Below are 40,810 nucleotides of genomic sequence, written 5' to 3'. Positions count from 1 at the left end.
AATCGCCAGCGACAGCTCCCCAAATTCGGTTTTCAGCGTGCGCTCGTACGTGCCGTTGCGGGAATTGCCGGAACCAATGCCGGCCGCATCGTACTTCTCGTAATCCAAAAAAGACGTTAATTCGGTTTGAAGCAGCTGATTGACGGCGTGTTCCAAATGAGATCGGAAGATCTCGTTGACATCCTGATGTTGGACTAGAGCGTGAGCAATATCTGTAGTAAAATTATTCATAGGGAAGTCCTCTTTTCTGTGAATGTGGTCGGCTAACTTCATTCTACTAGAAAAGGACTTCCTTTTTTCGTGTTCGCTCGTTTACACAAAATATTTTACGCTCTCGAAACGAACTGCCTGATAAAAATAATAAAGTATCGTTATAAAAAGTTCATTGTTATTGATAATAAACAGAGATGTTTCTTACACTAATATAAGAAACATCTCTGTTTTGTTATATCTTTGAAACTGTAAAGAGTCTTTAATACATCTGAGTATCAAAACCAGCTCTTACACGGACTATGCTTTATCCTGAGCGGTTTCATATGTCTCCATACGTTGAGGTTCCTGATGATCATTATTAAGCGTAAGGAACGAGAAGAGGACGAAAACAGTGACTACCGATCCAAGAATGTAGAAGGTCGTTTCATAGCTCGTTAAATCATAGACATAGCCCACGAGTCCTGAAAATAGAATGACACCTAATTCGCTGGAGACTTTAAAGCCGACCAGATAGACGGTGGCGGAAAGTCGTACATCGAAATTGGCAGTAATATACTTAAACACAGCGATCAGCAACAACGGAAGTTCGACGGCATGAAGCATCTTCATGAACGAAATCCCAACACCACTGGTAACGGTGGCCGATCCGAGAATGCGAAAGGCCATAATACTTCCGGCTAGAACAAGGGACCGTTTGATCCCTACTTTGTTGACAATAAATGGAGCTAAAAAGAGAAACATGGCTTCGACAAAGACCTGGGCCGAATTCAAAAATCCGTAAATGGTGTTTCCCTGGTCTTGATTAGCAAACAGCTCCACAAAGTACACTGGAAACAGCTGCTGATCATATACGGTATAAATACAAACGGTTCCAAACAAATAAATTAATAAGAACCAAAAGACTTTATTGGTGAATAAGAATCGAAGATCTTTCTTTGAAATATTCGTGGTTTGTTTTTGTTCCTTGGTCGAAATGTCGACTTTAAAGAAAAGATTCAATGCTAAAAATAACACTCCAGCCGCCGAAGCCAGCCAAAAATTGATGTGAGGATTGATGCTCATCAGGGCTCCGGCTCCGAGCGCAGCGACCGCATAGCCTAATGACCCCCACATACGGGATTTTCCGAACTCAAAATCGTATTTCCGGCTCAACTTTTCGGTGTACGATTCTAAAAATCCGGCCCCTGCCACAAACCCAGCGCCTAGATAAATAGCCCCTAATACAGCTCCCAGGTAAAACGATGATAATAGTAATGGTTCATAGACATAGATGACAAAGGGGGCGATGCCGACCAATAATATACTCTGGAACCATACCAGGTTTTTCTTGGTTCCCAGTTTATCCTGAAGCAGCCCATAGCCGATCATAAACAGGAGGGCAAAAAACGAATTAAACGAATAAATATTGCCAACCTGAGCACCGGATAGGCCCAATGAATTGTTGAGCCATATTGCATAAAAGGACCACCAGATCGACCAAGTCACGAAAAATAGAAACAAATACCCTGATGAAAACCAATACTTGCTGTTTTGGAACGTATTCATGCGTAGCACACTCCTTTAGATGAGATGGAAAGAAGAATAGATCCTTTTGCCTTAACGTAACGATACTTGCTGTTAGTTTACCGGCGTGTGCTGATCGTTCCATATGGATACACGGTCAGTAATATTTACGTTGTCTAACACAAGTGGTTGGTCTTTGGAGAAGACTTCCAGACGAGAAAGTGCGCCCTTCGGAAAGAGTAAGGTCGTCGAAACACTGAGCCCGTCATTGATAAACAATTCGATGGATGCGTGATCGAGCAGGCAATGAACTTTTTCGACCTTCCATTGGTGCAGAGAACCGGTGTGCTCACCTGGGAAGTGAGGGGAAAAGTCGGTCATGCCCTCTGTCCGGTGCACGGTGTAGGTATGCTTAGATTCATCAAATTCCACGGTGAATTTCTCCTCCTGGTCACTAATGAAATGCATGCCCCAACCGGTACTGGAAGTCTTCGCTCCCACCGTCAATTGAATGTCCGAGAGCGGACTTATATCGAAAGCGGCAATGTCGTTGGTTGGCACCAGCCTCTGGCTCCCGGCCATGGGGTTCTGTGCTTCCCATAAATCGGTAGGTAAAATAGGCGTCTGTTTTAATACGTATGTGTCGTTCCCCTGTTGAAGCGAGAGCCGACGGACCGTGCTCATCGAACTGCGCCAAGGAGAGACAGGAACTTTCCCCGCGTACTGCCAGTTGTTCATCCATCCGATCCAGTACCTGGATGCGGTGTTTTCCCATGAAACAGCAGCGTAAAAATCAGTACCTTCATCTGCCCATTTGATGGCTTCCGTTGGCGTTTCATTAGCGTGAAATTGACACCCATCAAAATCCCCGGTGAAATATTGAACGGCAGAGCCGCCGTTAGGCCCCCCATCGTTAATACTCACGATAAGGACCCATTGTTGCGTGGCAGTCGATTCCACAGTTAAAGGAAAAAGGTCCGGGCATTCCCATACCCCCACATGAGAGCCATACTCTTGCCCAAAGGAAGATTGGTACGTCCAATCAATGAGATTGGGAGAATGATAGAATTGAATGTGGTCGCCACATGCTAAGGCCATAATCCACTTTTGGGTCTTTTCATGCCAAAACACTTTAGGGTCCCGAAAGTCCTTAATGGTTTGATTCTCAATCACAGGGTTATGGTTGTATTTTTGCCATGTACGTCCGTGGTCCTCGCTATATGCGATGCTTTGCTGTTGAGTAGCTCCATCCTGCGTATAGATGGCTACCATTCCTCCAGCTTCTTGTTGAAACAACCCGCTGCTGTTGGTTTTATCGACGACAGCACCCCCGGAAAAAATAGTGCCAAGTTCGTCCGGCTCCAACGCGACAGGGAGTTCTTTCCAGTGAGTGAGCTCCTGGCTAACTGCGTGCCCCCAATGCATATGGGCGTGGTCGTTCCCATACGGATTGTATTGATAAAATAAATGATATTCTCCCTCGAAATAGACTAAACCGTTAGGATCATTCATCCAATTTTCTTTTGGGGAATAATGCAGTTGCTGGCGGAACGGTTCTTGATAATACATACCATAAACACCCTTTCTTGGTTAATTTCTTTTTTGAAAACGATAACAATTAATGATTATTAGCATCATCTACTATTTTTTACTATATGTCAACCGGTTGACATAAAAAGCAAAAAAACAGTGAAGTCATTCAAAGACATTCACTGGTAGAAGGTTTACGTAGTATGTCCTTTTTTCATCTGGATAGGAAGCACGTTTTCTTTTTCTGGCTGGCTTTCATGCTTCATTTGTTTTTCCAGTACAGTAAGGGAAGTTTCGGCGATGGCAGCAATCGGTTGAACAATCGTAGTCAACTCTGGATAAATGGTTTGAATGAGGTCTGTGCCGTCATACCCCACGACCTTTAAATCGTTAGGAATACTGTAGCCAAGGCTGGTTGCATATTGGATGACTTTAATAGCGAGTAAATCATCACTCGCAAAAATACCATCAACGTCCGGGTGGTCTTGAAATATTCTTTTAATAGTCTCCATATTGATATTCAAATAGGCCACGTCTGGTATTTCGTAGGTCATGGGGTCCTTATGATTTTCGCGCATCACGTCTTCATAAGCTTGCCGTCTTAAATTGGCAGGGGTGTCCAGGGTTAAAGGTCCATTAATATGTATCGGTTTCTGGCACCCTTGGGATAATAATTCCTGCGTGGCCGCCTCTCCTCCCTGATAATTGTCCGAGCTGACGACATGCATATGGCTAGAGATATAGTGGTCAATGGCTACAGACGGAGCAGCGTGATTTTTAGGGACTAACCCCCGGTTATAGGTGACGACAATAACACCATCGACTTGGTTTCGCTGAAGCATATCCCAATATTCCTGCTCTTTATCAGCCTCGTGCAGGCTATTACAGAGCAGCACTTTGTACCCCTTGGTATTGCAGGCATGTTCAATTTCAGCCACGAGTTCCCCATAAAACGGGTTACTGGTCGAGGGAACAATAACGCCTATCAAATTCGTTTTTTGATTGTATAGAGAGCGTGCGAGATCGTTCGGGATATAATTAATCGTTTCCATAGCATCATATACTTTATCTTTGGTCGCTTGGCTAATGTATCCCCGGTTGTTGAGCACGCGAGATACCGTTGTCGGGGAAACTCCGGCTGCTTTGGCCACGTCTTGGATTTTAGGTTTCATTATTTTACTCCTCATTCACAATATAATTTCACAGATTTAAATTATATATCAAATTATTTCACGTTCTCATATCGTTTAGCTAATCGGTAAGAGGTGTTGTTCGATAGCTCTCATCGCCGCATGGCATCTACGGCCTTAATCTCCCCCGCTTTCTATTCCCTATAGGCTTCTTTAAACGCTTCTTTGATTGGTGTTTTCGATCGACCAAATTTCGTGCCTTGCCCCTGGGCCGCATCGATCCCTTCCCGTTTCCGGGTCCGAATCGATACAGCGAATGAATGTACAGCAAGGCCCCTTTCCGCAAGATGCGTTTCAGCAGCTGATAATGAGCCCATTGAAAGTTTTTACCACTAGCCCAATCAACAAAGATATCCCGTTTGATAACCCCCGCTTCTCTCATGGAAGCCAATTGCCGGCTCTCATTTTGATCTTTGCTGCTGAGACGTATGTGTTTATAATTTCGGTACTTCGTATATGCTTACCCCTTTTATTAAAAAAATGAAAAAGGAAATGAAGGGAATAACGGTAAAAATCAACTCATAATCTGTCTGTCAATCATGGCACATACCAAAACCGTTTTCTAGATGTTTTGATATGAAAAAGCCATGGTTTTGCCATGGTTCACACATGTATCAAAAGGTGTAAAAAGATGAAGAAGAGGAGACCAAATAGCGACAATAGACTACTTTACTAGTTGAAATTTGCTATTTATAGTATTCCTTTTAAAATTACGTCAGTATATTAGTATTAGAAAGGTTGATGAAAATAAAAATGAAAAATCTACAATTTAAAAAATGATGAAGAAAATTATTAGGTAAAAAGCTTTGGCCAATAAAAAATCTACTGAACAGGTGAAACTCTTTTCATCATAGACTGGGAAGTAACTATCTATAAATGATGGAAAGGTTAGCATAGTTTGAATATCTATATTATGTTTTAAATATATTGTTATATAAACTGAAACATTTATGTAATTTTTAAATATAAATCAAGAGTTTATTATTCCAGGTTGAGACTCCACTTCCGATAAGGGCCGTTATGTAGAGAAACACAAAAATTGTGTTTCTCTTTTTCGTTACAGGATAGACGTTAGCACGAATGTAATAAAAGGGGAAAAAATAGCGATAAAAACGCCACTGAGAGCGATAAGGTTTTTACGCGCCCATTGTCTCTGACGTTGCTGTTCTTGTTTCCAATACGTCATTTCCTGGCGAAGCAGCTGAATCTCTTTTTCATATTCTTCTTCAATGCGCTGCCGTTCTTGTTCTAGATGATCGACACGATACTGAATAGAAGAACATTGCTGTTTTACCGTTCGTAGTTCGTCGAATATTTTATTGATATGCACATGCGCGAAAGTATTTGGCTGTTCGTTAGGCATTATACCGCTCCTCACTTATTCAAGTGATTCCTGTTGAAGCACGCGCAGTTGCTTTTTTCCTTTTGAACCAATGTACTGATTTTTATAGCCAGCGTACAAAAGAATGGCGACAAAAAGAATATCTGCTAACGAGCTCCAGACTTCATTCCCCAAAGATACGGAAAAAAAGGTTTCCAGTAGTTGTTGAATGGCGAAAAAGAGAACGGTAATACACGTAGCAATGCTTCGTAGTTCTTCATAGCGCGGGTGTGATTTTACGGATTGTACTAGTTTCGGTGCAATCAAACGTTTCATGACTCATTCACCTCGCTGTGTGTGTTCGACATTCGGGATATTTCATGATCCATCAATACTTGCCGTACTTTCGCTTGGTCGTACCCATGAAGGCGAACCAACCCCTCTTGATCATCCTGAATGATGGTGAATGGGAAACTGGACCCCAACTGTTTTTGAAACTCCTCATAGTACCTAGGTTCAGAAACATCCTTGGTCTGAAAATCTAGGCCTTGGTCGTGCATCCAGTAGATCTGTTCAAAACAGGTAAAACAGGCAGGGTGAATAAAAACGACAATGGGTGGCTGAATCATCGTTTTCCTCCTTTCTTTTTCTTGGGTATCTTTAGAAAGGCAAAAAAATGAGAGGAAATACAACCTTGTTCTGAAAAAATTTGGGTGTTATAGTTCTTTTATGCGAACGCTTGTTCTTATTTTTTGGAGGGGATATGATGAAACAGGGACCACACTCGACAAAGCAATCCTCGTATGACCGTCTATGGCGATCATTTTTAACCAATGACACGTATCAACGGTTGTTCGACCAATATCACCAATGTCCGACTCACCAGCATTACTATCAGTTAGAGCACGCGTTTCACCGTTTTGTTCAGGAGCAACGGGTCGTGGCTTATTTGGCGAAAACGATTCATTATACCGCCGTTCAATTTGATCAAAAGGAGCGACGGTTTCTGGATCGCAACCAGCGATGGTTGGACCGAGACATGGATGAGGGATACACGCAGCGAGAATATTCCTTGGCGATAAATAGTGGCCAGGAGGAGGGGCCCCGTGTTCAACGCCAGTTCGTGGATGAAGCATGGGAACAGTTAACCGAGAAACAGCAGCAAGTGCTGGACTTTTCATTTGTCGATGGGTATACGGATGAGGAGATTGGCCGGATGCTGGGGCAGTCCCAACAATCCGTTTCTCGGTTGAAGCAGCGGGCTCTTCAACGGATGCGGGCCATGTATCAAAACAAATCTTAGGAGGCAACAAGGGAGGGAACTCGTGGATAAACAACAAACGCTGGTCGAACTAATTGAAGAGGTGCACCGTCATCCAAACGGAGCCGATGAACACGCATTACTGGCCATTCTGGAACGAATGGATCCCAAGATTCAACAAGCCTTATACCAAACCTCCCCAAGTCGACGAAAAGACCTGGAGCAGGAATTGCGCATCAAGGTGATGACCTGTGTACGCGAGTACCAGTGGAAAGAGGTTCCTTCGATCGAAACCTTTATCAACGATTACCTTTAGTTATAAACAAAGGGGGTTGTTAAATCGCTCCGATACCCTCCTTTTATAAATAGAGGCTGGATAACAGGAAAGAAGAAGGAGCACCTACCGGCTACTACAAATAAACAGGAGGGATCGTATGGATCCGTTAGTGCAACAAGTACAGGAATGGGTAAACGCCGAGTATACAGGGAGGACTGGCTACGGAGACCCCGTAGCAGAAGATGGGATCACGGGGTGGAGCACCGCATACGCCTTAACACGCGCCCTTCAGATCGAACTGGGCATTACGAACACGTCAAATAATTTTGGGTCCGGCACTAAGGCAGCTTATGAATCCTGGGGGATCCTGGAAGCCCGCTATGAACCGACCAGCCAGCAGGGCATCAATATCGTGAAAATCCTGCAGGGCGGCATGTACTGTACAGGATATAATCCCGGAGGTTTTACGGGCACCTTTGCGGATGGTACCGCCGGTGCCGTGATGCAGCTGCAAGCCGATGCGAATCTTCCGATTCAGGATGGCCGGGTCTACCCGTATATTTTTGAAGCCTTTTTAACGATGGATGCATATGTGTTAACGCCAGGAGGCGACCCGCGTATTCGAGATATGCAGCGATCGTTAAACAACGAGTATTATACGACCGCCGGCGTTCAGCCGTGCGACGGGCATTACCAGCGAAACACAAACAAGGCGTTGATTTATGGTATTCAAACCGAGGAAGGCATTGATCCGTCCATTCAAACGGGCACCATCGGTCCGATGACACGGGATCGTCTGCCGACCCTGGGTGTGGGCAGTCCAGAGCGAGGATTTATTCGGCTGCTGCAGTATGCCCTGTACGTGAATAATTTTGATCCAGGGGTGTTTGATGGATTATACGGAGCCGGCGTCCGCGATACCGTCCGCGAATTTCAATCATTCAGCCAGCTGACGGTGGACGGCATTACAGGGACACGAACATGGCTGTCTCTGTTGCAGAGCAAGGGCGATCCGACACGCCGGGGCGCCGCCTGCGATACCATTACTGAAGTGACGAGGGAACGCGCCCAGGTATTGATTAGCGAAGGCTATGACACGGTGGGACGCTATTTAACCAACGTATCGGGAGGATTGAACAAAAAAATCCAGCCGGGCGAACTGGAGACCATGTTCAGCCTGGGCTTGAACGTGTATCCGATCTATCAAACGCTTGGACGAGATGCTTCCTATTTTCATTACGATCAGGGATTTGAGGATGCGAAAAAAGCATACGATGCGGCCCGGTCCTATGGTTTTCCGGAAGAAACGATTATTTACTTTGCGGTTGATTTTGACGCGCTTGGCTACCAAATCGACAACAACATCATTCCGCATTTCCAAGGCATTAATGCGCGCATGAGGCAGCTGAATCAGTTTTATAAGATTGGCATCTATGGTCCGAGAAGTGTCGGCATTCAGGCCAGCGAGGCAGGTGTTGCCATGTCCAGCTTTGTTAGCAGCATGTCAACCGGCTTTAGTGGAAACCTTGGGTACCCGCTTCCAGACAACTGGGCGTTTGATCAAATTTCCACGATCACTGTAGGTTCGGGAGCAGGAGCTATTGCGATTGATAACAATATTAAATCTGGTCGTGATGAAGGAGCATCTTCCATCAACACGGACTTGATAGATAATGAGCCGAAAGTTTACGATCCATTTTCATTGTTCTCAGACATAACTGAAGGTGAATTTGACGAAGAACTAAGTAAGCCTAATCCGAGTTTCAGCTATCCAATAAAACTGGGGGCTATTGAAGGTAGTTTGAGTGGCACTTTGATTTTAGATGATGAACCAAGCTGGTCCATTGATTTAAAAGATGGTGTTAGTATTAGTGGCAAAGAAAGCATCCAGCAATATTTTGATCAGCTTTTAAATCGAATGATAGAAGAAGGAGTTAGCCGAAATGGAGAGAACATTGACAATATCAATGAACTAAGATTGGAATTTGATGATTTGTTAGGAAATAAAAACATCAGTTTGCTCGAAGAAATTCGATTTGAAATAGGTGATCTTAATTGGAGTTGGTCCGCTCCTTTTCTTTCAGTGAGTGCTTTTACAGCTGAAGTGCTTCATGACATTCCTCATACAGAGGCACAACTTATGGAGACATTAACGATCGATGGGCTCAATGAAGTAGACATTGATTTTACTACTCTTAAAGTAGGTCTAGTCTTTGTTTTAACTATTCTTGCTATTGCTTTGTTAGCTATTTATGGACCTGCTATACTGGCGGCTTCTCCTGTAGTATACGCTTTAGTGTTTTTGGTTGGTCGTTAAAGCATAGTTGAAAACAATCTTGAATTTTTGGATTCTTTGTTTCATGATATTCATGGAGCAAAGAATCATTATTTTGTTATAAAGGATTTTACATAGAGAAAAGGGGATATATCTTATGCAGTGTGCATTTGGAGGCACCATCACCGAAGAAGAATACAAAACATTTCATTTGCATCATATGAAAACAAGAATACGTGTGACCATTGGTTTAAGTGCCGTCATTGGCTTTGTCCTCGTCCTCGTATTAATTAATCCTTCTGCTCTTCGTTTGATCGTTTACACAGCGATGTTTACGGCTTTGGAAGCTTTAACATTAATTATTTTATTTTCAATGCAAGCCAAACAAGAATATCGGAGTCATGCCTCGTTAAAATATGAACAACGATTTTCAGCTGACGAGCATGGCCTGCATGTGAAGCAGCAAGAAACGGGGGAAGTTGTGCTTCCGTGGGCAGACGTCTATCAACAAAAAGAACGAGAAGATATGTTTTTGATTTACCCATCAAAAAACATGGCGTTTGTTATTCCCAAACGGTTTTTTGCTTCTACGGAAGACGTTTCGACGTTTCAGAATATCTTATATAAACATGTATAAAACAGTTTGGAAAAACTTAAAATGTCAAAAGCAAGATCAGCCGTAACTTAAACGTGGCTGGTCTTGCTTTTGATATAAGGATGGTTGGGACTTACTTCATCATAAAGCTGCTCATAATCGCGATTATGTAAATAAAAAATAATAGTGCTTCTAGAATTTGATATTAGTTCCTTATGCGTTGCAAAAGAATAATGAAATGTTAAACGCATTCGAAGTGATGGGAAACCTAAGCGGAACAGCGTGTCGAATAACAATCGTCTGTGAGAGGAAGAACATTAGCTCCCAACATGTCTTTATCATCGGTATCGATTTGCTTTATGGCCAGCCGAATAAGCTGGTCTTTTTTTGATGATATACCATTTTTCATCCCATTGTGCCTATCAATGTTCGTCTTCCGTATCATCATTCTCTAAAACATAGGGGACACCCTTTATTTAATGTTTAGCAATTGGTGGTCCTATATGGCATTTTTCTTTTAAGCAGACAGCGACTATATAGCTCGACATGTTCAAATTGATTTCAAAAGATAGAGAAAATTCCAAAGTAAAAAATCTAATATAATCTAATGAGGATCGATTATAGACCAATAAATACGATTTGATCAGATTAAAACGATATTTTTCCAACATCATTAATAATATTCGCACATAGTTTGATTTTCATTGTTTTTGGGCATATAGAAGACAGTGCTTCATCGGTGATTACGAGACAGCGAGGCATAAGGGGGGAGACAATGAACGGCCTGACACGCATCATCGGTTTGTTATTCGCTTTCGTGACGATCGTGTTTACGACCGGGGCGCTGTTGTACGTATTTGAGCTAGGCGCCAGCACTGCGATGATTGATGGTTGGCTAGGAGATACGGTTGGCTTTTGGATTATTATTGGGATGGCTATTTTCATTGGAATCATATCGATTGGCATCTTGATCACGTCGCTGACGCGATCATCGCCATCAAGCGACGGATTCCATATTGAAACGAGTGATGGGACGATTGAAATTACCCGTGCATCCATTCGCTCCATGGTCCATCAAACCTTAAAAGAGTACCGGGACCTTCGGGCTCCGGAAGTAATTATTCAAATTCCCCGCAAACAGGATGCAATCAATATTCGAACGTCCTTTCATCTGTTTCGGGAAACGGAAGCCCAGACGTTAACCAAAGAGATCCAGCAGCGGGTCAAAGACCGGGTCGAAGCCTGGCTGGAAGTTCCGGTGCGGGACGTCCGGGTGACGGTCCATGAACCCAAAGTCGATAAGAAAAAAGCCCGCGTGGTGTAAGGAGGGAACCCCATGAACGAAGAAACATGGCAACGGCTGCGTCCTTATCGGGGACGAATCATCAGCCTGCTGATGGCCATTGTGTTCAGCATCTTGTATCTCACGGTGGGTTTCGGTCATGCCCTGGTGGTGCTTCTGTTCTTATTGATCGGGGTGCTGATCGGAAAAATCATCGATGGCGACCTGAGGCTTGATCAGCTGCTGGCCTTTTTCTTTCAACGCTAAGCAGCCCATTACCATTATCATGTATTTTCGAGGAGGAATCACGAATCATGGAAAATCAACCACAAGCCAATACGCCAAATGAGCGTAACCAGGAGAGCAAATTAACGTTTGAAGATCATGTGATCAAAAAAATTGCAGCAATTTCCGCCAAAGATGTAGACGGGATTCTAGAAATGAGCGGTGGTTTTTTTGAAGAAGTGTCTGACCGTATTGGAAGTTCGGATAACATCACGAAAGGCGTCAATGCAGACGTGGGAGAGCGGCAGGCAGCCATTGATGTTTCCTGCGTGGTCGAGTATGGCAAAAGTATTCCGAATGTGTACCAGCAGCTCAAGCAGTCGGTGAAACGAGCGGTTTCGGAAATGACAGGACTGGAAGTCACCGAAGTCAACATGCATGTGGAAGATGTTCTAACTAAAGAAGAGTATAAAGAAAAAAAGACCAGTCGTCGGGATCAACAAAGTGATCGCGTCGAATAGGGTATCAAGGGAGTGCTAGGGGATGGAGGAAGTAAGTATTGATTTTCTCCGATCGCGGCACCCATAGTCTTCAAAGCATCAAGATATCAGTAGTTCTCACAAGGTCGTTAGATGCAGATACAAGAAAGGCATAGCTGTGTTGTCGCTTGATATCACCACCGGCGGGATCTATTCTCTGCGGGTGGTTTTTTGTATACCAAGCGATCATTTGTACTGAAAGCATTGAAACACGCTGAAAGGTTTGCCGGAAAATATACAAGCGTTCTAAATTTACTGATTTTAATTATGCAAATCATGATAAGAAAAAACTTAATAATACAGATAAAAACCTAAAAATAGAGCATCTATAGTTTAATATGCTGATAACATTCCAATAAGTTTGAAATCATTACTTTTTCGTTGAATATCGCTTGATTTCGTATAAGAAATGAATAAAATATAAATAATTATACAATTTCACGAAAAATGTTGAGCATATAATCATAATAACGAGTATAAACATATATAAATGATTAAATGCTATTTGAATCTTTTTGAAATCAAATAATAAAGATAATTGAAGAAATATGAAGAAATTTGGAGATTGGAATTTTTTAGCGCTTGTTAGCCCTTGTACAAAGCACGACAAAAGCAGGAAGGGAGAGAATCGACATGGTCGAATCGTCATGCACTTGATACGATAATTATCCGTCACTTTTTTCGTGTGGTGCCGTTACCAGCGCCTTGAAAAAACGTGATAATACACCCGAAGGAGTTTGACTGGAATAATGGAGCAGAAGTATCAGGAACGCTTGGATCGTCAACTGATTGCATGGCAAGCACATGGAGCGTTGACGATAGATACGGCATCCCTGTCCCGTGCTGTTGATCATATTTTTATGGCCAATATGGAGCATGCAGCCCAAGAATTAGAAGGATTTCGAAAGACCATGGAGGATCCTTCCGGTAGTCTTGCGTGTGTAGGCTATCAGCTTTTGTTTGAACAATATCATCAACGTTTTATTGAAAAATATGGCTTTTCATGGGACGTGTGGATGTCTGTTGAAGCGATGCGTGCCTGTTTAAAGGAACCGGATTATCAGATGGACGAATGGTTTGTCCTGCGCCGTTTTCAGGAACATATTCAGGCACGCCCCGGAGCTACAACGGCAGCTGCTCACCTGCAAGTCGTGGACGACTACATTCAGCATCATTTGGAACAAAAATTGTCATTGTTTCAGTTAGCGCATGTAGCCGGGATTTCGGAAGGCCATTTGTCGCGAATCATGCATCAAGAGTGGAAGATTGGCGTTCGTGGTTATATTCAGCAGCAGCGGCTCCGACAAGCCAAACAATGGTTGGAAGAGACTGATGAGCCCATCACAACCATTGCTCGTCGCCTACATTTTCCGAACAGCAGTTATTTGGCCCGGCAATTTAAAAAGAAGTATGGTTGGACACCGAATCAATACCGTCAGTATCACCGATTCAACCATTAAGGAGAGAAAGTCATGACCGAATCCACCCACCCGTTTATGGTAGTGATCCTGGATCCCGACGGACGGGAAGTGAACGCCTTTACGGAAGAGGTTCAAGAGGCAAATGATCACACCCCAGCTTCTGTCTCGTTTTCGACCTATGAACAGGCTCAAGCTTTTTATGACCAATGCAAATTAAAGTTTCCTGATTGTTCCATCAAAATTTTACCTCAGACCATATAACAGTGGTAGTGATGCCAAACAGGAAAAAAGAAGCATAGATTAATCAAAGAAAGGTGGTGAGAAACATGACTTCACATGATTCGGCTGTTTTGCAGGGGCTTGTTCGCCATTTGCCATATCTACAAGAGGAAAAGAATCATGCTAAACGCGTGCTTCATAGTATGGAATATTATATATGGTGCGACTGGCGAGAGAGGTGGAGCAGGTACGAGGATCCATATAAATATGCGTCGATGCAACAGGCCGTTCTCGAGGTGAGCGAGCGTCAATGGTTGATCGTGCCAGCTGTACAAGAAATGGTATGTTACACAGAACGGTGTGTACGGAGAGCAAGAAGAGCAAAATAAAAACGAGCAGGACATGAACAAGCGATAACGATAGGAAAGCACCAGCTAACATCGAGGAGGTTATAAAATGGAAACGAATCAAGTAGTAGTATTTATTAGTGGAATAGCGACGGGCGTGGTAATGGGAAGCATTGCAGCATCACTGCTAGCCCCGAAAAATGGCAAGGAAACGAGAAATGAGATTGTCGTCAAAAGCCAAGATTGGCAACAAAAAGCTAAAGACACCAAGGAAGATGTTACGACCCGCACAGAAGCATGGGCTACGTCCATGAAAGACCGAAAAGATCGTGTATCATCTACTGTCAAGGAACAAGCCAAAACGGTGAGCGATCGTGCCAAACAGGCGGTGGAGAGCACCAGCCGGGAATGGAAAGACGTAAAAGAAGAATCACTACTGGCGGCGAGCAACACTCGAGAAGGCATTCAAGAAGAAAAGGAACGATTGAAACAAGATATTGATCAAGAAATTCAGGAAGCCAAGCAGAAGCCCTCTTCTCCGACGTCAACGTCAGATCCGTCCCAAGATTAATCGGTCGACACATCTGATTGGGAAGAGAAGTCCGGATATGGACCACGATATATGATTCAGCAGACGAAATGACCACCAGGACTGGCCGTGGTAATTCCTAGCCTTGCGTTTTGCCAATGAGGATCGTGTCGGGGTTCATGTATAGGGCAATGAATCCGACACCTTTTCCCTTTTTTCTGGTTCAAAATCCTGGAATAACAATGAATCAAAGGAGAGCTAAACATTATGCCTTTATTTGTAGTCAATTTCGAAAAACATTCGTCCGCAGACGACCGATTATCATTGACGGAAGCTATCGAACAAACGTTTCCGAGCCATCTCCGGCTGACGAATAACTGCTATATGGTGGAAGCGGAACCAGGGGATCATCCACAGGATGTATTGGAAGCCTTACAAGGTTCGCCTAACGAGAATGTTGCTGGCCATCGATTAGTGGCTCTTCGGCTAGATGATGCTCCACCATTATATACCACCCTGGCATTTACCAATGCATATGTGTCTACCGCCGAAGGGAAGAATTTCATTCATCAACGAAAACAACGTTAACAGGCGTTTGATGCTTGAACACGCTGAAGGCACAATCGTAGAAAAAATAGCTGATTTTATGCCCCCTAACTATTCGAACCACTAAGAGGAGAACAGAAAGAAGATCGCCATGATAGGGGTTGGCTCGTGGCAAACAAGAATAGCAAAAGAATGACAACAAAATTCAAGCGGAAAGGAGAGGGAGTATGGAGCAAGAACAGCACCTGTTACAACATATCTATCCACCACTCATCCTGGAGTTTGTCGCCTATGTGGATAGGCATTTGACATCGGCGTTGTCCGTGGAACAGATCGCTCAGGCCTTACATGTATCAAGCGATCGCTTAAGTGCCGAGGTGAATCATCATCTTCAACGGACCATACCGACCTACATTATGCGACGGCGTGTTGAAGAGGCGGCTGCAATGCTGGCACAAACAGAAGAATCTATTCGAGGAATTGCCGAACACTTTCAATTTACTCGTCAGCATTATTTTTCCACCGTGTTTCGTCAGCGGTTTCAATGCTCGCCGAGCGCATATCGGCAACGGTATTGGGAAGCCCAGCATGAAGAGGATAGCTAATACAAAGAAACAGAGCAAAACAGGAGAAAGCATGAATGGATCATGGAAAGGATGGCTATTGCATGCATTTTCACTCCTTTCAATTACTTGTCACCAATTACGAGGAATGTATTCATTTTTACCATGACGTTTTAGCCTTGCCTTTCGTTTCGTCAACCGCGCTGAAAGACAGTGGAGACGTCGTTTTTGAGCTGGGTCAGCACCAGTGGCTGATCATACGGCCTAAGGCCTCCATGGCGAAAGCGATTGCCACCGGTGATTTAAGTGATTTTCCGGAGATGCAGGATGGTTTTGCATTCACTTTTCATGTTCGAAAATTGGAAACAACCATCGAACACATTCGTTGGCATGGCGGAGCCTGTAGTCATATTCAAGCAGATTCAACGGGCCGAAGGCGAATGGTTTATTTACGGGATCCTGATGGGAATTTGATTGAACTTATTGATGTTCGACGCCGAGGCTCCTGATAGATGGAACGGAGGTTGATTGCTTTTCGAGAAGATATTTAATACGAAGTTGACATACAAAAAGCGCCCTGGGTGCCGGGCGCTTTTTGTTAAATGAAAAAGGGGGAGGAAAACACCTCTTATGAAGGCGTTCCTCTTTCACCACAGTAAGGAATAAATACTAACAAAGCAATCGGACAAAGGTTTGAAATATACGGAAAAGATCTTCCCATAACCTCTATTGGGAATGGATCAATGTGGAAGATCACCCTTATTGTTTGATCGTAAGACGAATAGGTGGAGACATTTAATAGGAACCGACGGCTAAAAGAACCAGAATGAAAAAGATGCTCAAAGCGAGAGTGAACAAAACATATCGTGTGCATTGTTTCCACATGCTACTCCTCCTCGACAAGTATTTCTTTGATTGGGAATCAACACGTACCTCTATGGATCAATCAATATGTTTTTCCCGTGCGGACAATTCATAAACAATATCTAACAGCATGTTGTTGTCATGAAGACGTTTATAACTTGAGAATATCGTATATATAAAGGTAGCGAAAGTATTTAGCAGCAATATGTAGGTAAATTACTGTTTATGTGAAAAATACATTATGTGATAAAAAATCTCCCTTGGTAAAAACCAAGAGAGATTGTGCAGGGTTCATAAAGATAGGGAGACCTTCATCCTAACCTAGTAGTGGCTCGGGAACCCTGCAAACGTATTATTGCCATATTGTTCAACAAATAAACCAAAAATACGGGGTTTGGTGTTTAATATCCCGGCTGAACAGGTACAATCTTAAAAATAAGTATTTTATTGGTATATTTTTTTATACCAAGAAGAAGGGGGAGGAGGACGTGTATGCAGCAGCAGTTGTTTTATTGTTGAGTGGCATCATCCTGGCGAGTATCGGTCTTTATATTGCAGTGAAATACAGTGATTAGAAAGCCTGTAAGAAAAGGAATCGAATCATACCTTACAGCGGAAAGGTGACAACATGAAAAAAGTAAAAACATACATGACGGACTTAATGAATGAATTCAAAGAAGATCAAGTGCCTTTACTGGCAGCAGCTCAAGCCTACTATTATATATTATCAGTGTTTCCCTTATTGATTTTTGCGTTAACCATCCTCCCGTTTTTAAATTTGGATCCCAACATGGTAATGAATTTTATCACGCGATCCGTGCCTCCGGATACGGCGGCGTTATTTGAAGAGAATATTACCACGTTGGTGCAGGAACCCCGGGGAATTTTATTCGTTGTCAGCTTATTGGGTGCTTTATGGTCGGCGTCCAATGGGATTAATGCTTTTATCAAATCGTCCAACGAAGCCTATGATGTGGAAGAAACCCGTTCGTTTATCAAAGTACGGCTGTTGGCGATTGCGTTGACCTTCAGTATGGTCCTTACGCTAATTATAGCCATTGTTTTGCCCATGTTTGGGAATGTCCTGATCTCGTTTCTTACTTCGTTGTTAAGCTTACCGCCACAAACGGAATTATTATTCCAGGTCCTTCGTTGGGCGATTGGGATCACCGTCATGACAGCGATGTTGCTGCTGTTGTATCGATTTGCGCCAAACAAAACATTAAAATGGAAAGAAATTTTAGTGGGCGCTTTAACAGCAGCCTTGTTATGGCAGGTGGTTTCCCTTGGATTTTCGTTTTACGTCAGCAACTTTGGCAGTTATTCGGCGACTTACGGCAGTCTCGGGGGCGTGATTATTCTATTATTGTGGTTTTTCCTTACCGGACTGGTATTGATGATCGGAGCTGAAATGAACGTGATTATTCACCGCCGAAAAACGAAACGAGCCAACCAACAAAACAACACAGAAAAAGAAGCTACATGATCATCATGTAGCTTTGCCATCGAAAGGAGAGGGCCGTTGCTTGCTTCCTGGATCTTTATATTGAGTATCATGCTGTTGACGCTTATGATTTTAGCGTATCAAACCCGGGACTATGCCTGGACCGTAGAGGCCAAACGATTATTAGGAACGATCATGATATTGATCACGATCTTATTACTGATGAGCATTGGCTTATGGGCTTATGAATAGCACTTACGGGGTATTCGACGGCCCCCGGGAATGAGCGTTGGACGAAGATTCATTGTCCTGGAATCCCTGACGCGCTTCTTCTTTGGCTTGTTGGGCTTCCTCGACGGCTTCTTTTCCTTGCTCCTGAGCAACGTCCTGCAATTCTTCGCCGGCCTCTTTGGCCGTTTCAACGATCTCCTGAGATTCTTGTTTGACGGTTTGCAATTGGTTAAGCAAATCTCGACCATAACGGTCATAGATGGTTTGAAGCTGCGTTACCACGCTTTGAATCAACGACCAGGAACGTTGAAGGCGGGTTTTGACTTCTTCCGTGTCGATTTGTTCTTGGGCCTGTTGCACGCGTTCTTGAACATTAGTGCTTGCATCGTTCGTCTTGTTTTTGGACGAGGAACGGGTGGCCCACCACGCGATGCCGCTTCCAATTACCACTGTGGATAAAAGAATCGTAGGGACGAGGGCTTTGTTTGATGTGCTCATGCACGATCACTCCTTTACAAGAATGGGGTCAACACGTTTTCGGTGTTGGTCATCGTCCGAGAAGCCGGCGTGTTTTCGATGATAGTTATACTTATTGCCCGCCCTTCCCTTATTCAAACATTTGAATGTATAACATCAATCATAAGTACTATCTATTGTTTGAATGCATGAACGGAGTGGTAGGTGTTAGAAATAAGTCGTTCATGAAGATCGATACCAAGGCGAACGTAGGATTCAAGTCCTTCGCTTTTCGAAGGACTTTTTATATAGATAAATGAAACAAGGAGGTTAAGATTTATGTCATTAGCAGGTCTTGGTTTATTGATCATTGCCGTGGCGTTTTTGCTTATTGCCATTTTTGTCGTGATTACATTAAAAGCGGTGACAAGCACCATGAAGAGCTTATCCACCACGGCTGACCAATTTCAGCAGCAAATTCAGGGGATTACCACGGAATCCGAAAACGTGTTAAAGGAAACGAATGAAATCACGCAGCATCTGAATGAGCAGTCGGAATCGTTTAGCGAATTGGCGGACTCGTTGCGGAATGTTAGTACGACGGTTAATAATATCAATAGTTCGTTGGAGGGGATGTCGGAAGACGCCGCTCGAGCCTACGAGCAGCCGAATCCCCAAGCGATTCGCTGGATCCAGTGGGGAGACGCTGCGATGGAAATGTTTCGTCGGGGTAAAGCTAAACAACAAACATCGAAATCAAGGGGGAATCAGTAATGGATTTGGTTGGTATTGGCGTTTTGATCATGGGCCTGGCCTTTGCGGTCGTTGCCATCTTTTTAGTGAAAGCATTGAATAATCTGGCCAAGGTACTCGGTGGGGTTAATGAAACGGTTCAAGAGCTGCCGGGACAGTTGGACGGGGTGATGAAAGAAACATCGGTCGTGCTGAACAACAGCAATGAGACGCTGGCGGATGTGAATGAAAAAATTCATGCGTTGAGCCCGTTATTTTACATTATCGGTGACATCGGCGAATCGTCTCGGCAATTAACCTCTTCCTTGGTCCACGCGACAGAGACCATGCGTGAGCGGCAGGATCCGGAAGGGAAAAGCAAATTAAGTAACGAGCAGGTGCGCGGAGCGTACAGTGCGGTATCGACGATCTATTACTTTCTCCAGAAACGAAAAGCGATTCAGGAAGCTCGAAAACAGCGCCAGGAGTCTTCTTCCAGCGCGGCGCCGGGGAGTACCGTTGATCATCCACCACAACAAACGGAAGATACGCTCCCTAAAAATCCATAATGATTTGACAGAGATCATTACCTGATCGTTGAAGATCAACCATGAACGAGTGCCAATACGCCTAGGCAGGCATTGGTGCTCGTTTTCTATCCCAAAAGAAACCAAGGAGGCGTGCCGAAATGACAAAGCCCGAACCAATCTCCCATGCATTGACCTTTTCCTACACCTTCTCGTGCCCGGCGGTGGTGTTGTTTGATGTGTGGACCAGTCATCAGCATTTTGCGCATTGGTGGCCCAACGACCACGCTTGTATGTATGTCTGCGAATCCGTACTTGCCCCGCAGGGGGAGGTCCTGTTTCAGCAGGTGGCACCAGAAGGGTATGACGTTTGGGAAACCTTGACCTACCATGAAGTGAAAGAACCTGATTCGATTACTTATACGAAGAGCTTTTCTTCTCCCGAAGGAGAGGCGCTTGTGCTGCCATGGATGTCTTCGTTCCCTTTAGAAATATGGCATAAAGTGACCTTTCAAGAGGAAGGATCGGCCACCATATTAACGATTGAAGAAGCGCCGTATCGCGCCACCGAAGCGGAAAATCAAGCATTTTGGTTTTTGCGAGAAGCCATTCTTACCGTGTTGAAGAGGAAGATGGAACGGTTGGAGGAATATGTAGCGAAGCTTCCGAAAGAGTAGAGAAAAGAGCCGGATGCAAAAGGGAGAAAAAAAGTGCTTCCTATCGAGGCAGGAAGCGGTTCGCATGGTTAATCGCTCATGGAAGGACGAGATGTTTCTCGAATCCAGAGAAGCAATGTTTGTTGAATGTGTCGAAGACGGGTATGGATGGATGAAATGGGTTGATCGAAACGTAAAGCAAACACTGATAGTAATTGCCCGTAAGAAAGGTGACGTAGCAATGGATTCCGGCTATCCTGAAACCATTGCTGCCATAACGTGTAGTCGTCGGGGGAGAGATAGATGGCCGCGTGCCATTCTTCCAGGGTTACGAAGAAGTCTTCTTGTTCGAGGTCCCGGTGGTGATTCATACGTCTTCCTCCTTTCACATGTATGTTTATCATCATTAAGATGAATATACATACTATATATGTACCCCGGAAATAAAGGGAAGAAACACCGAAAATACCATGGAGCTGTTGGCCGTTTCATCGCCAGAGAAAAAAGAATAGATGGTTATGGGAGAAAAAAGGATTGTCTGTGCAAGGGGGAGATAATGGTATATGTATTTTTCATGAGTGTGGCGGCCCTTATGGTTTTGTTGCTTATTAATGGGTATCGACAAAAACAGTGGCACCGCGCATCGGCGGTCATGTTGTGGGTAGCTATTGGGGCATGTTTAGTAGCCGCGCTGGTCGTTGTGATTTGGAGTAACGAATAATGTTCAGTCCCAAGAAGAAAGGTTTTTATCAATAAGAAACAGCCAACCATGAGTGATACTGTAAAGGATGGAGAGGATGAACATGAAACAGCATTCCGTCAGGATTAATTTGGAGGAAGGATTGCAGGCGAGAAATACCACTGCTTTAGTGCGTCATGCCCTCGGTTATGATTGTGATATCATGATTGGGAAGGAGGGCCGCTGGGTTGACGGAAAAAGTCTGATGGGAATGATGCATTTGCATGGCCGAAAACACGAGTGGTTGACGCTAGTGACAAACGGTAAAGAGGAAGCAGCAGCTATCGATGCTTTAATAGCATTTCTAACAACTGCTTCCCCCCCCCCCGAAGACAAACTATAGTAGTTCTTCCTAATGCGTTTTCTGTGCGCTTTACGAGGGATAAAAAAACATGACCGAGGGAAACTTGTAAGGGGAAGGGCTGATTGACTTCTCCTGTAATTGGTATATAAGAACCTGTTCTTTTGAGATTATGAGGTATTATTAAAGGGAAAAGCCTGGCAGAGCACCTGTCGTTCTTTAAACAGCAGAAGAGGAAGGACATGGTAAAAACTATGTTAGAAGGGGCGAAAACGAATGACACTACACATTCGCGAATACACCAATAATGAACGTAGGCAACAAGATACCCCTCCCCTAGCCGATGCAGGTATTCATCGTAAAAATATTTATCTCATCGGTCATGAAAGTTTTTTATACTTCCGCTGATCCAAGACGAAAGAAAAATGTAAATCATCAACGGGGAGATGCTTCTAATGAATAAAGCCCACTTATTGACCGAAAAGCTGGCGCTGGAAGAAGAATATGCCCAAGGGAAGGTCCCCTATGAGGTTTTTCAGGAACGTTTGGAGCAAATTTACCAACAATTAGAACAAAAGAATCCTGAACCATAATTGGTATCACTAATGTTGATCAAGCACTCGCAAGACAGTTGCACGGCATGGTAATAGTTTAAGGTTATTGGAGCATTTTTATAATGTTTAAATCGTCAAATTAAGTTAGACACCATATCATTCTCCATGTACCTCATGAATCAAAGTCATGCTTGTTGCTGATTGACCGCCAGTTGGAGAACTCCTTGCCACAGTCGAAAGTGATGGATTTGAACAGGTGCTTGGGAAAGCGGCTGCACCACCGGCGCAGCGTGGTTTCAATATCTCCGGCCGTACGACCGGCTGGCTGAAGGGTAATAATCACTTTCGATAAGCGTTCGACCAGGGTAATCACGGCACTCTTGTGGTGACGGCCGACAATGGTGTCTCCCTCCAGGTGGCCAAATTCCTGTGGAAAGGCCGGGTAATCCTGCGCTCGGTCTGAAAGGGTCCGCCGAAACGACTGCTTTCCCCGGCGTTCCTGATGCCCGTTCGGTTTTCGCTTTCCTTTCATCGGCAGGGAGCTTCGATCCAGCACTCGGCGCTCGAATAGGCGGTACAGGGTGCGCTCCTGCCGGCCAATGATGACATCAGGCGTCCATCCGTCCCCGACTTTGTCAGTGACATAGGCTTGATCGGTTGCCGATAAGACCGTCGGTCTTCGACCACAACGCTGTTTATTGGCTTGATACCGCTGAACATAATCAAGGGCCCGATGCCCTTCCCGTAAGTAACTCACGACGTTGTGGATCGTTTGACGGGCGCGCCCGAGTTGCCTGGCAATCCGGGAAACTGAGAACTCATTCTGATTATACGCTTCTATGAGGACAACTTCATTCGTGCTAAGATGGGTGTAGGTCATTCGTGATCACTCCTGTGATTTCTTTGGTCGGAAATTCATTTTGAGTGTATCACGAGTGATCTTTTTCGTTGTCTAGCTTAATTTTACAATCGGCGTTTAAATAAATTTCAAATATCATAATTATTAAATCAATATAATTTAATGTTAGAGGATTCTTAAAAAATATTTTGTTATTTCCAATATTTATCTTATCAAAAAGTACAATTTCTATGTACAAAAGCCAAAGAAGCGTTTTGACTTCTGAAAAAGTCAAAACGCTTCTTTATTTAGCGCACGACTACTGATAATCGCGATTATGTTAATAAAAAATGAAATAGAAGAGGCATTGGAAAATAGCATCAAAAAAACAACGACTATCAAAAGAGAAAGTCGTTGTTTTCCTGTATTGTATACTCTTCAAGGGACGCTATCTATTCATGTCTATGGGGCGCAAGGAAGCATCCCTGGCCTGAACAATACCTCTAAGAGAGGCAAAAATGATTGTTAAGGCCATTATCGGCTGTACAAAGTTTATTAACTTGGGTGGTTCTCCGCATCGCCTCCGAAGTCATAAGGGGAATAAACACTGTCGTAATCGACGATGGTGCTCATGCCCAACTCGGCATGGTTATTATCGTGGCAGTGAAACAGCCATTCGCCTTTGTTGTTGGCTTCGAAGTAAATAGTATAGGATTCCCCGGGTTTGACATGCACCAGATCCTTCACACTTGGCTGATCCAGGGCGGTTCCATCCTGGGATTGGATCTGGAAGTCGTGGCCATGCAGGTGCATCGGATGATTCATGCTGCCATTGTTTTCGATCTCGACTTTAACGATGTCCCCGTCCTGGACATGGATGGGAGGGGTATCCGGAAAGGTGCGGCCGTTAATCTGAAAGCTCATGCCCCCGCCGCCCATATCCATGCCCATACTCAAGTCCATCGTATAGGAGACGTCCGGATCCGGTACCTGATCAAACAGAACGGTGTCGGTGCTTTGGTCGGCTCCGCGGGCAGTCGTCTCTGTTTCCGGCGAAGCCATCGCAGCCTCCGACCGGGACGTGCCCTCCGGCAGTACCGGGATACGCATGTCGCGGGCTTTTTCCTTGTTTCCCGGCTCCCCAAGGAAGACAGGAGTCTGGTCCTGCTTCGTATACGCGACGTCGATCCGCTCGCCGGGGGCAATTTCCACGATATCCGCGGAGGCGTCGTTGGAGGAGGTTGCTTCCCCGTCCACCGCGATCACCTCCGCGGACCCTTCCGGAAACGCCAGCTGGTGCTGCTGAAAGCCGGCATTCACGAGGCGCAAACGGGCAGTCTCGCCCTGCTCCATCTCGAGGGGGTCGATCGCTTCCCCGGCCTTTCCGTTCACGGTGAAGGTGTCATACAGGTCCTTGGTATCTGCTTCGCCGTCCCCGGACCGCCGGCTTTCCATCATTCCTTGGCGGCTGGCGGGCCCGTCTTTGGCCTGGTGGACCGGCCACTCATCGAGCATGAGCGTTTCTTCGACCTCATAGTCTTCGTTTTCCTCCGGGTCTTCGACGACCAGCGGCCCGTATAATCCTTTATCAACCTGCCTGGAACTGTGCTGATGCGAATGATACCAGTAGGTGCCGGCGTCTTCGGCCACAAATTTATAGGTGAATGATTCGCCGGGCTGCACCGCGTCCTGGGTGAGACCGGGGACCCCGTCCATATTGTTGGCCAGGTTCACCCCGTGCCAGTGAATAGTCACCGGCACGTCGAGGTTGTTGGTTACATCCACTTGCACAAAATCTCCTTGCTCCACCCGGAGTTCCTGGCCGGGTACGGTGCCGTTATAGGTCCATGCCTCCACGCGTTCCTTTTCCTCAATGGTCCATTCCTTTTCCTCGGCCGTAAGCGCAAAGGTTTTTTCCGGCCGGCCGGCGGCATTGGTGGTTTCGAGCGAAGCAATGCTTTGCCCGCCCCGGGTGACGCCGTCCGGCAGGGACCCCGAGCCGGAAGAAAAGAAGAACAAGTAGCTGCCAATGCCAATAGCGATCAGGCCTACAATCAAGGCGCTTCCTATCCATAGTCGGTGCATGCGCTCCCGCCTTCCTTCATTTAATGGTCGTTGATTTTTCGTTTCAACCGGTCGTATTCTTCTTCAGAAATGTCTCCGTTCGCGAGCCGTTGATCGAGCCGTTCCGATGCGGTGCCCGATTTGGTCCGGGACGAATGCTTGGTCGAAGGCCGAAACATCCAGACGAGCACCAGAATAATAAGAACCAGAAGAATGAGCACGAGAAAGCCAAAGCCAACCATCCCGCCGCTCATCATGCCGCTGCCGCCATTCATCATACAAAAACCTCCTTTAAATAAATATACCTGTAAGGGTAATTATAATTTATTAACGATTGAAAAAACAACCTTTTTTATTGGTTTAATTAAATACGGTGTGCGGGTATATGCATTTTGAATTGACTGAAGGAGGTATGAATCATGTCTGTACTAGCTGTTATATCTACGGTATCCTTAATTGTTTCAGCATTATGTACAGTGTGGGTAACTTGGGATGTGAAGAAACATCCACAACCGATGGTCATTATGAATGTTGTTTGGCCAGTGACCGTTATTTACTCGGGTCCTGTTGGTTTAATTTTCTATTATTATATTGGTCGGAGAGCTCATCAAGAAAAACCGATGTGGCAATCAACGCTAGCTTCCACGAGTCACTGCGGCGCGGGCTGTGCCCTTGGAGACATTATTGGTATTCCAATCGTCGTCGCGCTTGGATGGACCATTGCTGGAACTCGCTTATTTGCCGATTATATTGTTGAATTTACCTTGGCCTATTTGCTGGGTATTTTCTTTCAACTCTTTGCCATTCTTCCGATGAACGAAAAAATGACGAAACGGGAAGGATTAAAAAAAGCTATTAAAGCAGATACTTTAGCACTGGTTTTTTATGAGATTGGCATGTTTGGGTGGATGGCTTTAGTTCATTTTGTATTTTTCACGCACGCTCCGTCCCCGTCTGGTCCCACTTTTTGGTTTATGATGCAGATCGCTTTGATGATAGGCTTTTTAACAAGCTATCCAATTAATTGGTGGTTGGTCAAGCGAGGCATTAAACACGCAATGTAAAAACTATTGCAAATAGGATTGTTTCTCTGTCTTGTGATCAATCATATAGAGCTTGAGGGGAATGCAGAGGCTAAAAATTTAATGTACAACCAAAAAAGAAGGTGAACAAAAACGGCACGTGCTTCAAAAATGTTAATAAACTTTAGATAAGAGTCCTCATTCATCGTTGAAGAGGGCTCTTATCTATTGAACTGTTTCTCTTTTAAAAAGATGTTAGGAGTAAGGGAGTAGTAGCGCCTGTGATGGCGAGTATATAATAGTAGACAAGATTAGGAAAAAGAGGAGGTGGAAAGGTTGCGCGGAATGTTTAAAAAGTTGTTTAGGCACATCGCTGTTAAGTTAGCAATCATCTTGTTCTCGTTGTTTGTAGTGGTGTTGATTCCTCTTGCTTTCGTTATTCATGAGGTTATCTCGGGCTTTTTTTTCGAACAGGAAGTAGAAGAAATGCAGCAGAGTGTTTCTCACTACGGGTCCATGTACGAAGAAAACGGGACCATTGCGACGAGTGTTCTGGAGACATTAACAGCGGGGCATCAGGATGCGTACATGCTGGATGAATCTTTTCAAACGATACGACATGTGGGCAACAATACGAGCGTGTTTCCAAAAAATATTTCTTTAAAGGAACGGCAGAAAATAGAGGCTGGAAGCCCTGTAGAACGTACATATACTAATGAAGCCACAGGCGAAGAATATTTTGTGGTGGGAAGAACTCTTCAGGCTAACGGAAAAGTATCGGGAAGTATGTATCTATTATCTTCTCAATCAGCAATAGAGAGGGATATTCAGGAAGTCCAGCGACTCATTACACTTGCGGTTGTCGGAGCATTTCTCCTTGCGTTTGCCTGTATCATTATTCTGACCCGGCGCATGACGTTTCCGTTACTACAGATGGAACAGGCAACCCGGCAAATCGCAAAAGGGGAACTGGAGGTGAGGGTCCACCATCCGTCTAAAGACGAAGTAGGGTCACTCGGGACGGCCATTAATGACCTGGCTGAAGATTTAAAACAGTACCGGGATGCCCGGAGAGCTTTTCTGGCGGATATCTCCCATGAGTTACGGACGCCGGTCACATACATTAAAGGCTATTCCCACATTCTGAAGGAAAAACTGTACGATCAAAAGGAGGAAGAGGATGCGTACCTTACGATTCTCTCCGACGAAGCTGAACGGTTAAATCGTTTGGTGGAAGAACTGTTCGATCTGGCGCAAATGGATGACGGTCATATGAAATTAACCAAAAAACATTTGGCGTTAGCTCCGATGCTCGAGCGGATTGTCAAAGGGTTTGCTCTGCCGGCCCGCCAGCAGGGACTGGAACTGGACATAGACGTAGAGGAAGGACTGATTGTCTACGGAGATGAACTGCGGCTGGAGCAGGTATTCATGAACCTGATGACGAACGCCCTGCGTTACACGGAAAAAGGAAGCATCTCGATTCACGGCGGCCGCAACTCCAGTCATCAGCCGGTTATCACAGTAACAGATACAGGCATAGGGATCCCCCAAAAGGAACTGCCGTTTATTTTCGACCGGTTTTATCGTGTAGATAAGTCCCGGTCACGCGAAGGCGGGGGGACGGGCCTGGGGCTCGCGATTGTGAAGCAGTTAATGCATGCTCATGATGGCGATATTCAGGTTTCGAGTGTCCCGGGGGAGGGCACGTCATTTATATTAACGTTTGCCCGGCCCGGAAAAAATACGGAGTAAAGAAAAAAATTTAATGCTCTTCACAGTTTCTTCACATCAAGCGGGCACAATAAAAACAGGCAGGCGGGAAAGGGAATATCAAAAAAGAGAGGATGGTTTCAATGACTTACGAAGAATGCGTGCAGGAGTGCCTTCGTTGTATGGAACAATGCAACCGCTGTTTTGATGACTGCCTGAAAGAAGACGATGTGAAGATGATGGCAGATTGTATCCGTCTCGACCGTGAATGTGCGGATATGTGTGCTTTTGCAGCAAAAGCAATGCAAAGCAACAGTCCGTTTGCGAAAGAAATCTGCGCCCTGTGCGCAAAAATCTGCCGTGCCTGCGGGGATGAATGTGCCAAGCATGAGCATCATCAGCACTGTAAAGATTGCGCTGACGCCTGCTACCGCTGTGCAGATGCATGCGAACAGATGGCAAAATAACATGAAGGTACGGGGAACCGCTGGACCACGTCCGGCGGTTTTCTTCTATTATATAATGAACGTACATAGACAGCTGTTGATAAAGGACGTGAAGGAAATGAAGCATAAAGAAACCTACCGTATTCTGGTAGTCGATGATGAGTTTCCAATGAGACAGATGCTCCGCATCTATTTGCAGCACGGAGGCTATCAGGTCACAGAGGCAGCGGGGGGAGCAGAAGCGTTAAGCCAGTGGCGGAAGCAGTCATACGATCTGGTGATATTAGATCTCATGATGCCGGGGACAGATGGCTGGGCGGTTTGTGAAACGATTCGTTCTTCGAGTGCTGTGCCGATTTTGATGCTTACGGCCCGTGCCGGTCTCGAAGACAGAGTGGAGGGGCTGGAGCTGGGGGCGGACGATTATCTGGCCAAGCCGTTTGAGTCCAAGGAGCTGCTGGCCCGCGTACAGGCGCTGCTCCGCCGTTCGTATGATTTTCCCGTATCCTATGAACCATCGCATGAAATTGAACGGGGGTCGCTGCGGGTGGATCCCGAGAAGCGGTCGGTGTATGCAGCGGAAGAAGAAGTTGTATTGACCCCGAAGGAATTTGACCTGCTTCATACACTGATTGAAAAGCCGGGAAGGGTGTTCAGCCGGGAGTTGCTGCTCCAGCGGATTTGGGGCATGGATTACATGGGGGACGTTCGGACAGTAGATACACATATGAAAAATCTCCGGCTTAAGCTAAACGCTTTCTATCACGAAACAAATCCTGTTCACACTGTCTGGGGTGTCGGATACAAATTTGAAGAATCATAAGGAAGCTGTGCCAGAGCAATTAAAAGCGGGAAGGAGGAAAGGACAATGAGGTGGTTGGAATGGATCACGGCAGGAGTATTAATCATTGTCGGCCTGGGCTGCTTGACAATGTCTGCGGCCTGGGCTGCTCCTTTTACAAACGTGCATACGTTTATGCATCAATTGTTTTTGGTGTGCTCCTGGGTGTTTCTTCCGCTCGGTGCTTTCTTTCTTATTTATTACACGCTGATGGAAAAGTAGGAAGAAGGGAAAGAGGGGAAATACGTATTAAAGCGGATCTATCCATCGGCTGATCCGGAGGGTTTGGTCGACCGGAAGATAAAAGGTTTCGTGTGTTCGTATGTCCCTCACAAGCGGCAGGGTGGAAGAAATATCGTCGCAGCCAATGATAACTGCCGTGGTGCCGTTCGTTAATTGAACGGTGGACCCTGCTGGAAAGATCCCCAGAAATTCGCAGAAAAAGCGAATATATTCAGGGTCCAGCGAACCGGCTTCCTTTTGTAACAGTTGTACCGCCTGAAGCGGGGATACGGCTCGAAGGTAAGGGCGGTTCAGTGATAGAGCAGAATAGACGTCAAGCACAGATAACAACCGGACAGGATCTTCAAGCTTGGACGCCGGGACTCCATTTGGATAGCCGCTGCCATCCAGGCGCTCGTGATGCCGGTAAGCCATGGATGAAATAAGTTCAGAAAATCCGTGGTCTTTTAATATGCTGTACCCCTGCCTGGCATGGCTTTTCAACATGTTCCATTCCGCCACTGTCGGGGATGTTTGTTTTGTTAAGACAGTACGGGGAATCGCCGTTTTGCCAATATCATGAAGCAGCAGCCCGCAAGCCATTTCACGTATATTTGGCCATTCCAATCGGTGAGCAGCCAGAGAACCGAGAAGAAAGACGTCAAACGAGTGCCGGTAGGTATACATGTCCCAGGCTGCCAATTGTTGAAACAATTGGCGCACGGCCTGGTCCTTCATCAGCGAATGGAAAAGATACTCGAGCCAATGATAATAGGCGGGCTGTTGTAATTTGCCGCCTGCACGAAAGCCGTTATCGAGACCTGATGTATTTTTCAAAAACAAGCGACGGTCTTCAGGACTTATTGGCATGTCTATCTCACCTCTTTTTCTAGTGATAGAAGTGTCTCCATAAGCGTTGTTGGACACGGGCGCTACTGCAGGTAGGTAAACCAAACGTCCCCTCTGGTAGAGAGAACGTTTGATTTGCTTATAGCGGTGGTTTTCTTCACGGAATGGACGTTAGTTGCTGCGCAGTTCGCTTTCCGTTAACCATTTATGATTGGTGACTTCTTCCCCGTCCGTCGTGGTGAAATCGACCATGTACACGGTGGTTTCCTCTGCTGTATCGATGGTGGCCGTGGCGCCGTCCATGCCCTCCATATGGGAAACGTCAAGTACGGCGGTATCCCCCGGTTGTAACGATTCTTTGCCTGTGTTGTTCAATTCTTCATGGATGACCCATTTGTGATTTTCGACAAGGTCTCCGCCATCGGTTGGTTGAAATGTAACTGCATAGGCGGTCGTATCATAAGCTCCGATGATGGTGGCGGTCGCTCCTTCCATGCCTTCCATATGATTGGCTTCTATCGTGGCTGTATCCCCAACTTCAAATGTAGGGTTTTCAGCTTTTTGCAGATCATCCGGCACTTCTCCGGAGCTGGAATGATTCATATTCATGTCGCTTTGTCCTCCCATGGACCCCTTCATTTGGTGATGCTGGCCCTCCTGGTCGTTGTTCATCATGCCCATCATTTGTTGGCGAGCTTCTGAATTCATACCATCCATCATGTGCCCCATGGTTTCGGGCCCAACGATGCCGTCGACTTGAAGTTGGTGTTCTTGTTGATAAAGCATGACGTTTTCCCGGGTCTCCGAACCAAATATGCCATCGGTGTTCGTTTCAACCCCCTGGTTGGTTAATAACTGTTGGATGTGGCGAACGTGCATGTTGGCGTCCCCGGTACGTAAAATCCCCATGTTTTCGCTCATAGTGTCTTGCAACGCCATCATCGTTTGGGGCCCAACGATGCCGTCCACGGTGATACCAGTCTCTTTTTGAAACGTTTGTACGCTTTCGCTGGTTTCGGGACCAAAGATGCCGTCTACGTCGGTGGAAATGCCACGATCTTGCAACATTTGCTGGAGCATGTTGACCATTGGTCCCTGTGTTCCCTCGGCCATCATGCCCGAAGCCCCCCTTTCTTCGTGATGATCTTCCATTGAGCTAGGAGCGCTTGCGTTATCGCTTTGAGAAGCTTCCATGGTTACCGGGGCCACCAGCAGACCAAAAGTGGTCACAGCGACCCCCCATGTCATTGGTTTTTTCATTGTTTGCCTTCCTCCTTGCGCATTAAAGTGGGTACACTACTAGTTGTACCTCTTAGGTATGAAGAAACTGTGAAGATTTCTTAAAATCTGTCATGAGAGTAACTTTTTTCAAATAATTGCCTAGGGCTCATTTATAGGTTATCTTCATATTTTCTACACAGGAGCCCCTTATAATATAAACGTATGATTTCAATGAAACTCCTCCGCAAAACAGGGATTCGGAAAGCTATATGACCCATTTACAAGGGGGGAATTAGGGGGGAAAGTAGTCAATGTTTAACCCATGACTTGGGATGCCTATATCATAGGTGTGGAAGAGGCTTTAAATACATGAGATCCCCTATCGAAAGTTGTATAGTTTACCTAGAAGGTAATGAAGAATAGAAGCACTTCGGAGTGAAACGGAGGGACGTGAAAATGTCTCAGCAATTATCAGACCGATGAAATAGATGATAGCGGACAGGAGAACAAAAAAAAGAATTTTAACGATGACACATGTAGCAGTTAGGAGTGGCAAAAGATATGATGTATTCATCGATGCAACCGATCGACCGGGTGGCCTTTGAAGTTGGATCTGTGCCTATTTATTGGTACGGAATTCTCATTGGTCTGGGTGCTTTGCTTGGTTATGTATTAGCGTCTTATGAAGCAAAGAAACGGGGGCTTCCGGATGACATTTTTGCGGATCTGCTCATTTTCGCCATCCCAATATCAATCATCGGGGCCCGATTGTACTATGTCATTTTTGAATGGGGGTACTATGACCAGAATCTGGGAAGTATTCTGGCGGTATGGGAAGGTGGTCTTGCGATACACGGCGGATTGATTGGTGCCGTACTTACGGGCATCGTCTTTTCGAAAGTCAAGCGAGTCTCTTTTTGGAAGCTGGCGGATATTGCTGCACCGAGCCTGATTTTGGGGCAGGCAATTGGTCGCTGGGGCAACTTTATTAACCAGGAAGCCCACGGCGGCGAAGTGAGCCGTTCGTTTTTAGAGAGACTGCAGCTGCCGGAATTTATTATTAATCAGATGTATATTGAGGGAGCTTACTACAATCCCACGTTTTTGTACGAATCGCTTTGGAATATCGCGGGATTTTTCTTGCTATTAGGCCTGCGCCGGGTTAATCTCCGCCGCGGGGAACTGTTTTTAACGTATGTGATCTGGTATTCCTTCGGCCGCTTTTTCATCGAAGGGATGCGGACCGACAGCTTAATGCTGTTTGATACGATCCGCGTGGCGCAGCTGATTTCGGTGCTGTTGATTCTCGGAGCCGTAAGCCTAATTGTATATCGAAAAAGGGCCGGGCTTGCCCAAGCAAGATATTTAAGTGAAGACGGTCCCGGCATTTAGGGCAAAGACTTTGTTTTTAAGGTGGTGGGGACTGATTAGAATAGCACATTATCGAATAATAAAGATTAGGACAAGCAGCAAGCATGATAAAGGAAGGCGGGTACTCTTGCTAGTCCCCAACGTTAGGTTTTTGCCCAGCTGGTATAGGTTGAGCTTATTTTCTTGAACATAAGGATTTATCTTCGGTAAATGGTTGCCTGGAGAACTCCTTCAAACGATTTTAATCCTTCGTGGGGAGACGGGCCCATGAAACATTTGCGCTCTGCTGCTATCTGAAGTTCACCCATGATCTTATCCATTATGCGGAAGCCACGGTTCAAACACAGGGATTACGTTAGGATTAGACATGAATCAATGTTCACACCAAATGATTGACGATCTTCTAGAGACATCGAAACTTATGAGATAGGCTAAAACGTTTATGCGTTTATAGATGAAAATACAGGGGAAGGGTATTTGGAAATCGATATACTAGAAAGAAGGGATAATGTGGCAAATCACAACGATCAGAAGCATCAACACCACGAGGAGCATCATGATACTTCAAATGACGATCATGATCATCAAGGACACGATCATCACGATCACCATGAAATGATGATTCAAGACTTTAAGCGCCGGTTCATCGTTTCCGTTATCCTTACCATTCCTATTTTGCTGTTAACGAGCGCGATTCAACAATTTCTTGGATTAGACTGGGGATTCACCTATGATTCGTGGGTCCTCTTCGGATTAGCGACCATGGTCTTTTTCTACGGCGGTTGGCCATTTTTAACAGGGGCCATTGATGAAATCAAGCAGAAGAACCCGGGCATGATGACGCTGATCGGCCTAGCGATTGTGGTCGCGTATGGCTACAGCACTATGGTCGTGTTCGGCTGGTCCGGCAGAAATTTTTTCTGGGAACTAGCCACATTAATTGACGTCATGCTGTTGGGCCATTGGATTGAAATGCGTTCGATCATGGGCGCCTCGAATGCGTTGAAAGAACTGATTAAACTGATGCCCAATGAAGCCCATCGATTAAACAGCGACGGCAGCACCGAAGACGTGCCGGTCGATCAGGTGCAGAAAGACGATCAGGTGCTCATTAAGCCAGGAGAAAAGGTGCCCGTGGATGGAATTATTATCGATGGATCGTCGTCGGTTGATGAATCCATGCTGACCGGAGAATCGGTGCCGGTAGAAAAAAAAGTGGATGAAGAAGTGATTGGTGGGGCGGTCAACCAGGATGGCAGTTTAACGATCCGGGTGTCCAAGACGGGGGATGAGACATATTTATCTCAAGTCGTCACTTTGGTTCAGGAAGCGCAAGAATCGAAGTCCCGGGCGCAGGATTTAGCCAATCGTGCGGCCAAATGGCTATTTTACTTGGCCTTAGCGGCTGGTATTGGCACCTTCATCATTTGGATAGCTTTGGGCAATGCTATTGATATGGCGGTTCAACGGGCGGTCACCGTTATGGTTATTACTTGTCCACACGCGCTCGGGCTGGCGGCTCCGCTAGTGGTGTCCGTTTCGACCGCCATTTCCGCCAAGAAAGGACTGTTAATTCGCAACCGACCGCCATTTGAAAGTGCCCGCAATATTGAAGCGGTTATTTTTGATAAGACCGGTACTCTGACAGAAGGAAATTTTGGGGTTACCGATATTGAAGCAGACGGAGCCTATGACAAGCAGGACGTCTTGCGGTACGCGGCCGGGGTGGAACAACAATCGGAACATCCATTGGCTCGAGGCATTATGAGAAAGATGGAAGAGCAGCAGGAACGCCCGCCGACTGTGCAACATTTTGAAACGATGACAGGAAAAGGGCTGAGCGGTACGGTCGAAGGGAAACAGGTCCAAGTGGTCAGTCCCGGTTACATGAATCAGGAACGTATGGATTATGACACAGCGGTCTTTGATCAGTATTCGACGGGAGGAAAAACCGTCGTGTTTGTTCTGATTGACGGTGGTTACGCCGGCATGATTGCTCTCGCAGATATGGTGCGCGACTCAGCGAAGGAAGCAGTAGAAAGACTGAAGCAACAAAACATCGAACCGATCATGTTGACCGGAGATCATCAACGTGTCGCCGATTGGGTAGCCAACCAGCTTGGGATTGAAGAAGTGTATGCCGAAGTGCTCCCAGATCACAAAGCGGACCAAGTGAAAAAGGTCCAGCAGTCCGGTCGAAAGGTCGCCATGACGGGCGACGGCATCAATGATGCTCCGGCCCTCGCCACGGCGGATGTAGGAATCGCGATTGGAAGCGGGACGGATGTGGCAATGGAAACGGCGGACGTCGTGTTGGTGCAAAGCAATCCATTAGATGTTCTCTCCGTGATTGATTTATCCCGGAAGACATACCGGAAAATGATCCAAAACCTGTGGTGGGCAGCAGGGTATAACATTGTCGCCATTCCTTTAGCCGCTGGGGTATTGGCACCTTTGGGTATTCTCCTCAGCCCAGCTGTCGGGGCAGTATTGATGAGTGCCAGTACAGTTATTGTTGCTATTAACGCTCAACTGCTTAGGTGAAAATAAAAAACAAGGTAATGAAACAAGCTGCTTTCCTGATATCCTGGGAAGCAGCTTGTTTGATGCCTGTCATGTTATTATAGGGTACTTTTTTTCAAAAGGAGCCCCCGTTTCATAAATGGTAGAAATGTTCCTTTAATAACGATGGTCATTTCTGCGAACCATAGGCACCCATTTCATGTAAGTACCGATTCGCCAAACCCATTCCAATGGCCCGTAGTAAAAATATTTTAGCCATAATGGACTAACAAGTACTTGGATAGCAAACACCAGCACACCAATACTTAAAGCGTACACGTAGCTCGGTGGGTCCAAAACCCCAAAACCGTTGAAAAATGTTCGACCGCTTGGGCGGAACAGGCTCACAAAAATAAGCGACTGCAGGAGGTAATGAGTGAAAGTCATTTTCCCGACAGCAGTAAACATCGAAAGCCCAGTGGAAGCTCTTTGATGGCTTGTACCAATCAGAAGCAGTGCCTGGGCGATACTCATACTCACCAGAAAGGCGTAAAGATCGTCCAAATGATAAAGGATAGGGCTGTCGATTTTGATATAGCTCCCCGTTTTTCCTAGAATGCCGATAAGAAAGCAGCCCAGAGTGAATAGCCATTTGCGACCCCGGTTCTTAAGTACTTTTGAATAAAAGCTACTTCGATAAGCGTACATGCCGAAAAAGAAATAGCCGAAATGGTTGATCATCGACGACCATTCAATGAACAGATATTCAACCCCGGTTGGATAAGTTCGATTCGGAGGGAGGGCGTCTTTCATCCATTGTTCGGGGTCCATCTGAAGAGATGTGTACCCATTCAAAAGATCAATCCCGACAGCATAACCAATCCAAAAAAAGCATGCTAATCCCAACAGCCACCGGGGAGGAAGCCGGAGACAACCGAGCAGCACGAGCCCCGCTGAGGCGTACATGAGCAGGATGTCCCCGGCCCAGACAAAGTAGCCGTGAAGCCCTCCGACGAAAAACAGAATGACGAGCCGCCGGATAAGGGTGGGGTAGGGATTACCGCTTTTGTCATGCATCCGATCGTAAATGAGCACGAGGCTGAGGCCAAACATCATTGCAAACAACGGCCGGGCACTGTCTTCAAAAATAATTGAAATAATGGTTTTGAGGGAAGTGTCGAGCCATGTTGGATCAGTCATAACGACGCGGGAAAGCCCGGAAATATTGACAATAAAAATTGCAAGCAAAGCTACGCCGCGTATTTGATCAAGCATGTCGATACGCTGCCCTGGAGTATTATCGTGAGAGGGGGTCACTAGCGGGCCTTCTTTCTCTATTAGGTAACGAATATCTTAAATTTGAGCAAATCATTTATGATTGTATGAAAAAAATATGGAGAAAGTGTGAAGATCTTCATTGAGCTTATTCATAGAAGTACGTATCTACTGATCGTTGGAGTCTTCACTTTCGTACTGCTTGATTCTCGCTAGTAGCTGTAGCGATCGATGCGGTATATATAGAATTGAAACCGTACCTTTTGACCGGACATTCAATGCTGCATCGAATAAATGACGTGTTGAAATCCCTAAGTCAGTTTTTAATACATGGAGGAATATAAAACCAAAAACGGAAGGGCTTCTTTCAACAGGTCCGTCTCATCGGGTTAGCTTTATACTCAGCGAACAATTGACTTTGGAAATAGCAATTGGCGTTTGTCCGTTTTATGCTGAAGTGGATATGGATTAGATCCTGCTTTACTCAGTGATGGATAATATATGTATCTCTTTTCTTGAGTAGTTATTTGTAACACTAATTAGATGTTTTCGAGCATAGAGTAAAAGGGTTTGTGGTAGTCTGGTTGGTTGTTCTTTTGGTCAATAAAAAATTTCATTTACTGTATTTTTTCTTAATAAAGTGAAGAAAGAAACATCTCCTTCATCATTTAGGTATCATTGAAGGAGTTTTGATACGATCTGGTATTCTATCATCTGCACACGTCTCTTTAATTTAAGAAAGATATTAATGTTTGTATGGTTTGATTTTCGTAAACAATGAATACACCTAAACCAATGTATACAATGCTCATGATCCACCTACTAAATCTTTCTACAATTTCTCCAACTCCAGGAATATTCGATAGCTTCTGAGCTGTAAATACTAAAACAAAAATTAGAAGCACAAACACAAGTAACGTTACTACTAATTCTGCAATATTCAATGTTACAAAATAAGGTACAAACAATCCTATATTATCAGCACCACAACTAGCTATAGTAATTAGTGTTACGGTTCTTGCTAATTTACTTAATCCTCTTTGATCTAGTTGCCTTTCCACTTGCTCTTCATCATCATCGCCAGTAATAGCGACTTTAAGACCTAAGTAAATAGGTATTAAACCCAACAGCCCCAGCATCCATTGTTCTGGCACAAAGCTTAAAACATAAGCTAAAACCAGACTGATACCAATTAATGTTAGAGAGCCTAAATACTGTCCTATGTATATATCACGATATTGCCTTTTGGTATTCGTTCTTGCAAAGAAAATTAATAAAATAACTAACAAATCCACGGCTGTGGCCACATATAAAGTGATTGCTGTTCCAATCGTTTGAATCATAAAAAGCACCTCATTCAAAAACATTTTTGAAGGATATTTCTCGACAACATTCATCTAACAAAGACATCGGCAGGCAATAATGCTAATTTGCTGGTCATCAACGGTATACACTAATCGATGTTCGATATCGATGCGACTGAATGTAAAAACCAGCTAAATGGCCTTTTAATTTCTCTGGTTTCCCCATGCCATCTAACGCCCCGTCTCGTTCAATGCTTTTCATCAATTGATTAATGCGTTTGAGCATTTTTTTCCTTGGTTTGCCAATACTGATAATCCTGAAACGCATTGTGAGTGAATAAGACGTTCAACTTACTCATCGATATCAACGGTCGTGGTTTCTTCCTGGTTTAATTGATGGATGGATTCCGATAGATGCTTGGAATTGCTCGGGTTGTTTAACAGATAGATGGTTTCGAGATATTGATTGTATTCGTCTTCCGAGATAAGGACAGCGTTTCGTTCTTTGGTCGTGATGGTGACGGCTTCCTGGTCGTCGTTGACTTTATCTATCAGTCCCTTAAAGTTCTTTCGCGCATTGGAGTAATTCATGACAGTCATCGCTATCAGCTCCTTTTTTATATTGTACAATATATCGATAATCCTACCATCTTGTTATCGTTTGAATAAAAATGAAAATCTTTAGCGTTGTAAAAAGTAGACTTTTATAAGACGGTTGATACATAGGTCAAAAACCATTAGTACTTCTTTCAAAACCCTGCTGAAGCTTTTTAGTACGTATCAGAAGTTTGGCGAATATTATGAAAGGTTTTCAAAGTTCTCTTATTGAATAAACTAAATAATTACGTTTACATAAACGTAATTATTTAGTTTATTCATATTTGTATTTTTAACCAACTATACACTAGGTGTGCATGATAAAATAAAGCACAAAGAAAGTTGGGCTTTCCTTAGATTTTTATTAATGTTACTTTTTCTATTATATAACTTTGAAACATTGTATCATTAGAATCTAAGTGTTAAAGTTAAAGGATACATTTCCTTACGAGTAATAACTTCCAGAACCACTTTACTACTAGCTCAATATATGAACGTAAACATGTGAAAAATCTCTAATAAAAGGTAGGAAAACAAACATGAACAATAATTTAAATAATAAAGAAATTCACGATAACACGCCAAAGAGAAATTCATCTTCAGATGAATTTCAAAAAAAAGAAGCTCATGCAGCCAAAGAAGATGCTAAATTACGTGATATTGAAGTGAAGCCCTCTCGGGAAGGAGCTAAAGATATTACTCCTTTAAAAGGGAGTAGGTCGAAATACGTATCTGTTCATTGTTCACCAGAAGACAAAGAACGCCTTAAAGAAATGGCAATTATGAATGAAACCACGATGGTTCATCTAATGGAAATAGGTGTGCAACATATGGCTACAAAAGAAAATTTCGATTTACAAGAGAAAGTTTCCAACCTCCAATATTCGCCTACGATACGAATTAATCCTGATGATAAAAAAACATTAAAGAAACTTGCTTTTAAGTATAGAACGACAAATTTAAATATGATTGCAAACATCGTGGGATATTTAGAAAATCGTTATAAGTAAGTACAGGTTAATTGTTTTTTGAATACTTTAATTATGTTTACTGAAACTTAAATGTTTCAGTAAACATAATTAATCATGAATTTAACGAATATAAGTCAAGGGAACCTTATATGAAGTAATGGCACGTATGAGCAGTTGAATAGTGGTATCTTGTTGATAGCATTGTTAGTCATAATGAGTTTTTGATGTGAACTTGGAACCAGAAAATCCACGAGATGGTCATGATCGTTTCCGGTACCACCGCCATGTTTTTCGTCATGCTATTTGACTTTATCGTTGAATAGAATAGGTATTATAAGCGATCCGATTAAAGGGAAGGAAGTCAGATATTGGCTCCTTGATTTTCTTTGAAAATTAGTTAACATAAGATATATTATCGGAAGTTTATAGTTGGTGTCTCAATATAATAAGTAGTCTTCGTGTTTTGAGACAGAAAACGGAAATCACCACCGGTTTCTCCGTGATTCTGCTTTATTCATATAATATTTCATGTGGTTTACTCCATGCTCACAGCTGTCGATCGACCGATCTAATCGATCAAAGCCATCCGTAAATGTTTGTTCTAACTGTTGAAGATCGTCGTCCATCTTGTCTAGCTTGTTCTTAATTTTATCGATCATTTGCAAGAGGCGGTCGCAATGCTCATTCATTTCTTTATTCATGTCAGGTCCTCTCTAAAAATACCAATTTAAATAGTAACCTAGGTTTTTGAGATTTTAACCCGGTAATATTCACGTTCTAAGGAACATTCGTGTTCTTTTGCTACTTATTGTTGAATTATCGTTTCAGTGTCTGGGACCACTCCAGGTTAAGAAATTTTTCATCTAAATAATAAAGAGAAGATTGAGCAACGTTTACAGTAATAAGGATATCCTATGAGAAAAAATGAGAGCGTAAAATATTTTGTGTAAACGAGCGAACACGAAAAAAGGAAGTCCTTTTCTAGTAGAATGAAGTTAGCCGACCACATTCACAGAAAAGAGGACTTCCCTATGAATAATTTTACTACAGATATTGCTCACGCTCTAGTCCAACATCAGGATGTCAACGAGATCTTCCGATCTCATTTGGAACACGCCGTCAATCAGCTGCTTCAAACCGAATTAACGTCTTTTTTGGATTACGAGAAGTACGATGCGGCCGGCATTGGTTCCGGCAATTCCCGCAACGGCACGTACGAGCGCACGCTGAAAAC

Annotated in this window: 46 protein-coding genes and 3 pseudogenes; 29 read left to right on the top strand and 20 right to left on the bottom strand. The window is 44.5% G+C overall.

Annotated features, from left to right (window positions below; translation table 11 throughout):
* The 7 genes from G548_RS0114795 to G548_RS0114760 form a co-directional block, all read right to left on the bottom strand.
* Window positions 1-231: transposase (locus G548_RS0114795; protein WP_022794932.1), on the bottom strand; the 231-nt coding region annotated here is incomplete at its 3' end.
* 279 nt (window positions 232-510) lie between these two features.
* Window positions 511-1,758: an oligosaccharide MFS transporter gene (locus G548_RS0114790; protein ID WP_022794931.1), complete on the bottom strand. Its 1,248-nt coding sequence runs from the start codon at window positions 1,756-1,758 to the stop codon at window positions 511-513.
* Between the two features lie 72 nt (window positions 1,759-1,830).
* The gene (locus G548_RS19505) at window positions 1,831-3,285 is read right to left on the bottom strand and encodes a glycoside hydrolase family 32 protein (protein WP_022794930.1); all 1,455 of its coding nucleotides are present in this window, start codon (window positions 3,283-3,285) and stop codon (window positions 1,831-1,833) included.
* A 155-nt stretch (window positions 3,286-3,440) separates the two neighbouring features.
* Window positions 3,441-4,418 carry a LacI family DNA-binding transcriptional regulator gene (locus G548_RS0114780; RefSeq protein ID WP_022794929.1) on the bottom strand — a complete coding sequence of 326 codons (978 nt, stop codon included), beginning with the start codon at window positions 4,416-4,418 and terminating at the stop codon, window positions 3,441-3,443.
* 1,075 nt (window positions 4,419-5,493) lie between these two features.
* On the bottom strand, window positions 5,494-5,799 hold the full coding sequence (locus G548_RS0114770) for a hypothetical protein (protein WP_022794927.1): 306 nt from the start codon (window positions 5,797-5,799) through the stop codon (window positions 5,494-5,496).
* A gap of 15 nt (window positions 5,800-5,814) precedes the next feature.
* Entirely contained in the window at window positions 5,815-6,093 is a 279-nt protein-coding gene (locus G548_RS0114765) for a phage holin (RefSeq protein ID WP_022794926.1), read from the bottom strand.
* Window positions 6,090-6,386: a thioredoxin domain-containing protein gene (locus G548_RS0114760; RefSeq protein WP_022794925.1), complete on the bottom strand. Its 297-nt coding sequence runs from the start codon at window positions 6,384-6,386 to the stop codon at window positions 6,090-6,092. Before G548_RS0114760 ends, G548_RS0114765 begins: the two co-directional genes overlap by 4 nt.
* A gap of 137 nt (window positions 6,387-6,523) precedes the next feature.
* On the opposite strand from G548_RS0114760, the gene G548_RS0114755 reads away from it, so the two are divergent.
* From G548_RS0114755 to G548_RS19370, 15 genes are all read left to right on the top strand, one after another.
* Window positions 6,524-7,060 (top strand): sigma-70 family RNA polymerase sigma factor, encoded by a 537-nt coding sequence (locus G548_RS0114755; RefSeq protein ID WP_022794924.1) that lies wholly within the window; start codon window positions 6,524-6,526, stop codon window positions 7,058-7,060.
* A gap of 22 nt (window positions 7,061-7,082) precedes the next feature.
* The gene (locus tag G548_RS18405; protein ID WP_022794923.1) at window positions 7,083-7,334 is read left to right on the top strand and encodes a helix-turn-helix domain-containing protein; all 252 of its coding nucleotides are present in this window, start codon (window positions 7,083-7,085) and stop codon (window positions 7,332-7,334) included.
* Between the two features lie 118 nt (window positions 7,335-7,452).
* Window positions 7,453-9,612 carry a glycoside hydrolase domain-containing protein gene (locus G548_RS18400; protein WP_022794922.1) on the top strand — a complete coding sequence of 720 codons (2,160 nt, stop codon included), beginning with the start codon at window positions 7,453-7,455 and terminating at the stop codon, window positions 9,610-9,612.
* 115 nt (window positions 9,613-9,727) lie between these two features.
* Window positions 9,728-10,207 (top strand): YcxB family protein, encoded by a 480-nt coding sequence (locus G548_RS0114740; RefSeq protein WP_022794921.1) that lies wholly within the window; start codon window positions 9,728-9,730, stop codon window positions 10,205-10,207.
* Window positions 10,208-10,940: 733 nt separating this feature from the next.
* Window positions 10,941-11,489: an alkaline shock response membrane anchor protein AmaP gene (gene amaP, locus G548_RS0114735; RefSeq protein ID WP_022794920.1), complete on the top strand. Its 549-nt coding sequence runs from the start codon at window positions 10,941-10,943 to the stop codon at window positions 11,487-11,489.
* Between the two features lie 12 nt (window positions 11,490-11,501).
* Window positions 11,502-11,714: a DUF2273 domain-containing protein gene (locus tag G548_RS0114730; RefSeq protein ID WP_022794919.1), complete on the top strand. Its 213-nt coding sequence runs from the start codon at window positions 11,502-11,504 to the stop codon at window positions 11,712-11,714.
* A gap of 47 nt (window positions 11,715-11,761) precedes the next feature.
* Complete coding sequence (locus G548_RS0114725) at window positions 11,762-12,193, top strand: Asp23/Gls24 family envelope stress response protein (RefSeq protein WP_022794918.1); 432 nt, start codon at window positions 11,762-11,764, stop codon at window positions 12,191-12,193.
* Between the two features lie 767 nt (window positions 12,194-12,960).
* Window positions 12,961-13,671, top strand: coding sequence for a helix-turn-helix transcriptional regulator (locus G548_RS18880; protein WP_022794917.1), 711 nt, complete (start codon window positions 12,961-12,963; stop codon window positions 13,669-13,671).
* A 12-nt stretch (window positions 13,672-13,683) separates the two neighbouring features.
* Window positions 13,684-13,893: a hypothetical protein gene (locus G548_RS0114715; protein WP_022794916.1), complete on the top strand. Its 210-nt coding sequence runs from the start codon at window positions 13,684-13,686 to the stop codon at window positions 13,891-13,893.
* Window positions 13,894-14,307: 414 nt separating this feature from the next.
* A complete protein-coding gene (locus G548_RS0114705; protein WP_022794914.1) occupies window positions 14,308-14,769 on the top strand; it encodes a YtxH domain-containing protein in 462 nt (153 codons plus the stop codon).
* Between the two features lie 225 nt (window positions 14,770-14,994).
* The gene (locus G548_RS0114700) at window positions 14,995-15,315 is read left to right on the top strand and encodes a hypothetical protein (protein WP_022794913.1); all 321 of its coding nucleotides are present in this window, start codon (window positions 14,995-14,997) and stop codon (window positions 15,313-15,315) included.
* 185 nt (window positions 15,316-15,500) lie between these two features.
* The gene (locus G548_RS0114695; protein WP_022794912.1) at window positions 15,501-15,878 is read left to right on the top strand and encodes a helix-turn-helix transcriptional regulator; all 378 of its coding nucleotides are present in this window, start codon (window positions 15,501-15,503) and stop codon (window positions 15,876-15,878) included.
* 35 nt (window positions 15,879-15,913) lie between these two features.
* Window positions 15,914-16,345 carry a VOC family protein gene (locus tag G548_RS0114690; RefSeq protein WP_022794911.1) on the top strand — a complete coding sequence of 144 codons (432 nt, stop codon included), beginning with the start codon at window positions 15,914-15,916 and terminating at the stop codon, window positions 16,343-16,345.
* A 983-nt stretch (window positions 16,346-17,328) separates the two neighbouring features.
* Window positions 17,329-18,186 (top strand): YihY/virulence factor BrkB family protein, encoded by an 858-nt coding sequence (locus tag G548_RS0114675; protein ID WP_022794909.1) that lies wholly within the window; start codon window positions 17,329-17,331, stop codon window positions 18,184-18,186.
* A 36-nt stretch (window positions 18,187-18,222) separates the two neighbouring features.
* The gene (locus tag G548_RS19370) at window positions 18,223-18,396 is read left to right on the top strand and encodes a hypothetical protein (RefSeq protein WP_022794908.1); all 174 of its coding nucleotides are present in this window, start codon (window positions 18,223-18,225) and stop codon (window positions 18,394-18,396) included.
* 3 nt (window positions 18,397-18,399) lie between these two features.
* On the opposite strand, the gene G548_RS0114665 is transcribed toward G548_RS19370, so the two are convergent.
* Window positions 18,400-18,873: an ATP synthase subunit B family protein gene (locus G548_RS0114665; protein ID WP_022794907.1), complete on the bottom strand. Its 474-nt coding sequence runs from the start codon at window positions 18,871-18,873 to the stop codon at window positions 18,400-18,402.
* Window positions 18,874-19,170: 297 nt separating this feature from the next.
* Here G548_RS0114665 and G548_RS0114660 point away from each other — a divergent pair, with 297 nt between their 5' ends.
* The 3 genes from G548_RS0114660 to G548_RS0114650 all read left to right on the top strand — a co-directional run bounded on the left by G548_RS0114660 (window position 19,171) and on the right by G548_RS0114650 (window position 20,767).
* Window positions 19,171-19,605 carry a DUF948 domain-containing protein gene (locus G548_RS0114660; protein WP_022794906.1) on the top strand — a complete coding sequence of 145 codons (435 nt, stop codon included), beginning with the start codon at window positions 19,171-19,173 and terminating at the stop codon, window positions 19,603-19,605.
* Window positions 19,605-20,132 carry a DUF948 domain-containing protein gene (locus G548_RS18390; RefSeq protein ID WP_022794905.1) on the top strand — a complete coding sequence of 176 codons (528 nt, stop codon included), beginning with the start codon at window positions 19,605-19,607 and terminating at the stop codon, window positions 20,130-20,132. The genes G548_RS0114660 and G548_RS18390 overlap by 1 nt, the downstream gene beginning before the upstream one ends.
* A gap of 119 nt (window positions 20,133-20,251) precedes the next feature.
* Window positions 20,252-20,767 (top strand): SRPBCC family protein, encoded by a 516-nt coding sequence (locus tag G548_RS0114650; RefSeq protein ID WP_022794904.1) that lies wholly within the window; start codon window positions 20,252-20,254, stop codon window positions 20,765-20,767.
* Between the two features lie 68 nt (window positions 20,768-20,835).
* Here the strand turns inward: G548_RS0114650 and G548_RS0114645 are convergent, their stop codons facing one another.
* Window positions 20,836-21,117 carry a hypothetical protein gene (locus G548_RS0114645; protein WP_022794903.1) on the bottom strand — a complete coding sequence of 94 codons (282 nt, stop codon included), beginning with the start codon at window positions 21,115-21,117 and terminating at the stop codon, window positions 20,836-20,838.
* Between the two features lie 426 nt (window positions 21,118-21,543).
* Here G548_RS0114645 and G548_RS18385 point away from each other — a divergent pair, with 426 nt between their 5' ends.
* Complete coding sequence (locus tag G548_RS18385; RefSeq protein ID WP_022794901.1) at window positions 21,544-21,828, top strand: HPr family phosphocarrier protein; 285 nt, start codon at window positions 21,544-21,546, stop codon at window positions 21,826-21,828.
* Between the two features lie 413 nt (window positions 21,829-22,241).
* The gene (locus tag G548_RS19365; protein ID WP_022794900.1) at window positions 22,242-22,379 is read left to right on the top strand and encodes a hypothetical protein; all 138 of its coding nucleotides are present in this window, start codon (window positions 22,242-22,244) and stop codon (window positions 22,377-22,379) included.
* A 145-nt stretch (window positions 22,380-22,524) separates the two neighbouring features.
* On the opposite strand, the pseudogene G548_RS18380 reads toward G548_RS19365, so the two are convergent.
* The 3 genes and pseudogenes from G548_RS18380 to G548_RS0114610 form a co-directional block, all read right to left on the bottom strand.
* Window positions 22,525-23,220: pseudogene (locus G548_RS18380) on the bottom strand (IS30 family transposase); the annotation flags it as partial.
* A 513-nt stretch (window positions 23,221-23,733) separates the two neighbouring features.
* Window positions 23,734-25,263, bottom strand: a complete 1,530-nt coding sequence (locus tag G548_RS18375) for a multicopper oxidase family protein (protein ID WP_084687375.1) — start codon at window positions 25,261-25,263, stop codon at window positions 23,734-23,736.
* A 20-nt stretch (window positions 25,264-25,283) separates the two neighbouring features.
* Window positions 25,284-25,520, bottom strand: a complete 237-nt coding sequence (locus G548_RS0114610) for an SHOCT domain-containing protein (RefSeq protein WP_022794896.1) — start codon at window positions 25,518-25,520, stop codon at window positions 25,284-25,286.
* Window positions 25,521-25,661: 141 nt separating this feature from the next.
* Between G548_RS0114610 and G548_RS0114605 the strand changes: the two genes are divergently transcribed.
* The 5 genes from G548_RS0114605 to G548_RS0114585 all read left to right on the top strand — a co-directional run bounded on the left by G548_RS0114605 (window position 25,662) and on the right by G548_RS0114585 (window position 29,486).
* A complete protein-coding gene (locus G548_RS0114605) occupies window positions 25,662-26,306 on the top strand; it encodes a DUF4396 domain-containing protein (protein WP_022794895.1) in 645 nt (214 codons plus the stop codon).
* A 303-nt stretch (window positions 26,307-26,609) separates the two neighbouring features.
* On the top strand, window positions 26,610-28,019 hold the full coding sequence (locus G548_RS0114600; protein ID WP_040881141.1) for a sensor histidine kinase: 1,410 nt from the start codon (window positions 26,610-26,612) through the stop codon (window positions 28,017-28,019).
* 92 nt (window positions 28,020-28,111) lie between these two features.
* Window positions 28,112-28,444, top strand: coding sequence for a four-helix bundle copper-binding protein (locus G548_RS0114595; RefSeq protein WP_027847450.1), 333 nt, complete (start codon window positions 28,112-28,114; stop codon window positions 28,442-28,444).
* A gap of 97 nt (window positions 28,445-28,541) precedes the next feature.
* Complete coding sequence (locus G548_RS0114590) at window positions 28,542-29,246, top strand: response regulator transcription factor (RefSeq protein WP_022794892.1); 705 nt, start codon at window positions 28,542-28,544, stop codon at window positions 29,244-29,246.
* 45 nt (window positions 29,247-29,291) lie between these two features.
* On the top strand, window positions 29,292-29,486 hold the full coding sequence (locus G548_RS0114585) for a hypothetical protein (RefSeq protein ID WP_022794891.1): 195 nt from the start codon (window positions 29,292-29,294) through the stop codon (window positions 29,484-29,486).
* A gap of 27 nt (window positions 29,487-29,513) precedes the next feature.
* On the opposite strand, the gene G548_RS0114580 is transcribed toward G548_RS0114585, so the two are convergent.
* The 3 genes and pseudogenes from G548_RS0114580 to G548_RS19725 all read right to left on the bottom strand — a co-directional run.
* Window positions 29,514-30,356 (bottom strand): HD-GYP domain-containing protein, encoded by an 843-nt coding sequence (locus tag G548_RS0114580; RefSeq protein ID WP_022794890.1) that lies wholly within the window; start codon window positions 30,354-30,356, stop codon window positions 29,514-29,516.
* 150 nt (window positions 30,357-30,506) lie between these two features.
* Window positions 30,507-31,214: a DUF1541 domain-containing protein gene (locus G548_RS19610; protein WP_425411526.1), complete on the bottom strand. Its 708-nt coding sequence runs from the start codon at window positions 31,212-31,214 to the stop codon at window positions 30,507-30,509.
* Between the two features lie 63 nt (window positions 31,215-31,277).
* Window positions 31,278-31,424, bottom strand: a pseudogene (locus G548_RS19725) (peptidoglycan-binding domain-containing protein); the annotation flags it as partial.
* Between the two features lie 696 nt (window positions 31,425-32,120).
* Between G548_RS19725 and lgt the strand changes: the two are divergent.
* Together lgt and G548_RS0114565 are read left to right on the top strand one after the other, a co-directional pair.
* A complete protein-coding gene (gene lgt, locus G548_RS0114570) occupies window positions 32,121-32,948 on the top strand; it encodes a prolipoprotein diacylglyceryl transferase (protein WP_027847449.1) in 828 nt (275 codons plus the stop codon).
* A 456-nt stretch (window positions 32,949-33,404) separates the two neighbouring features.
* Window positions 33,405-35,471: a heavy metal translocating P-type ATPase gene (locus G548_RS0114565; RefSeq protein ID WP_022794887.1), complete on the top strand. Its 2,067-nt coding sequence runs from the start codon at window positions 33,405-33,407 to the stop codon at window positions 35,469-35,471.
* Window positions 35,472-35,606: 135 nt separating this feature from the next.
* Here the strand turns inward: G548_RS0114565 and G548_RS0114560 are convergent, their stop codons facing one another.
* The 4 genes and pseudogenes from G548_RS0114560 to G548_RS0114550 all read right to left on the bottom strand — a co-directional run bounded on the left by G548_RS0114560 (window position 35,607) and on the right by G548_RS0114550 (window position 38,608).
* The gene (locus G548_RS0114560; RefSeq protein ID WP_022794886.1) at window positions 35,607-36,746 is read right to left on the bottom strand and encodes a DUF418 domain-containing protein; all 1,140 of its coding nucleotides are present in this window, start codon (window positions 36,744-36,746) and stop codon (window positions 35,607-35,609) included.
* 686 nt (window positions 36,747-37,432) lie between these two features.
* Window positions 37,433-38,047: a CadD family cadmium resistance transporter gene (locus G548_RS0114555; protein ID WP_022794885.1), complete on the bottom strand. Its 615-nt coding sequence runs from the start codon at window positions 38,045-38,047 to the stop codon at window positions 37,433-37,435.
* Between the two features lie 54 nt (window positions 38,048-38,101).
* Window positions 38,102-38,367 (bottom strand): annotated as a pseudogene (locus tag G548_RS19075) (Txe/YoeB family addiction module toxin).
* Complete coding sequence (locus tag G548_RS0114550; protein ID WP_022794884.1) at window positions 38,360-38,608, bottom strand: type II toxin-antitoxin system Phd/YefM family antitoxin; 249 nt, start codon at window positions 38,606-38,608, stop codon at window positions 38,360-38,362. Before G548_RS0114550 ends, G548_RS19075 begins: the two are co-directional and overlap by 8 nt.
* A 536-nt stretch (window positions 38,609-39,144) precedes the next feature.
* On the opposite strand from G548_RS0114550, the gene G548_RS0114545 reads away from it, so the two are divergent.
* Window positions 39,145-39,615 (top strand): ribbon-helix-helix domain-containing protein, encoded by a 471-nt coding sequence (locus tag G548_RS0114545; RefSeq protein WP_022794883.1) that lies wholly within the window; start codon window positions 39,145-39,147, stop codon window positions 39,613-39,615.
* A gap of 443 nt (window positions 39,616-40,058) precedes the next feature.
* Here the strand turns inward: G548_RS0114545 and G548_RS0114540 are convergent, their stop codons facing one another.
* Window positions 40,059-40,277 (bottom strand): hypothetical protein, encoded by a 219-nt coding sequence (locus G548_RS0114540; protein WP_022794882.1) that lies wholly within the window; start codon window positions 40,275-40,277, stop codon window positions 40,059-40,061.
* Window positions 40,278-40,607: 330 nt separating this feature from the next.
* Between G548_RS0114540 and G548_RS0114535 the strand changes: the two genes are divergently transcribed.
* A partial coding sequence (locus tag G548_RS0114535) for a transposase (RefSeq protein ID WP_022794881.1) occupies window positions 40,608-40,810 on the top strand: 203 nt, incomplete at its 3' end.

This window comes from Marinococcus halotolerans DSM 16375, from assembly GCF_000420725.1.
Classification (GTDB): Bacteria; Bacillota; Bacilli; order Bacillales; family Marinococcaceae; genus Marinococcus; species Marinococcus halotolerans.
The sequence above is the reverse complement of the archived record's forward strand: the minus strand, read 5'-3'. Positions and strand labels throughout refer to the sequence as shown.

Bases quoted from the DNA above. Each gene is read 5' to 3' on its own strand.
- G548_RS0114760 (WP_022794925.1), bottom strand. From the start codon at position 6,386: ATGATTCAGCCACCCATTGTCGTTTTTATTCACCCTGCCTGTTTTACC.
- G548_RS0114600 (WP_040881141.1), top strand. From the start codon at position 26,610: ATGTTTAAAAAGTTGTTTAGGCACATCGCTGTTAAGTTAGCAATCATC.
- G548_RS0114645 (WP_022794903.1), bottom strand. From the start codon at position 21,117: ATGAATCACCACCGGGACCTCGAACAAGAAGACTTCTTCGTAACCCTG.
- G548_RS18880 (WP_022794917.1), top strand. From the start codon at position 12,961: ATGGAGCAGAAGTATCAGGAACGCTTGGATCGTCAACTGATTGCATGG.
- G548_RS0114765 (WP_022794926.1), bottom strand. From the start codon at position 6,093: ATGAAACGTTTGATTGCACCGAAACTAGTACAATCCGTAAAATCACAC.
- G548_RS0114590 (WP_022794892.1), top strand. From the start codon at position 28,542: ATGAAGCATAAAGAAACCTACCGTATTCTGGTAGTCGATGATGAGTTT.
- G548_RS0114665 (WP_022794907.1), bottom strand. From the start codon at position 18,873: ATGAGCACATCAAACAAAGCCCTCGTCCCTACGATTCTTTTATCCACA.
- G548_RS0114755 (WP_022794924.1), top strand. From the start codon at position 6,524: ATGAAACAGGGACCACACTCGACAAAGCAATCCTCGTATGACCGTCTA.
- G548_RS0114540 (WP_022794882.1), bottom strand. From the start codon at position 40,277: ATGAATAAAGAAATGAATGAGCATTGCGACCGCCTCTTGCAAATGATC.
- G548_RS18390 (WP_022794905.1), top strand. From the start codon at position 19,605: ATGGATTTGGTTGGTATTGGCGTTTTGATCATGGGCCTGGCCTTTGCG.
- G548_RS0114550 (WP_022794884.1), bottom strand. From the start codon at position 38,608: ATGACTGTCATGAATTACTCCAATGCGCGAAAGAACTTTAAGGGACTG.
- G548_RS18375 (WP_084687375.1), bottom strand. From the start codon at position 25,263: ATGCACCGACTATGGATAGGAAGCGCCTTGATTGTAGGCCTGATCGCT.
- G548_RS0114595 (WP_027847450.1), top strand. From the start codon at position 28,112: ATGGTTTCAATGACTTACGAAGAATGCGTGCAGGAGTGCCTTCGTTGT.
- G548_RS0114790 (WP_022794931.1), bottom strand. From the start codon at position 1,758: ATGAATACGTTCCAAAACAGCAAGTATTGGTTTTCATCAGGGTATTTG.
- G548_RS0114715 (WP_022794916.1), top strand. From the start codon at position 13,684: ATGACCGAATCCACCCACCCGTTTATGGTAGTGATCCTGGATCCCGAC.
- G548_RS0114545 (WP_022794883.1), top strand. From the start codon at position 39,145: ATGAACAATAATTTAAATAATAAAGAAATTCACGATAACACGCCAAAG.
- G548_RS0114605 (WP_022794895.1), top strand. From the start codon at position 25,662: ATGTCTGTACTAGCTGTTATATCTACGGTATCCTTAATTGTTTCAGCA.
- G548_RS0114555 (WP_022794885.1), bottom strand. From the start codon at position 38,047: ATGATTCAAACGATTGGAACAGCAATCACTTTATATGTGGCCACAGCC.
- G548_RS0114730 (WP_022794919.1), top strand. From the start codon at position 11,502: ATGAACGAAGAAACATGGCAACGGCTGCGTCCTTATCGGGGACGAATC.
- G548_RS19365 (WP_022794900.1), top strand. From the start codon at position 22,242: ATGAATAAAGCCCACTTATTGACCGAAAAGCTGGCGCTGGAAGAAGAA.
- G548_RS0114585 (WP_022794891.1), top strand. From the start codon at position 29,292: ATGAGGTGGTTGGAATGGATCACGGCAGGAGTATTAATCATTGTCGGC.
- G548_RS0114700 (WP_022794913.1), top strand. From the start codon at position 14,995: ATGCCTTTATTTGTAGTCAATTTCGAAAAACATTCGTCCGCAGACGAC.
- G548_RS0114650 (WP_022794904.1), top strand. From the start codon at position 20,252: ATGACAAAGCCCGAACCAATCTCCCATGCATTGACCTTTTCCTACACC.
- G548_RS0114725 (WP_022794918.1), top strand. From the start codon at position 11,762: ATGGAAAATCAACCACAAGCCAATACGCCAAATGAGCGTAACCAGGAG.
- G548_RS18400 (WP_022794922.1), top strand. From the start codon at position 7,453: ATGGATCCGTTAGTGCAACAAGTACAGGAATGGGTAAACGCCGAGTAT.
- G548_RS19505 (WP_022794930.1), bottom strand. From the start codon at position 3,285: ATGTATTATCAAGAACCGTTCCGCCAGCAACTGCATTATTCCCCAAAA.
- G548_RS0114675 (WP_022794909.1), top strand. From the start codon at position 17,329: ATGAAAAAAGTAAAAACATACATGACGGACTTAATGAATGAATTCAAA.
- G548_RS0114690 (WP_022794911.1), top strand. From the start codon at position 15,914: ATGGATCATGGAAAGGATGGCTATTGCATGCATTTTCACTCCTTTCAA.
- G548_RS0114705 (WP_022794914.1), top strand. From the start codon at position 14,308: ATGGAAACGAATCAAGTAGTAGTATTTATTAGTGGAATAGCGACGGGC.
- G548_RS0114610 (WP_022794896.1), bottom strand. From the start codon at position 25,520: ATGATGAATGGCGGCAGCGGCATGATGAGCGGCGGGATGGTTGGCTTT.
- amaP (WP_022794920.1), top strand. From the start codon at position 10,941: ATGAACGGCCTGACACGCATCATCGGTTTGTTATTCGCTTTCGTGACG.
- G548_RS0114580 (WP_022794890.1), bottom strand. From the start codon at position 30,356: ATGCCAATAAGTCCTGAAGACCGTCGCTTGTTTTTGAAAAATACATCA.
- G548_RS0114780 (WP_022794929.1), bottom strand. From the start codon at position 4,418: ATGAAACCTAAAATCCAAGACGTGGCCAAAGCAGCCGGAGTTTCCCCG.
- lgt (WP_027847449.1), top strand. From the start codon at position 32,121: ATGTATTCATCGATGCAACCGATCGACCGGGTGGCCTTTGAAGTTGGA.
- G548_RS0114740 (WP_022794921.1), top strand. From the start codon at position 9,728: ATGCAGTGTGCATTTGGAGGCACCATCACCGAAGAAGAATACAAAACA.
- G548_RS19610 (WP_425411526.1), bottom strand. From the start codon at position 31,214: ATGCACGTTCGCCACATCCAACAGTTATTAACCAACCAGGGGGTTGAA.
- G548_RS0114660 (WP_022794906.1), top strand. From the start codon at position 19,171: ATGTCATTAGCAGGTCTTGGTTTATTGATCATTGCCGTGGCGTTTTTG.
- G548_RS0114695 (WP_022794912.1), top strand. From the start codon at position 15,501: ATGGAGCAAGAACAGCACCTGTTACAACATATCTATCCACCACTCATC.
- G548_RS18385 (WP_022794901.1), top strand. From the start codon at position 21,544: ATGAACATGAAACAGCATTCCGTCAGGATTAATTTGGAGGAAGGATTG.
- G548_RS0114770 (WP_022794927.1), bottom strand. From the start codon at position 5,799: ATGCCTAACGAACAGCCAAATACTTTCGCGCATGTGCATATCAATAAA.